Genomic DNA, 57,215 nt, shown 5'->3' with positions numbered 1-57,215 from the left:
GTCCCGAAAGACGGGAACGTGTCGAGCATCCATTGCGCGATGATACCGACGGTGTTGGTTCCGATCAGCACCGCAAAAACCAGAAGCGTCGCGCCGATCCCCTTCTCGACCGCGCCGAGATAGCGCCGGATCGATTTCATCCAGTTCATGAACGTCCCGAAAAATGCGGCGGCGACAATGAACGGCAGTGTCATGCCGAGCCCGTAGCCAAGCAACAGGATCACGCCGTCACCGACAGTCTCGGCCGCACTGGCGCTGAAAAGGATCATCGCCAGTACAGGGCCGACACAGGGCGTCCAGCCGAAAGCGAAGGCGAGCCCCACGAGATAGGGACCGATCACTCCGACCGGGGCTGCGACATCCATACGGGCCTGGCGGTAGAGCAGCGGAATCTTGAGAATGCCGAGGAAATGCAGGCCCATCAGGCCGATCACGACCGCCGCGGCGTAACGCAGGATGTCGAAATATTCGCGCAATTGCTGGCCGAAGACCGAAGCGCTCGCCCCGAGACCAACAAAGACGGTGATCACGCCGGCCGAGAACAGGACCGCGGAGAGCACGACCTTGCGCCGCGCCGCGCCATCGCTTTCGCCGTCCGTGATCTCGTTCATCGACACCCCTGCCATGTAGCAGAGGTAGAACGGGACGATCGGCAATATGCAGGGCGTCAGAAAGGACGCGAGACCTGCGGCGAAAGCGCCGCCCACCCCTATATCGAATCCCATTTCGAGCCCATTTCGGTATACTGCACGGAACGTTTCCCCAAGCGGCCTTGCGACCGTCATATTCTCACATTAGAATTTGTTATTATGTTCCATCGCCAAACTGAACAAAGCAAGAGAATGTTCGCCGGAAGTTTGTGGAAGACAATCGTCTTTCCGCTTTTGCTGGTTGCAGCCCTCACGACCGGTGCGGCGCGCGCGGAAACCCAGCTGCTGATGGTCGAACAGGCGGGGTGCGAATGGTGCGCCGCCTGGAACAGGGAGATCGGCGCGATCTACGACAAGACAGATGAGGGCAAGCGCGCGCCGCTGCGCCGCCAGGACCTGTTCGCAGACTGGCCCGACGACATCACGATCCGCGGTCAGGTTCATTTCACGCCGACCTTCATCCTGCTGGTCGACGGCCAGGAGGCGGGACGCATCGAAGGCTATCCGGGCGAGCATTTCTTCTGGCCCCTGCTTGCCCAACTGCTCAACCGGACCCCGAGCGGGACGGATAATAAGGGAGGAAAAGGCTCATGAAACTCAAACTGGTCGCCGCCGCGGCAATCGGCGGAATGCTGGCGTTCGCCTCACCGCAGTCCGCGAAGGCACAAAACGCCGAAGCCATCTTCAGCACCGAATCCATGAAGCCGGAAGTCGCGCTCGATCTCGCGAAACACGCGCTCGAGATCTGCCGTGAAGCCGGCTATCAGGTCGCCGTGACCGTGGTCGACCGGTCCGGCCTGACCCAGGTGGTCCTGCGGGACCGCTTCGCCGGCGCCCACACGGTCGATACCGCGACGCGCAAGGCCTGGACAGCTGTCAGCTTCCGGACCGCCACGATCGATCTCGGCACTCTGGTGAAGGAAAGCCCGGTGATGGCCGGTCTCCCGGACATCACCAATGCCCTCGTTCTCGGCGGCGGAATCCCTGTTCAGGCGGCCGGCAATATCATCGGCGGGATTGGAATTTCCGGCGCGCCGGGCGCCGACCTGGATCACGATTGTGCGCAAAAAGCTATTGATAAAATCCAGGACTTCCTAGATTTCTAGCGCGCACCCGACTGGAGTCGAACATGGCCCTACCCGTTCTGGATGAAAACGTCACCGACGCGGAATTCGATGTGATGGTCGAAAACGCGACCCGTGCGACGGAATTCATGAAGGCGCTGGCGCATGAGGGTCGACTCCTGATCCTGTGCCAGCTGGCATCGGGAGAAAAGTCTGTCACCGAGCTTGAGGAACTCCTGTCCTCGCGCCAGGCCGCCGTATCGCAGCAGCTCGCGCGGCTGCGTCTCGAGGGCCTGGTCAACCACCGGCGCGAAGGCAAGGCGATCTATTACAGCCTGAAAGACGATCGCGCGGTCCGGATTCTCGAGCTTCTCTACGAGCTGTTCTGCAAGGACGACACCCGGACCGCCTGAGCCGGGCAATACAGAATGGCGGACAAAAGCTCGGGTCGACAGGCCCCCGGACCTGCTGCACACTCCGGCCATGTTCGGCATGTCTGAAACGCTCGCGGTGACCCTGGTTGGCTTTGCCAGCGGCATCGTGCTGGGTCTAGCCTCCCGCATTCCGCGTTTCTGCACCCTCGGCGCGATCGAGGATGCGCTTTATGGCGGCAACCGCGACCGGATCATGATGTGGCCGATGGCGATCGGAACCGCCGTCGCCGCAACCGCGCTGCTTACTACCTTCGGACTCGCCGCTGTCGAGGGGACGGTCTACCTGCGGTTCGAATTCAGCCTCTCCGCGTCCGCTGTCGGCGGACTGATGTTCGGTATCGGCATGGCACTTGCCGGGAATTGCGGTTTCGGGGCCCTGGCCCGGGTCGGCGGCGGCGACATCCGTTCGGTCCTGATCGTGCTGACGATCGGCATCGCTGCCTACATGGCGGCCGTCGGCCCGCTCGCCGAGCTCCGGACCATGCTCTTCCCCCGCACCCACATCACCCATTTGGCGGACAGCTCCATCGCGGCACAGCTCGAGGAGCTGACGGGGATTCCCGCGCTCTATGTCTCGCTTGCCGCCGCCGTCTTGCTGATCGCGCCGGCGCTCACCGACCCGCATTTCATCCGCAACCGTTCCGCCGTTCTCTGGTCGGTCCTGATCGGTTTGTCCTGCGCGGCGGCCTGGCTCGGAACCACCTATGTGGCGCAGAACGGCTTCGATCCGATCCCGGTCGAGTCCCACAGCTTCACAATGCCGTTGGGTGAACTTCTGCTGCAGATGATGGGGGCAAACGGAGATCTCGGCGGCTTTTCCGTCGGTTCCGTCCTCGGGGTCGTTTCGGGCGCCTGGATCGGTGCCAGATTCCGCCATCAATTCCGCTGGGAAGCCTGCGACGATCCGGGCGAGCTCAGACGGCAGATCTTCGGCGCTGCCTTGATGGGGGTCGGTGGCGTGATCGCTCTCGGCTGCTCCGTCGGACAGGGCATTTCCGCATTTTCGGTCCTCGCCCTGAGCGCGCCGGTCACCCTGCTTTCGATCGTCCTCGGCGCCGTACTCGGCCTGCGCTATCTGGTCGAGGGACGCCGGCCGCTCGAGCTTGTGCTCACCTTCTTCGCTGCCGTGCCACACCTGTTCGGCAGGAAGCGGCGACCGGATTGAGCGCCCCCACTCGCATCCCGTTGAAGCACTCTGAAAACACAAGGACCGCCCCGAAGAGCGGTCCCCGATATCGATTCCTTTCGGCTGGGCAGCCCGGCTCGGACGCAAGGTCAGTGATGCGCCACAGGGCCGCCCGGGAAGCGGAACTTGCCTCGCGCCGCCACGCCCGGTCCGAAAAACATCCAGGACATTCTGAACGTCACGGCACAGGCCGCAATCTCGGCGCCGACATAGCCGTAACGGAGGATGCCGGAGAATGCGCCAACGGCGGCCAGGAGCTGGATCACCGCGAGGCCCAAGGCCCCCGTGAGAAACAGGGCCCAGAGGGTGGAAACGGTTTCCGAGTGCCACACGCGCGAGTCGCCGCGGGTCTTGCGCGCAACGAGCGGAAGCACGATCGCGGACAGCAGCACGAGACCGTTTCCGACTGCGAGCTCGGTGATGAGAGAAGACATTTCAAGAAACACCACGGCTCGTTGGCAGAGACCGACCGGGAGCCGATGCGGTACAGGTTTTCTAGAAATGCTCCGGAGGACAAATGGACGCCAGAGCGATGAATGCATGGCGGCCTGGGCGCGATCTGCAACCTTTGCATACTTTAACCGTGCTTCAGCACATCTCCGGGACCGCTTGCGACAAGAGTTGCCCGATCACGCCACGGATGTGACACGGACCGGGTCCAGCATGCGCTCGGCGGCGTCGAGCGCCCCTCCTACTCCCCAGGGAGTATTGACGAGGATCAGCCCGCTGCCGCGCATGCCCGGGGCACCCGGGTCGAGCCGGAAACGGACCTCGCGGCGGACCAGGTCCGGCAGATCCGATGAGGCGAGCCGCTCTGCCATGGCCTCGTGCAGACCGGCCTGCAGGATCGGGTACCAGAGCATGATGGCGGCCTCGGGCCATTTGCCATGCAGAGCGATGATGAATTCGGCGGCGCGGAGATACTCGCTCTTGACCTCGTAACTCGGATCGATCAGCACCAGGCCACGGCGGGGCGCCGGCGGGGAAATCGCAAGAACGCCCTCGTAGCCGTCGCGGCGATGGATATGAGCCTTGTGCCGCCTCATGGCGCGTTTCAGCGCCGTGTGCTCCTCCGGATGCATCTCCATCAGGTGCAGCACGTCGTCCGGCCGCAGCAGCTGTGCGGCAATCAGCGGGGAGCCGGGGTAGAATCCCGGGCCAAACTGCTGCTCGGTCATCCGCATCGCCTTCGCCAGCGGCTGGTCCGGCGGAATTGCCCCTTCGGCCATCAGCCGCAGGATGCCGGCCTTGGCCTCTCCGGTCTTTTCCGCCTCCGGCGCGGAAAGGTCGTAGGCCGCGCGGCCGGCATGGGTTTCCAGATAGCTCAGCGGCTTCGGTTTTTCCCCAAGATGCGTCAGGAGTGCTGCGAGAGCGCCGTGCTTGTGGACATCCGCGAGGCAGCCCGCGTGGTACCCGTGCTGATAGGACAGCATCGGCTGTGCTCCAAACTGAACCGAAACGATTTCCAGGCAACAGAAAACGGCTCAGCCGGCATTGGTCAAGCCGTTCGGATGCCTCATCGCGCCGGCAGGGTTTGCTCCCGGCGACCGAAAAGGCTACTGGCGAGGATCTGCCAGAAAACGCGCCCGCCTCACCTTTGCAGCACGTAGGTTCCGGGTGCGGCGCAGAGCGCCTTGCCCGACCGCGGCGGAGCGACCGGGCGGCCCGAACGGTCCGCCAGCCACTCATGCCAAGCCGGCCACCAGGAGCCCTCCCGCACCTCCGCGGTCTCCGCCCAGGTGTCAGGGTCGACATAGGGGTCGCCGCTTGCCTTGGTGCTCATCCTGTAATGCCGATGCTTATGGCCCGGTTCGCTGACGATCCCCGCATTGTGACCACCGTTGGTCAGGAGAAAGGTGACGTCGGTCGCCGGATGCGTGGTGATCTTGTAGACCGAATGCCATGGCGCGACGTGATCCTTCTCGGTGCCGACCGCGAAGATCGGGACCCGGATATCCGCGAGGTTGACCAGCCGTCCGTCGACCTTGAACCGGCCCTGTGCCAGGTCATTGTCGAGGAAGAGCCCGCGCAAATATTCCGAATGCATCCGGAAGGGCATGCGCGTGGCGTCCGCGTTCCAGGCCATCAGGTCGGTCAGCGGCTCCCGTTCGCCCATCATGTATTCATGCAGCAGACGCGACCAGATCAGGTCGTTCGAGCGCAACAGCTGGAATGCTCCCGCCATCTGCCGTGCGTCCAGGTAGCCTTGTTCCCACATGATATCCTCGAGGAACCGCACCTGGCTCTCGTCGATAAAGAGGGTGAGCTCCCCGGCCTCGGTGAAATCGACCTGCGCCGCGAGCAGGCTCATGGAGGCAAGGCGGTCGTCTTGATCCCGCGCCATTGCAGCGGCCGCCATGGCAAGGAGCGTGCCGCCGAGGCAGTAGCCCGTGGCGTGGACCTTCCGGTCCGGGCAGATCCGCTCGATCGCGTCCAGCACCTCGAAAATGCCGAATCTCAGATAGTCGTCGAGCCCGAAATTGCTGTGCCGCTCGTCCGGATTGCGCCAGGAGATCGCGAAAACGGTGTGTCCCTGCCCGACCAGGTATCTGATCATGGAATTCTCGGGAGAGAGATCGAGGATGTAATACTTCATGATCCAGGCTGGCACGATCAGCACCGGCTCGGGATGGACCTTGCCGGTCGTCGGGCGATAGCGGATGAGCTCGATCAGTTCGTTCCGCCAGACGACGTCGCCCGGCGTGATCGCAACCTCCTGTCCGGGCCGGAAATTCTCTGCACCGACCGGAGGCTTTCCGGCAACCGCGCGCTCCCAATCCTCGATGAAATTCGACGCTCCTTCGTGGAGGTTCCTTCCGCCCCGGCGCATCGTCTCGGCGAGCAGGACCGGGTTGGTCCAGAGAAAGTTCGTCGGCGCGACGGTATCCAGCAGTTGGCGGCTGGCGAATTGCAGGACCTGCTCGTGATGCGGCGAGACGCCCGGCACGTCGGTCGTGGCGTTGTGCCACCATTGCTGGTTCAGCAGAAAGGACTGGTAGATGCCGGCAAACGGCCATTTCTGCCAGGCTTCGTCGGAGAAGCGGCGGTCCTGCGGCAAGGGCTCGATACAGGGGCCGTCTCCGCGGCCGCAGGCGCAGTCGAGGGCGTGGAGCCAGATGCGGACCGCCTTGCGGACGCCTTTCTGAACGAGCTCCGACTGCTTGCCGGGAGAGATCGCCAGATGCATCGCCCAATCCCCCCAGGCCGCGGCGAAGGAGGCCGGCGAGAGACCGCCGGTCATGCGGGCGATTGCCGCGTGAACCTGACGATCGATGACGGGGCCGGCGACACCGCCCCAGAGCGGTTCCGGCGGCTCGGAAACGGATTTATCCGGCGCCCCCGGAAGCGGATGCGCCGGCTCCTCCGCCAGCACGACGGGGGCTGTCTTCGCGGGAAGTTTCGACTGGCGTGGCTCAGTCATCTCGATGGCTCCGTGGTCTTCCTGAATTTCCTATATGGGTGATCCGCCCGGGTTTCGCCTTGATCCTTGTCAGGTCGGGTGATGTCGCCGCTCTCTCGATCCTTCCTCGGCCACGGCGGCGCCGGTGACGAGTTCGACGATTTCCGTGGTGATTTCCGACTGGCGGGCCTGACGCGCATCCTGGCGCAATCGCGAGAGCATCCGGGAGATGTTGTGGTCGGCGGCCTCGGTCGCTGCCAGACGGGCGGCATTCTCCGCCGCGATCGACTCGACCGCGGCTTCCGTCAGGAGCGCGACGACATATTCCTCCGTCAGCTGTTCCAGAAGATCGCGCGGGCCCATGTTGTGCAACGGCGCCTGCCGCGGACGCCGCGTTTTCCAGACGCTCGGATCAAGAGGAAGCAGAGGCGTGTGCCGGATCGTCATCTCACCGCCCGGACGACTGACGGAAAAGACCGCGTCGATACGGCGGATCTCGCCGCGCGCGATGCGCAGGAACAGTTCCCTTGCGAGCTCATTCACGGAACTCGACACCGCAGCCGGCCGGGTCGCCATCGGGCCGCTCCAGGACGTCGGATGACCGTGTTCCTCGAACAGGGCGGTGCCGCGCGACCCGAGGACAAACAGGCGGTCGTCCGGCTTCAGGGACTTGAGGACCGCTTCGACGATCCGGTCGTTGAACCCTCCGACAAACCCGTGTTCCGACGCGCAGACCACGATAGCGGTCGGCCCGCTGCCATGATTGCCGCCTCTGCCGGCCGGCGCATCGGCGGTCATGATAAGCGTGTCCGCGATGCCGTCGGCAATGATCGAGGCATAGCTCCGGATACCCGGAACGCTCTGCTGCGCATCACGCAGACGCATCCCGGCAAGAGAGCGCATCGCCTGGATGATGTTCTGCAGCTCCGACGTTCCCTTGATGCCGACTTCGATCTCCGCGACCCGGCTCATTCCGTTGCCTCCGGATCCGGTGCGGCGAAGGTGTCCGCGAGTTCTGCCAAGACTTGCCGCAATTGTCCGAGTTTCTCGTCGGTGATCGGCGGGGCCCTGTCATCGAGGTCGGCAATCTCGGGTGCATGTTCGGCGAGCCAGCGGGGGAGCGCTGCGCGGAACTCCGCAATGCGGTCCAGCGGTACGTCGTCGAGCTGACGCCCGGAAAGAGCCGCCAGCAGGGCGGTCTGCTCGCCGAGGCTCAGCGGGGAAAACTGGTTCTGTGCCAGTACCGCCCGGATGCGGCGGCCATGCTCGATCTTTTTCCGCGTCCGCTCGTCCACCATGGTTCCGAACCGGGTGAAGACCTCGAGCTCGAGGAACTGCGCATATTCGAGCTTGAGGCTACCTGCGAGCGCCTTGAGCGCCGGAGCCTGCGTCTTGCCTCCCACGCGCGAGACGCTGCGGCCGACATCCACCGCCGGCTTCTGGTCCTCGTTGAACAGGGTCGGATCGAGATAGATCTGCCCGTCGGTGATCGAGATCAGGTTGGTCGGAATGAAGGCGCTGATATTACCCGCCTGCGTCTCGGCGATCGGCAGGGCCGTCAGGGATCCGCCGCCACGTTCCGGCGACAGCCGCGCGGCGCGTTCCAGCAGGCGCGAGTGGATGTAGAAGATGTCGCCGGGAAAGGCCTCACGTCCCGGCGGGCGGCGGAGCAGCAGCGACACCTCGCGATAGACGGCGGCGTGTTTGCTCAGATCGTCGATGACAAGCAGGACGTCCCGTCCGCGTGCCGTGAAATGCTCCGCCATCGTGCAGGCCGCATAAGGCGTCAACCATTGCAGACCCGGCAACGCGTCCGCCTCGCCGACCACGAAGATGCAGCGCTCCGGCGCGCCGGAATGCCGGACGGACTCGATCACCCGCGCAACGGAGGAGGCCTTCTGGCCGACCGCGGCATAGACGCAAATCACGTCGCTGGAGCGCTGGTTGATGATCGTATCGACGGCAAGCGCGGTCTTGCCGGTTCCCCGGTCGCCGATAATGAGTTCGCGCTGCCCCCGGCCGATTGGGATCATTGCATCCACCACGAGCACACCCGTTGCCAGCGGGCGCTCGATCAGCGCCCTGTCATAGATGGCGGGTGCCGGATTTTCGATCGGGGCGAAGTCCCGGCAGGCCGGGACTTCGCCGCCATCCAGGGGCATGCCGATGGGATCGACCACGCGGCCGAGCAGTTCGTCCCCGACGGGAACCCTGGCGACCTCGGTCGTGCCGCGGACGGTTTCCCCGGCGACGATCCCTTTCGGGTCGCTCAGCATCATGCAGCCGATATCGGTCTCGCCGAGGCCGACCACCATTCCGCGGGCACCGCTCTCGAAGACCAGAAGCTCGTCCAGCCGTGCCTCCGGAAGCCCCGAGACAGTGGCAACCCCGTCCCCGGTATGCAGTACGCGGCCGACCTGTTCCTCCCACGGCGTCATCACCACGCTGTCGATGCGTTTCCGGCTCGACTCTGTCCAGCGGCGGAGATCGTCAGCGAGTTTCGGCATCGTCCTCGATCTCCGCCCGGATGGCCTCCAGGGTGCTGCGCCACGAGAAATGCAGGACCGCAGTAGGGAAATGCAGTTCGACGCCCGCAACGAGATCCGGGTCATGCGCGAAATCGATCCGCAACTCGTGACCGAGCGCCGTCTGCAGCCGCTCGCGCCAGTGCTGCGCGACGCTTTCCGGGAACGGGGCGGCCGCGACGACCCGAAGCGCGCTCGTGCCGTCCATCCCCTGCAGCAGCGCGCTGCGCTGCGCTTCCGTGAGTTCCGCCAGATGCTGTTCGATATGTCCGATCCAGGCTTCGGTCCGGGATTCGACCGGCAGCTCTTCGATCAGGCGGCGCGCGATGTCGGTGCCGAGATCGAGTGCCGCCCGGCGGATGTCGGTTTCCGCGGCCTTCCGCTCGGCGGCGAGAGAGGTGCGCGCCTTCTCCCGGATCTCAGTGGCTTCCTTGTCGGCCTGGTCAATCTTTTCGGTCGCCAATGCCTCGGCTTCGGCACGGGCGTCCGCGATGGTCTTTCTGCGTTCCGCCTCGATTTGCGCATGTTCCGTGGCGACCCGTTCGCGTTCGGCGCGGGCCTTCTCCCGGTCTTCCTGCGCGGAGGCCCGGACTTTCTCCATCTCCGCGCGGCGCGCGTCGACCATGCGCAGCACCGGCTTGTAGAGAAACCGTTGCAGCAGCCAGACCAGAATCGCGAAATTGACGGTCTGCAGCCCGAAGGTCCACCAGTCGAGGGTCATGGCGTGACGGTATAGGGATTGGCGAAGAGCAGCAGGAGGGCAATGACCAGGCAGTAGATCGCCATGGTCTCGATCATGGCCAGACCGACGAACAGCGTTCGCGAGATCGTGCCTGCCGATTCAGGTTGCCGCGCAATCGCGTCGAGGGCCGCGGCAACCGCGCGGCCTTCCGCCAGCGCAGGCCCGATGGCACCGAACGAGACGGCGATCGCGGCGGCGATGATGCTGATGATCTTGGGGTCCACGATACCTCCTTAGATTTCCTGGCGTGGGTCCATTGCGGCACCGATGAAGACGGCGGCCAGAATGGTGAAAATGTAGGCTTGGATCAGTCCGATCAGGATCTCCAGAGCCATGACGGGGATGGGCACGAAAAGCCCGGCGAGCGCGACGACAAGTCCGATCATGAACTCGCCGCTCATGACGTTGCCGAACAGCCGGACCATCAGCGAGAGGGTCCGGGTCACCTCCGAGACGAGGTTGAGCGGCAGCATGATCAGTTTCGGTTTGGCGAAGGTCGCGAGATAGCCGAGCAGACCGCGGGCGCGGATGCCGAAATAATGCACGGAGAAGAACACCGCCACGGCGAGCGCCGCCGGCGTTTCGATCTTTGCCGTCGGCCCCTCGACACCCGGCAGGATACCGGACAGGTTCGCGGCCACGATGAACAGAAACAGCGTGCCCAGCAGCGGCAGCAGGGCACGGGCATTGTCCCCGACCACGTCCCTGATCTGGTTCAGGATCCCGATGACCACGGTCTCGATCACGAAGAGCGCGCGGTCATGCCAGCGCGAACGGGGACGCGTCAGCAGCCAGGAGACCGAGACCAGCACCGCCATGATCGCCCAGGTCGTGACCACCGGGCGCGAGATCGGCACCGGTCCGAGCTGGAACAGAGGCGTGCTGGTAAGCGGCGAGGCGTCCATCAGCGGTCCTCCCCGTCGCTGTCCGGCGGGTTTCTGGTGGACAGCATGCGCGCGAACAGAAAGCCGCCGAAGCCGGCAAGCAGGGCCAGCGCACCGAACTGGACCAGAACAACAAGAAAGACGGCGATCCCGCCGAGACGCAGGAGGGTCATCCCGACATAGACGGCCGGGCTTCCGCTGCCGGTCAGGGCGCTGGTGGTCCGTGCCAGGGCACGGAAATAGGCAAGGCCGGCAGCGACACCCGCGACCGCGGCAACGGCGATGGTTCCGAGAAGTTCCGGCGTCAGCATGTTCATTCGTGATGCATCCTTGTCCAGGCGAGCCGGCAGCCGAGGGCAAGTCCCAGGACAAGAAGTCCCAAAGTCCAGAAGAGCCCCGAGGCAAACGCGCTATCGAGCCACCTGCCGATGAAGAGACCGAGCAGCGTCGGCACCACAATGGTCCAGCCGAGCGCACCGATCATCGCCAGATTCCGTGCGATGGAGCGCTCTCCTTCGCGTTCCCAGATCTCACGTCTCTTACGACGGGTCCGGGCTGCCTCTGCGAGCTTGTGATCCGGATCGTCGGCGCGGCTCATCGGTCGGGCCCTGGCAGGTCTTGGCGTCCGAAACCGGGAGGGCCGGGTCGCAGTGCCGTCTGGATCTGATGAATTGCGGCGAGATAGAGGCGGTGCGCGTCCAAGCGAGATGCCCGTTCGTCGGCGACGTGACGGCGGAAGTTTTCCAGCACCTCGGTTTCGAGCAGATCCAAGTCCTCATGTGCGATCGCCTCGCGCGTCGCGATCGAGATCCTGTTTCCGTCCCGCATTTCCAGCATGCCGCCGCGCACCGCCACACAATGCTCGACATCACTGCCGTCGCGCCAGGTCACGACGGAGATCGTGAGCGCGGTGAGGAAGTCCGCATGGCCGGGCAGGATGCCGAATGCACCGGTTTCGTCCTCGGCCCGCAAATGCGCGACATGGTCCGCTTCCACAACCACCGACAGTGGGGTCGAGACGACGAGTTTCATCGCGCCACCGCCTCTGCCGCGGTCTCGCGCTCACGGGCCTCATCCAGATCCCCGACCATGTAGAGCGAGGATTCGGCCCAGTCGTCGGTCTCGCCCGCGAGAATGGCCCGGCACCCGGCGAGTGTCGCCTCCAGCTCAACGGTCCGCCCGGGTTTTCCGGTAAAGGCAGTGGTGACCATGAAAGGCTGGGTGAGGAAGCGGACCAGCCGGCGCGCACGGGCGACGACCAGCCGGTCGGACGCGCTCAGTTCCTCGATCCCGAGGATGGCTATGATCCGCTGGAGATCCCGGTAATGGGTGATCGCCTTGCGGACGTCCTGCGCCGTCCTGTAGTGCTCCGCGCCGACGATCCGCGGGTCAAGCAGGCTCGAAGACGAGGCAAGCGGATCGATGGCGGGATAGAGCCCCTCGCTCGCCATGTCGCGGGACAGCACGATCGAGGAGTCCAGATGGGTAAAGATCTCGGCGACGGCCGGGTCGGTGAAATCGTCCGCCGGAACGTAGACGGCCTGAATTGACGTGATCGCAGCGCCGGGGACCGAGGCGATGCGTTCCTCGAATTCCGCGATCTCGCTGCTCAACGTCGGCTGGTATCCAACCTGCGACGGAATGCGGCCAAGCAGACCGGAAATCTCGCCTCCAGCCTGGACCAGGCGATACACGTTGTCGACCAGCAGGAGGACATTGTCATGTGCCTCGTCGCGGAAATGTTCCGCGATCGCAAGGGCCGAGAGTCCCGCTCGCCAGCGTGCGCCGGGACACTCGTTCATCTGACCGAAAATCAGCGCCGTCCGTTCCATGACGCCGGATCCCCGGAGTTCGAGCATCAGTTCGTGCCCCTCGCGCGAGCGCTCGCCTATTCCGGCGAAGACGGAGATCCCGGAATGATGTTCTTTTGTGGTCCGGATGAGTTCCATGATCAGTACAGTCTTGCCGACCCCGGCTCCGCCGAACATCGCGGCCTTGCCACCTTTCACCAGCGGCGCCAGCAGGTCGATGACCTTGATCCCGGTATGGAATATCGAGAGCTTGCCGCTCTGCTCCGCGAGCGTGGGCGCGGCGCCGTGGATCGGCTTTCTCGGCACATCCTCCGTGAACGCGGGCTGGTCGTCCATCGGATCACCCACGGCATTCAGCAACCGGCCGAGCACGGCCTCGCCGACCGGTACCCGCACCGGATCGCCGGTCGCCCTTGCCGGGGTGCCGCGCCTCAACCCCGCGGTCGACGCCAGGGCGACGGCACGAACGGTCGTCTCGTCGGCATGGAGCTGAATCTCGGCAACGATCCGCGGTGCGCCCTCCGGAAGGATATCGACGGCCTCGCCGATGGCGGGAAGATCGCCTGGGGAAAAGCGGATGTCGACGACCGAGCCGTGCGCGGCCACAACCGTCCCCGCACTCTCTTTCGTACCGCTCCCGGAAAGTGACATGCTTCAGACCCTCTCGCCGCTGCACATCATAGCGCGACACCACCCGCCCCGACACGTCAGGGAAATCGGAAGGACGACATAGTGCCAAAATAGTGCGACGAGGCGCGGCGCGTAATTGATGTGGGTCAAAACCCGGCATCAAAAGAGGGAGGGAAGCTGCCGATCTACCGTGCCGATTGGCATCGGCACGGCATTTATGACATGAAAATCAGGCCGCGCGGGAAACCTTGCGGACCGGCCGGCGTGCGGCCGCCGAGGTCCCGTCGGCTCCGGCCCGGCGCCAGTTGGCGACCAGACGGCGCCCCGCCTGATAGACGTGCTCGCGCGCCAGATGTTCGGCCCGGGTACCCTGACCGTTGGCGATGGCATCGAAGAGTTCCGCATGGTCGGAGCAGGACGTGGCCAGCGTGTCGAGATCGTGCCAGCGGAACTTCACACCTTTCAGGAGCGGTATGGACCGGGACTTGCTGATCAGTTCGCTCAGATGGCGGTTCCCCGCGTCGGCGAAGATCGCCTCGTGGAACTCCTCGTTCAGCCGCCCCCATTCGTCCCGGAGCCTGTCGCTCCAATCGGTTTCGTCCAGCAGGACCTCGGTCTCGGCGAGATTCTTGTGGAGAAGGCCGCGGACCCGGTCCGAGATCCCCTTCTCCGCAACAGTCCGCGCCGCCAGGCCTTCCAGGACGGAGCGCGCCGCGTAGACGCCCTCGATATCCTGAACCGAGTAGCAGCGGACCACGTAGCCGCTGTTCGGAACGTAATCCAGCAGTCCCTCGGTCGCGAGGATCGCCAGAGCGGCGCGCACGGGCGTCCGGGATACATTCAGCGAATTGGATATTTCGATCTCGTTGAGCCGCGCGCCCGGCGCGTACTCGCCGTCCAGCACCTTGTCCCGCAAGGCGCGAACGACCGATTGACCACGCGTTGACATAATCATCACCCCATTCATTTCAGGCTCGGCCAACAGACGCCATGCCTTTGCATTCTTTGTACTTCGAGGCCGACATATCTCCTGCCGGCCGGTAGCGTCTCTCCCGTCGCGCCGAAATCTCGGTTCGCGAAGAGCACCATAACACACCCCCTACGCGGAAGGTAGACAGTCGGATGACATTTCTGCAAATATTGGATCCAATCTTGTAATTCAGACCGAACGGCCATTTGCGCGCGCCCGCGCAATCTGCATCGGCCATCGCCAGCAAGGATCCGCCGCATTGGTCAGCGAACCCGAAAAACCGTCCGACTTCAGAATGCGGAACCCGTCAATTAACTTATTATACCTCAATAGGTTATCATCTTTTTCCGACAACATCCTGAAGCCGGTCACCGCTCCCTTCCTGGCCCTTCCGGGCAATGCGCGAGGTGCGATATGGGTCGTGATCGCCGGACTCTTCTTCACCGTCATGACCGCGCTCATCAAGTCGATCGGTGATACAATCCCGGTCGTCCAGATCCTGCTCTTCCGCCAGATCGTGATGACCTTCACGGTCATGCCGGTCCTGATCGCCGGATTTCCGGACATTCTGAAGACCAACCACCTGCCCCTGCACCTCACCCGCGTGCTGTTCGCGCTCATCGCCATGACCTGCGGCTTCACGGCGGTCGTGCATCTCCCGCTCGCCGAAGCCACGGCGCTCGGCTTCGCAAAGAGCCTGTTCGTGACGATCTTCGCACTGATCCTGCTCAGGGAGGTCGCCGGACCGCGGCGCTGGTTCGCCGTCCTGATCGGCTTTGCCGGCGTGCTCGTGATGGTTCAACCCGGCCCCGACGGGCTCAATCTCTATTCCCTCTTCGCCGTCGCCGGCGCGGCATCTGCGGCCGCTGTGATGGTCATCATCCGCAAGGTCTCGCAATTCGACCGCTCCGTGACGATCCTCAGCTATCAGGCCATTCTCGTCGGCGTTCTCATGGTTCCGCCGACAATCATGTACTGGGTCACCCCGAGCCCCAGGGAATGGCTGGTGATGGCGGCGATAGGGGTGCTGTCCGTGTTCGGCCAGCTCGCCAATATCCAGGGCTTCAAGGAAGGCGAGGCCTCGGCAGTGGCGCCGATGGACTATACGAGGCTGGTTTTCGCCGCCCTGATCGGCTTCCTCATCTTCGGCGAAACGCCTGACCTGGCGACTGCAGCCGGCGCCACCCTGATCATCGCCACCTCGCTCTACACGGTGCGCGCGGAAAAGCGGGCCGCCAGCAACAAGGCATAGGCGACGACCTTCCCTTTCGTTCCGATTCACATCCAATTTGCATCCAAATCAAACACAAAACCCTGATTGTATCCAATAATGAGTCTTGGTAATCTTTCCCGAAAGAACAAACAGGGATGGGCTTCACCAATGGACGACGCAAGCATCAAGCAGCAATACGACGCGATCATCGCGCGATCCGGCCTCACGATCCCCGCAGATCGCGAGGAAACCATGCTCGGCACCTACAGGAATGTCCTGAAATGGTCGGAGATGGTCCGCAACCGGCCCCGGCCGGCCACGCTGGAACCGTCCAACGCCTTTTTCCTCGACACGATCACCCGCGCGATCGAAACCCGTTAGGAGCGCCGACATGTCCGACATCAAGGAACTTTCCATCGCCGAACTGGGCAAGGCCTATCGCGACCGCTCCCTCTCGCCGGTCGAGGCGACCCGGGATGCTCTGGACCGGATCTCCGAGCTCAACGGCACCCTGAAGGCCTTCAACACGGTGACCGCCGAACTGGCACTGGACCGCGCGAAGAAAGCCGAGGAGGAGCTAAAGTCCGGGACCGACCTCGGCCCGATGCACGGTATCCCGTTCGGCGCTAAGGACATCTACGATACGGCCGGGATCCTGACCTCCTGCCAGTCGAAGCTGCGCCCGGACGTGATCCCGGAAGCGAACGCCCATTCGGTGCAGAGGCTGCTGGATGGCGGCGCGGTGCTGCTCGGGAAATGCGCGACCATCGAATTCGCCACCGGCGGTCCGAGCGAGGAGACGCTGTTTCCGCCGGCCCGCAATCCCTGGAACGTCGAGCATGTGCCGGGCGGGTCCTCCTCCGGGTCCGGCGCGGCCGTCGCCGCCGGCATGACGCGGATGGCGCTCGGCTCCGACACCGGCGGATCGATCCGGGGCCCGGCGGCCTATTGCGGCACGGTCGGCATCAAGCCGACCTACGGCCGGGTCAGCCGCCGCGGCGTCTTCCCGCTCTCCTTCACCATGGACCATTGCGGTCCGCTCAGCTGGAGCGTCGAGGATTCGGCGATCGCGCTGCAGGCCATGGCGGGCTTCGACCCGCTCGACCCGGCATCGGCGGACGTACCGCTTTCCGACTACACAGCCGGCCTGAAGGATGGCGCGAAAGGCCTCAAGATTGCCTATGTCGCCAACTGGCTCGACGAGGACGAGCACACCAATCCGGAAGTCCGCGCGGCGCTCACGGAGGCGCTCGATACGCTCCGTGCCGAGGGCGCGACGGTCGAGAGCGTCACCCTGCCGTCGCACGAGCTCTTCCACGCCTGCGGCCGCATGATCATCCTCTCCGAATGCTATGCGATCCACGAGAAGGATCTGATGGAACGGCCGGAACTCTATGGCCGCCCGACCCGCGAGCGGCTGATGGCGGGCGCCTTCGTGCGCGGCTCCGACTATGTCGAGGCCCTGCGCATGCGCCGGGAGATGACCATGCAGTTCAATGCCGAGATGTTCGGCAAATACGATGCTGTCATCGCCCCCTGCACCTCGCTCCCGGCCGGTCGCTTCGACGCACAGCCGAACGATCCGCTGGCGCTTTCGGGATACATGACGGTGCCGTTCAACGTCACCGGCAGTCCGGCCATGTCCGTCTGCTGCGGCTTCACCACCGACGGTCTGCCGATCTCCCTCCAGGTGGTCGGCAAGCCGTTCGACGAGGCCATGGTGTTCCGTGTCGGGGCCGCCTACGAGCAGGCGAGCGACTGGCGCAGCCGGCGTCCGCCGCTCACCGCGGCAGGAGCGCTCGCCGCCGAGTGATCACTGCTCGGCGGGACGGCGCCGGGAGGAAGCGCTTTCCTTTCGAAAGACAACCCAGGTGCTGAGCAGCACCAGGCCGGCGCCGGCAAGCACCACCGGCGCCGGCCAATCCCCGAAGGCGAAATAGCCGATCAGGAGCGCCCAGATCATCTTCGTGTACCCCAGCGGTGCGATCGTCGCGGCGGATGCATGGAACAGCGCGCGCGTGGTGATATATTGCGCGACGCCGGACGCGACCCCCATGGCAACCAGCCCCGCCAGCTGGAGCGGCGTCGGTGTCACCCAGTAGAGGAACAGCAGCGGCAGCATCATGGCCGATGACAGCGCCATGAAGAGGAAGACGATCGTCGTCGTCGCGTCGAACCGGCTGAGATGGCGCGCCAGCAACAGGCCGCAAGCACTCATCACCGTGCCCGCGAAACTGTAGATCGCCCCCTCGCGGATCACGTCGCCGCCGGGCCTCACCATGATCATCACGCCGACGAAACCGATCAGCACCGCGAACCACTTGAGCGGCCCGACGGGTTCTTTCAGAAGCGGTACCGAGAGCACGCAGACCACCAGCGGCGCCGCGAAGTTGATCGCCGTCGCGTCCGCCAGCGGCAGGCTGCTGTAACCGAGAAAAATGAACCCGATCGCCCCGCTGACCAAGAGCGCATGCAGCACATGCAACCCCGGGCGCTCGGTCCGGACAGACTTCCAGCCCGCCGTCAGGCCGATAAAGAGCGCAAGCGGCAGGAGCGCGAAAGCGTTGCGGAAGAACATGATCTGCACGACCGGGAAAAGTTCGGTCTGCGCCTTTACCACCCCATTCAGGATGGAAAACACGATCAGGCCGACGAGAGTCAGCAGAATGCCGGTGCGCGCATCCGGGTTGACGATGCGCGCCGGCAAGGCTGGAGCGGGGTCCGTTGACATCGCCCGCCCCGTCAGTAGGTCTGGAAGATCCTCGCGATCTCGTCCGGATCCTTGGTCACCGTGAGGGCGAGGGAGAGCAGGATGCGAGCTTTCTGCGGGTTGAGGTTGTCCGCGATCAGGAAGCCGCATTCCTTCATCTTCGTGCTCGTGAAGGTCCGGCCACTGCCGGCGCGCGTCGACTGCACGACCACGACGCCCTTCTTGACCGCCTCGCGCAGGACCTCCTCGTCGCCCGGCCCGCAGAAGCCCGGCGCGAAGCCCGCGGACACGATCCCCTGGGCCCCGGCCTCCAGGAAGGCCCGGCAAGCAGTGCCGTCCGAACCGGTATAGGCATAGGCGATGTCGACCCGCGGCATGGCGTCGATCGTGCGGATATCAAATTCCGTGTCGGGCGCGTGTTTGCGCAGCGGCTTGCGGTAGAACGCGACCGCATCCCCATCCGCATGGCCGAGACATCCGAAGTCGGGCGTACGGAAGGTCTGCATGCGGTAGGTCGAAGTCTTGGTCACTTCTCGGGCGCACTGGATCTCGTCGTTGAGCAGGGTCATGACGCCCATGCCCTTCGCGTCAGGCGAGCCCGCGGTGCGGATTCCGTTCACCAGGTTGAAGCCGGCATCGGTCGAGAGCGCGCTCGACGGCCGCTGGGAGCCGACCACGACGACCGGGATGTCGGCCTTCACGGTCAGGTGCAGCGCGTAGGCCGTTTCCTCAAGTGAGGCCGTGCCGTGTGTCACGACGATCCCGTCGAGATCCGGGTCCTTTGCCAATTCATCGATCTTCAGCACCAGCTCGCGCCATTCCTTGAAGCCGACCGACGGGCTCGGGATCGCCTGATAGGGCACCGGGACGATTTCGGCGACCTCGTGCACGATCGGGAACATCGCGATGATCTCCTCGATGCCGATCATCTTCTTGTTGGCGCCGTAATCGAGGATGTCGAGCGGGGTCTTGCCGATCGACGCAATGGTACCGCCGGTGCCGATCACCGCGACCTTGGGTTTGCTCATTTTGTACCTATCAGGTTGGTATTACGGAATTATTCCGCCGCGGAGCGGGTGGCCGCAGCGTTCTTGGTGAGGCAGTCGATGACTTCGTCGGTGCTCATGATATCACCGAACGTCAGATAGAAGTTGATGAGCGAGCTGTTGTGCTCCTCGTCGCTGGTCGCGGCATTGCCGTCGGTCACCATGATGGTCTTGAAGTTCGTCATCATGGCGTCGCGCGCCGAGGATTCGCAGCAGACATTCGTGACCGTCCCGGTGATCAGAACCGTGTCGAGCCCTCTCGCGCGCAGGATGTCCGGCAGATCCGAATAGCCGGGCAAGAAAGCCGAGTAGCGGTATTTGAGCACCTTCATGTCGTCCAGCTTCACGTCGAGATCGGCCCAGAGCTCGTGCCCCAGGGTGCCCTCGCTCATGGACTCGATGCGCTTGGCGGTCTTCTCCGGCAGCGTCATCGCATGCAGGTTCGACCAGCTCTCGAGGCAGGACTCGTCATGGGTGTTCTGGATCCAGAAAACCTGCCCGCCGGTCTCGCGGACGGCGGAGGCCAGCCGGTTCACGTTCGGCACGATCTCCCGCGCCATGGTGCAGAGCGCATGGGCAACACCGTCCATCATGAAACCGTTCTGCAGGTCGACCACGACCAGCGCGGTCTTCGCGGGGTCCAGATCTGCAAAGGGATGGGCCGTGCCTCGCCGGGCGACGACGGACTCCACGACACGCTGCGGTATCTCGATCTTGTGCATCTTCACTCTCCCCTTTCTGTTGTGTTTTCAGGCCAGCGCGCTCTCCCGTTCGGGCTTTGCCGCGGGCGGCGCGTCGTCCAGCTTGAAGCAGCGTGCGATCCGCCCCGGACCGAGCGTGACCTCGGGCGGGAGCTGGGCGCGGCATCCGTCGTCCGCGTTCGGGCAGCGCGGTGCGAAGCTGCATCCGGTCGGCAACGAGCGCAGGTCGGGCGGGCTGCCGGGAATGGCCTCGATGTCCTTGCCGCGCATGTTGCCGTGTACGGTCGAGGACAGCATGCCTTTGGTATAGGGGTGCTTCGGGTCGGTCAGGACCTCCTGCACCGTTCCGCTCTCGACGATGCGGCCGGCATACATCACGGCCACTCTGTCGGCGATCTCCGCAGCGACACCGAGGTCGTGGGTAACAAAGATCATGCCCATGCCCATTTCCTGCTGCAGCTTGCGCATCAGGATCAGGACCTGGATCTGCACCGTGGCGTCGAGCGCAGTGGTCGGCTCGTCCGCAAGCAACAGCTTAGGACGGCAGGAGAGCGCGAGCGCGATCATCGCGCGCTGGCGGAGACCGCCGGAGAGCTCGTGCGGATAGGCTTTCAGACGGCGTGCCGCCGACGGCACCTTCACCAGTTCGAGCAGCTCCAGCGCCCGGGCCAGCCCATCCTCTTTCGAGCAGCCCTCGTGCCGGCAGACCGTCTCGGCGATCTGGTTGCCGATGGTGAAGACCGGATCGAGCGCCGTCATCGGCTCCTGGAAGATCATCGCGGCCTTGCCACCGCGGAATGCGGAGAGTTCTTTCCCCTTCAGCGCGAGCACGTCCTGCCCGTCGACCTCGAGCTTGCCGGTGATCTTCGTCCGCCGTTCCGGCAGCAGGCGCATCAGCGCCCGCATGCTGACACTCTTGCCGGAGCCGGACTCCCCGATGATGCAAAGCACCTCGCCATGATTGACCGTGAGGTTCACGTCGTTGACCGCGTTCACCGTCGACTCGCGGCTGACGAATTTGACATTGAGGTCCTTGACCGAGACCAGCGGCGCGGAGGTTTCCATGCTCATGATGCGCTCCTCGCGAGAGTCTTCGTCGCCGGCGCCTCGAGACCGGCGGCCTTCGAATGACCGGATTTCGGCACGAACATGTGGCAGGCGCAGACATGCGCTTTCGGTCCGTCGGTCTCCGGCAGGGACGGTGAGTCCACCTCGCAGATCTTCTCCGCGAAGTCGCAGCGCGTGCGGAAACGGCAGCCGGACGGCGGATTGATCGGGTTCGGCGGATCGCCGACCAGTGGCGGTTCCTCGACCCGATCGTCCGGATCCATCGAGAGACGCGAGGCCAGCAGCGCTGCCGTATAGGGGTGCTTCGGGTTCTCGTAGATCTCGTCCACCGGTCCGATCTCGACCACCTCGCCGAGATACATCACCAGCACCCGGTCGCTCACATACTGCACCACGTTCAGGTCGTGGGAGATGAAGACATAGGTCAGGTTGAAATGGTCCTTCAGATAGCGCAGCAGGTTCAGCACCTGCGCCTCGACCGACTTGTCGAGGGCGGAGACCGCCTCGTCGAGGATCACCACGCGGGGCTCCAGCACCAGCGCGCGGGCGATGTTGATGCGCTGCTTCTGGCCGCCGGAAAGCTCGTGCGGATAACGCGGGCCGAAGAGGCTCGGCTCGAGGCCGACCTTCTTCATCAGCTCCCGCGCCGCCTCCTTCGCCGCCGCCTTGCTCGCGCCGTGCACGGTCTTGCCGTAGGCGATGGAATCCTCCACCGGCATGCGCGGGTTGAGCGAGGAATAGCTGTCCTGGAAGACCATCTGCATCAGACGCCGCATGTCGCGGATCTCCAGGCCGTCCTTCTGACCGACGCCGTCTCCGTCGAAGATCAGCTCTCCGCTGTCCGGAACGATCAGGTGCATCAACAGGCGGGCGAGCGTGGATTTGCCGCATCCGGACTCGCCGACCACGCCGAGGGTCTCGCCCTTCATCACCGTGAAGCTGACCCCGTCGACCGCCCGCACATGCCCGACCGTGCGGTTCAGCACGCCACCGGTGATCGGGAAGTGCTTCTTCAGGCCGCGGGCGATCAGCATCGGCTGCGCTTCGCCGCCACGATCGCGGGCGTCGCGGGTATCGACTTCGGTAAGGGCGGCTTTTGTCTCTGTCATGCTCATGTCTCCGCTCCTTACATCCGGACGTCCATGGCCGAGCGCAGACCGTCGCTGACCAGATTGAAACAGATCGAGGTGATCAGAATGGCGAAGCCCGGCAGGGCGCAGACCATGGGATTGATGTAGATGGCGCCGCGCAGGGTGTTCAGCATCAGCCCCCAGTCCGGCTCCGGCGGGGTCACCCCAAGGCCGAGGAAGGAGAGGCCGGAGGCCAGCAGGATCGAGACGCTGACCATGCTGGAGGCGTAGATCAGGATCGGCCCCAGCACGTTGCCGAGCACGTGCACGCGGATGATGTTGAACGTGCCGGCGCCGGTCGCCCGCGCCGCCTCGACGAAATCGAGGTTGCGGACCTGCGAGGTCGCGGTCTCCGCGATGCGGCAGAGCGGCGGAATGAAGACCAGCGTCAGCGAGGCCATACCGTTGAAGATGCCGCCGCCGAGCGCGCCGGAGATCGCCACCGCCAAGAGGATCGACGGGAAGGCGTAGAAGACGTCGACCGTGCGCATGATCGCCATGTTTGTCCGGCCGCCGACAAAACCGGCGATGACGCCGAGCGACCCGCCGATCAGGGTCGCGGCGAGCACCGGCAGGATGCCCATCGCGAGCGAGATCCGCCCGCCATAGAGCATCCGGGAGAGGATATCGCGACCGAGCTCGTCCGTGCCGAGGAGATGCCCCTGGTAAAGCATCGGCTTCAGCCGCTTGATCAGGCTGGTCTCGTAGGGATCCATCGGCGCGATGAGAGGCGCGAAGATGGCGGAGAGGATGATCAGGGCGACCACGGCGCCGAAGAACAGGGTCATGTAGTCGTAGCGCAGCCGGTATCCGACGGTCTGCCAGTAACTCCGGACCTTGAGCGCCGGAGCACCCTGCTCCGCCGCCGCCTCGGCCTGCATGCTGTTCGCTGTGATGTCGGTCATGTCAGCCCGTCCCTTCGGTTCAGCCGCGCTTGAGGCGCGGATCGACGGCCGTCTGAAGCAGGTCGATCACGAGATTGGTGGCGACGAAGATGATCGCGAGCACGAGGATCGTGCCCTGCAGCACCGGCAGGTCGCGGGTCAGGATCGCCTTGTTCAGGAGGAAACCGCTGCCGGGCCAGGTGAAGATGGTCTCGACCAGGATCGAGCCGCCCATCAGGTAGCCGAATTGCAGACCCATGACGGCGAGCACCTGCGGCAGGGCGTTCTTCAGCACATGCAGCAGGATCTCCCACTCCATCAGGCCCTTGGCCCGGAGCGTCTCGACGAAATCCTGGTTCAGCACCTCGGCGACCGCCGAACGGGTGGTGCGGGCGATGATGCCGATCGGGATCAGCGAGAGCGTGACCATCGGCATCAGCAGATAGCGGAAGTGGTTCCATTCGAAGAGGTTGAAGGTGTCGGAGCCGCGCGGCCCCATGCCGGTCGCCGGCAGTACGTTCAGCTCGACGGCGAAGATGATGATGAGGACGATGCCGAGCCAGTAGTTCGGTACGCTGACGCCGATGACGGCAAAGCCGGTGACGGCCCGGTCGGTCGCCGTCCCGACGCGGTAGCCTGCGATCGTGCCAAGGATGAAGGCGAGGGTGAAGGCGATGAGCACGGCGCCGGCGGCGAGCAGGACCGTGTTTCCGAGCGCCTTGACGATCTCGCCCAGAACCGGGCGGCCGGTGGCGATGGACATGCCGAAATCGCCGGTCACGACCTTGCCGAGCCAGATCAGGTACTGCACCGGGATCGGCTTGTCGAAACCGTAGGCTTTCCTGACCATCGCGATGGTCTCTGCGCTGGCATCCTCCGGCAAGAGGGTCTGCAGCGGGTCGCCGGGGGCGATGTAAACCAGGGCGAAGCACACGATGCTGACGCCGAGGGCGATGGGAACTGCATAAAGCAGGCGTCGGATGATATAGGCCGTCACGGTGCCATCTCTCCTGATGGACGCTGCTCTCCGAGGCAGGGGGCCCGGGCGGCATCCTTCCTTTGAGGGGATCCCCGGGCCCGCCCCCCGGAAGGGGAAACGGGCCCGGGACGGTGGGTTCGGATTATTCGACGACGATCGGCGTCAGGTCCTGGAACCAGCTCTGCGCCTGCACGAAGCCTTTGACGTTCGGCGCGATGGCCCGCGGGTTCACATCGTGGGCGACCCACAGCATGGCGGCATCCTCGACCATCATCTCATGCAGCTTGGTGAGCTTTGCCATCCGCACCTTCGGATCGAAGGAGAGATAGATCTCGTCGATCAGGGCATCGACGGCGGGGTTGGAATAGTGCCCCCAGTTCGAGCCCTTCGGCGCATGCTGCTTGGTGTAGACATGCCGGATCAGGGCGCTGAACGGATCCTGCAGCGCGCGGCTGATATTGATGCCGTCGATCTCCGGGTTCTTTTCCCGGCCCGGACGCCCGACATCGAGCAGCGCGTTCCAGTCCATCACCTTCAGCTCGGTGTCGAAGCCGGCCGCATCGAGCTGGCTCTTGACCAGTTCGTTCATCGGCAGCGGCTGCATCTGGCCGGACCCGGAGGTGGAGATGGCCAGCGTGATCTTGCAGGGATAGCAATTGACGCTCTTCAGCAGCTCGGCCGCCTTCGCCGGGTCGTACTCGTACTTGACCGACGGGGTGCCGTGATACGGCGTCGATGGCGGCACATTGGTGTAGCCCTCGACCATGTAGCCGTTCAGCAGCGCCTTGATCTCCGGACGGTTCAGGGCGTAGTTCGCGGCCTGGCGGACTTCCTTGTGCTTGAAGTTCCCGTCGACGAAGTTCAGCTGGTAGGACCAGTTGTGCGGGTAGGGCGCGGTCACGATCGTCATGCCGGCGGATTCGAGCCGGGGAATGGTATCCGGCGACGGCGCCTCGATGAAATCGACCTCGCCGGACAGCAGCGCGGCGGCACGGGTGGTCGCTTCCGGCATCGGGATCAGCACCAGGCGGTCATGCTTCGGGATCCGGTTCGGGTCCCAGTAGCTCTCGTTCTTCACCAGTTCGAGACGCTCCTGCGGCACGACACTGGCAAACTTGTAGGGGCCGGTGCCGGACGGCGCCTTGGCATAGGCCTCGTAATCGTTCTTCAGTTCGGTCAGGCGGCACTTGCTGATCATGAACCAGTAGCTGAGCTGGTACGGGAAAAGCGCGTCCGGCTCCTTGGTCACGATGGCGATGTCATGGGCGCCGAGCACCTCGACATGATCGATGTTGCCCGTGCGGTTCCGGATATCGGCGAACTGCTTCACGTTGAAATGCGGCGCGTCCTCCTTGGAAATGCGCTCGAAGTTCCAGACCACGTCTTCCGGCACGAAATCGCAGCCGTCATGCCACTTCACGCCCTCGCGGAGCTTGATCAGCCAGCGCTTGTTGTCCTTGGGATCGATTTCCCAGGACGTCGCCAGACCCGGCTTGATATCGGCCGCGGTCTCACCCTGGGACAAGTCCCAGAGTACGAGCGTGTCATAGAGATTGTAGCCGACGAAGCGATAGCCTTCGAAGCCCTGGTCGGGCTGGCCGATGGTGATCGGAATGTCCCCGGCGGTCATCGCCACGCGGAGGACCGATTCCGCGTTCGCCGCCTGCCCCGCCATCGCCAGACCGGCGGTGACGGAAACGGCTGCGGCGAGCCTTTTGAGTGTTTTCATTGAGAAGCCTCCTTGTTGTCAGCAAGGCGCCCCGTGTGATCCTGCTACCGGCATGCTCCAGGACGGAAGATGTCGATATTGCGTTGCGATCACATCGCCCTGCAGTCCCTTACCGCACAGCAAATACCATGCCATTACAAATAAATTGTATCCAATCTATCTTTCTGAAGCTCATATGCACGCAAAGAAAGTCCGTCGAGCCAATTGAATCTTTAGCATTTCCCTGACCTACAGCCACCATTTGGAAAACTCGTTCCATAATTTTAGGACCCCAAAGAGCACGAGCGATAGCTCGGGGCGCACGCCCATTTCCGCAGTCAGTGTGCACAATCGTTAATCAGATTGCGCCCTTTCCGGCATGCTTAAAAAATCCACGGCGCGTCAAAAATAAAATCATCCCATTGATTTTCATTATTTTTTTAGAATATCGCCAAACCTGAAAACGATCATTTTTTGTGCATTGCACAAAATTCTTGCCAGACTCGCTGCTTTTTTGGATACAATCCATCCATTCTACGATAAGGCGCATGAGAAGCGCCGGTTTTCCCGGGTATTCCGGACATATGGAGGCGCTGTCATGTCTTACATTCAGGACGATAAGGGAGCGCGGATCGCGTTCCAGAAAATCACCGATATCCTTGGCCTCTCTCTGCCCGCAGATCGCGAGCAGGCAATCTTCGAGGGTTATGTCGGCCTACGCGAAATGGCGGACGGCCTGAGGCGGCCACGGACGGCGGCTTCGGAACCGGCCGGGATCTTCGTCGCCGGCACGATCGGACGGGAGGGCTGGTCATGGGAGGCGTAGCAGACAGCCGGTCAATCGCCGAACTGGGCAAGGCCCTGCGAGACGGTACCTTGACCTCCGTCGCCCTGACCGAAGAGACCCTGGACCGGATCGCGGCGCTGGACGGGCAGATCGACAGCTTCATTACCGTGACCCAGGAACGGGCTTTGGAAGACGCGGCCCGCGCAGACAGGGAACTGAAGGAGGGCATGGACCGCGGTCCGATGCACGGCATTCCCTACGGCCTGAAAGATATCTACGACACGGCCGGGATCCGCACGACATGCCATTCAAAACTGCGCCTCGACAACGTTCCGGCCGCCGACAGCGTCTGCGCGACCAAACTGAAAGACGCGGGCGGCGTGTTGATCGGCAAGCTGGCGACGCACGAATTCGCCTTCGGCGGGCCATCCTTCGACCTGCCCTTCCCGCCGGCCCGCAACCCCTGGAACCCGGCGCACGGGCCCGGAGGCTCCTCGAGCGGATCCGGGGCGGCCGTCGCCGCCGGCCTGCTGCGCACCGCCATGGGCTCCGATACCGGCGGTTCGATCCGCGGCCCTGCCGCTTATTGCGGCACGATCGGGATCAAGCCGACCTACGGACGGGTCAGCCGCCGTGGCGTCTTCCCGCTGTCCTATACGCTCGATCATTGCGGCCCGCTCTCCAAGACGGTCGAGGACGCGGCCATCACCATGCAGTGCATCGCGGGATACGATCCGCTCGACCCGGCCTCGGCGGACGTACCCGTGCCTGATTTCAGTGCAGGTCTCACCGCCGGAGTGAAAGGCATGAAGATCGGCGTGCTCCGTTCCTTCTACCGGGACGCCGAGGGTGTTTCCGATGAAGCCGTGGCCGCGATCGATGCCGCCATGGGCGTCTTGAAAGATCTCGGCGCGGAAGTCGAGGAAGTGCCCGCGGTCTCCTCCTATGCGGATTACAACAATTGCGGACGGGTGATCCTCCTGGCCGAAGCCTATGCGATCCACGAGCAGGACCTGCAGACCCGCCCGCTCGATTACGGCCGGCTGACAATGGAGCGGATCGTTCTCGGCGGCTACCTGACGGCGGCGGATCTGATGCAGGCCCAGCGCCAGCGCCGGGAACTCTGCGAGGAGGTCAATAGCGGCCTCTTCTCGCGCTACGACGTCCTGATCGCCGCGAGCTCGCTCACTCCGGCGCCGCTGATCGACGCGCCGCAGAAAAGCTTCCCGCTGAACTGGCCGATGCAGACCCTGCCCTTCAACGTCACCGGCAACCCGGCGATGTCGATCCCGATCGGCTTCAGCCAGTCCGGGCTGCCGCTCTCGATGCAGATCGTCGGCAAATATTTCGACGAGGCGGCGGTCTTCCAGGCAGGCCAAGCCTTCGAGAAGGCGACCGACTGGCACCAGCGCTGGCCGGACATGAGCGTCGCCGCCGCGGCGTCCGCGGCATGACGCAGCTCGCTGCCGCATCCGTTTTGCTTCCAGACGCAAAAAGGCCCTGGAATGATTGGGCGCGGCGGCAGGATCGGCCGGATGTGTTCCGGCCAACCGGCTGAGTGCAAACGGAGACAGGCCCCTGCTTCTGGAAGCCGGACCGTCCGATCACATCCGGCCGGCATGTGCACGACTGGCATCGATGACAGGGCCGCCGTCGATCCGGTGCGCCTCATATATGCCAAAGGGCGAGCCCAGGGGAGGTTCGCCCGGGCGGAATATGGAATCGCTGTTCGCTCACGTTCTCGGGCTATCGATCAACGGGTTGGGTTTCGCCAGCGTACGGAGGCTGGAAAGATCGTTGAGGCGAACGGTCGCCCCATCCACTTCGACGCCATATGGTTTCAATGTGTTGAAGGCCCGCGACAGGTTCTCCGGCGTCATGCCGAGCTGCGAGGCCAGAATCCGCTTGTCGTCCGGCAACTCAAGACTTCCATTGCCTCCCTGATCCTCATGAAACCTGATGAGGCGATTCGCGAGGCGCTCAACCGCGGTCCGGAGTTTCAGGTCCTTGTACTCCTTGACGACGCTGCGATACGTGCTTGCCAATTCAACCACGACGGCGCGGGCAAAGCCTGCATCCTCGCGGAAGATCGTGCGGACATTCTCGGAGGGAATGAGCAGTACCTTCGACTTCTCCCGCGTCCGCGCGGACATGAGATAGACGGCATCCTTGAGAACCGCCGCCAGAATGAACGTGCCAACGGGCCGGACAATGCTCATCGTCGCTTCGCGGCCATTCGACTTGGCGAAGAGTTCAACCGATCCCTCGATCACCACGTAGAGAAAATCCGCCGGATCGCCTTCGGTAATCAGTTCGAGCTGTGCCGGAAAGGTCTGCAGATAGGCCGCGCGCATCAGCGACTCGAAGCTCTCGGCGCTCATGCTCTCGAAGAGACCGAGTTCCCGCACCTGCGGCAGGTCGGATGACCGCATAGTACCCCCTCAAGAGATCGTTAATTGATTTTTATCAAGCCTCTTCACGACATTCTTAGCATCGATATCCGCTCCCTTCAAACGCGCCGGTTGATCGGAAGCCTGACCACCTCTTGAGGCCTTTCCGCGCGCCTCTTGTTTGTTAGGCAATCCCCGCATTCGTTGATTCAGATCAATCTGGCCCAAGAAACAATAGCTGATCCTCGACCCGTTTCGTAGTGACCGGCGGCGCAAAGCCGCGTTGAAGAAGGGGTAGGATCAATGCATTCCTTGAGTGGGGTAACCCCCGGAAAGCAGAACAAGATCCTCGGCATGAGCACGTTGGCGTTTACCGCCTGCTTTGCCGTCTGGACAATTTTCTCAATCCTCGGTGTCCGTATCAAACAGGAACTCGGACTGACCGATACCGAGTTCGGCATCCTGGTCGCGACTCCGGTGCTCACCGGGTCCGTCAGCCGGATCTTCCTCGGCGTCTGGACCGAGCAGTATGGCGGCCGCCTGATCTACACGCTGCAGATGCTGACAACCGCCGTGGCGGCCTTTCTCCTATCGAAAGTCTCGACCTATCCGATGTTCCTCGTGGCGGCCCTCGGGGTCGGCCTCGCAGGCGGTTCCTTCATCGTCGGCATCGCCTACGTATCGCGCTGGTACCCGAAGGACAAGCAGGGCACGGCCCTCGGTATCTTCGGCGTCGGCAACGTGGGCGCGGCGGTGACCAACTTCGCCGCGCCGTTCGCGGTCGTGGCGCTCGGCTGGCAACAGACTGCGCAGCTCTACGCGGTCATTCTCGCTGTCATGGCCATCGTCTTCTATCTGACGACCGAAGATGATCCGGCCCACAAGGAACGCAAGGCACGTGGAGAGAAGGCACCAAGCGCACTGATGCAGCTTGAGCCACTCCGCAAGCAGCAGGTCTGGCGCTTCGCGCTCTACTACTTCTTCGTGTTCGGTGCCTTCGTCGCCCTGGCCCTCTGGCTGCCGCGGTACCTGATCGGCGTCTACGGCCTCGACCTCAAGACCGCCGGCATGCTGGCCGCCGTCTATGCGGTCCCGGCCAGCCTGTTCCGGGCCTATGGCGGCTACCTGTCCGACCGCTACGGTGCCCGCGCGGTCATGTATTGGACGCTGGGCGTGTCCCTGATCTGTCTCTTCATGCTGTCCTATCCCAATACGGACTACATCATCCACGGCATCACGGGGGAGATCGCGTTCTCGACCCGGATGGGACTGGTGCCGTTCGTCGTGACGGTGTTCGTGCTCGGGTTCTTCATGTCGCTGGGCAAGGCAGCCGTCTATAAGCACATCCCGGTCTATTATCCGGAGCATGTCGGCTCAGTCGGCGGTCTGGTCGGCATGATCGGCGGCCTCGGCGGCTTCGTGCTCCCGATCACCTTCGGCGTGATGAACGACCTGATCGGTGTCTGGACCAGCTGTTTCATGCTGCTCTTCGGCATCGTCGCCGTGGCGCTGTGCTGGATGCATTTCTCGATCCGCGCCATGGAACGCGAAGCCGTGGGCAAGGAGCTGTCCTCCCTGCCCGAGTTCCCGGAGATGCAGCATATCCACTCCGAGGAAAAGCACGGCCGTGGTACCGGCGCGCTGATCACCGACTGGCGGCCGGAAGAACCGGATTTCTGGAAGACAACGGGCAACAAGATCGCCCAGCGTAACCTCTGGATCTCGATCCCCTGCCTGTTGCTCGCCTTCTCGGTCTGGCTGGTCTGGAGCGTGGTGGTGGCGAAATTGCCCGCCATCGGCTTCAACTACAGTACGGACCAGCTGTTCTGGCTGGCCGCCCTGCCCGGCCTCTCCGGCGCCACGCTTCGGATCTTCTACTCCTTCATGGTGCCGATCTTCGGCGGCCGTCTCTGGACGACCCTGACGACGGCCTCGCTGCTGATCCCGGCCTTCGGCATCGGCTACGCGGTGCAGGATCCCAATACGCCGTACCTTATCTTCCTGGTGCTGGCCCTGCTCTGCGGTTTCGGCGGCGGCAACTTCGCCTCCTCGATGGCCAATATCAGCTTCTTCTTCCCGAAGGCGCAGAAGGGTAACGCGCTGGCCCTCAATGCAGGTCTCGGCAACGCGGGCGTCAGCGTCATGCAGTTCGTGGTTCCCCTGGTGATCACCGCCGGCGTGTTCGGCGCGATCGGTGGCGAGCCGCAGCAAATGTCCGGCGGCGCACAGCTCTGGCTGCAGAATGCCGGCTTCGTCTGGGTGCCTTTCCTGCTCGTCACCACGGCGCTCGCCTGGTTCGGCATGAACGACATCGCCTCGGCGAAGGCCTCCTTCAAGGACCAGGCCGTGATCTTCCAGCGCAAGCACAACTGGATCATGTGCTGGCTCTATACCGGGACCTTCGGATCCTTCATCGGCTACTCGGCGGGCTTCCCGCTGCTGGCGAAGACCCAGTTCCCGGAAATCGACTCCCTGCAGTTCGTCTTCCTCGGGCCGCTCGTCGGTGCCCTCAGCCGGGCCGCGACCGGGTGGATCTCGGACAGGTTCGGCGGTGGCCGGGTCACCCTCTACACCTTCGTGCTGATGATCGCGGCGGTGGCGGGCGTGCTCTACTTCCTCGGCATCAAGGATCAGCCGGGTGCGTTCTGGGGCTTCTTCGCGATGTTCATGGTGCTGTTCTTCGCCACCGGCATCGGCAACGCCTCAACCTTCCAGATGATCCCGATCATCATGCGCAGCGAACTCGAGCATCTGATGCCGGGCCTCAATCCGGCGGAGCGGCTGCGTCAGGCTGAGAAGGAATCCGCCGCCATCATCGGCTTCACCTCGGCGATCGCGGCCTATGGCGCCTTCTTCATCCCGAAGGCCTACGGCTCCTCGATCAAGCTGACGGGCGGACCGGAACTGGCGCTCTGGGGCTTCCTGATCTTCTACGTCAGCTGCGTGCTGCTGACATGGTTCGTCTACACCCGCCGGGGCGGCCTGCTGCATGACATCGAACGCGGGATCGCTCCCCGTTCGCCCAGTGCAGCTCCCGCTCAATAGGAGGAAAACATGAGTCAATTTCTCGACCGGATGAACTTCCTCTCCTCGAAAACCGCCGGAACCTTTTCCGAGGGCCACGGGGTGACCACGAACGAAGGACGGGAGTGGGAGGAGAGCTACCGCAAGCGCTGGCAGCACGACAAGATCGTGCGTTCCACGCACGGGGCGAACTGTACCGGCTCCTGCTCCTGGAAGATCTATGTGAAGGGCGGGATCGTCACCTGGGAAACCCAGCAGACGGACTACCCGCGGACCCGCCCGGATCTTCCCAACCATGAACCCCGGGGCTGCTCGCGCGGTGCCAGCTACAGCTGGTACATGTATTCGGCGAACCGGGTGAAGCATCCGCTGATCCGCTCAAGGCTGCTGAAGCTCTGGCGGGCGGAGCGGGCCACGAAAACGCCGGTCGCCGCCTGGGCGGCGATCCAGGAGGACGAGGCAAAGCGGCGCGACTATACCAAGATGCGGGGCCATGGCGGCTTCGTGCGCGCCAAGTGGGCGGAGGTGAACGAGATCATCGCCGCCGCCAACGCCTACACGGCGAAGAAGTGGGGACCCGATCGCGTGATCGGGTTCTCCCCGATCCCCGCGATGTCGATGGTCTCCTACGCGGCCGGCTCGCGCTACCTGTCGCTCCTCGGCGGCGTCTGCATGTCGTTCTACGACTGGTACTGCGACCTGCCGCCGGCCTCGCCGATGACCTGGGGCGAGCAGACCGACGTTCCGGAATCCGCCGACTGGTACAATTCCGGCTATCTGATGCTCTGGGGCTCGAACGTGCCGCAGACGCGGACGCCGGACGCGCACTTCTATACCGAGGTGCGCTACAAGGGCACCAAGTCGGTCGTGGTCTCGCCGGATTATTCCGAGGCGGCCAAATTCTCCGACCGCTGGCTGCATCCGAAGCAGGGCACCGACGCGGCGCTTGCGATGGCGATGGGCCACGTCATCCTGCGCGAGTTCCATCTCGACCGGCAGGCGGAGTATTTCGAGAAATACTGCCGGCAGTACACCGACATGCCGCTCCTGGTCCGTCTGGTCGAGAAGAACGGCCATTACGTGCCCGACCGGCTGCTGCGCGCGTCCGATTTCAAGGACGGGCTCGGCGAGAAGAACAATCCGGACTGGAAGACCGTCTCGGTCGACGCCAAGAACGGAAAGATCGTCGTGCCGCACGGCTCGATCGGCTTCCGCTGGGGCGAACAGGGCAAGTGGAACCTCGAGGAGAAGGATTCCTCGGGTAGCGAGACCGACCTGAAAATGAGCCTGGTGCTCGACCAGGATCACGACGAGGTAGTCGAGGTCGCGTTCCCCTATTTCGGCAACCGCGAGCACGATCACTTCGAAGGTACCGATCACGCCAGCGTCCTGCCACGCGCGGTGCCGGCCAAGAAAGCCGAGCTCGCTGACGGCGAGGCGCTCGTCGCGACGGTGTTCGACCTGTTCGCCGCGAACTACGGTCTCGACCGCGGTCTCGGCGGGGCGAATGTCGCCAGGAGCTTCGACGAGAACGAACCCTACACCCCGGCCTGGGCGGAAAAGATCACCGGCGTGCCGCGCGACCATATCATCGAGGTGGCCCGTGAATTCGCCAGCAATGCGGAAAAGACCAACGGCCGGTCCATGGTCATTCTCGGCGCCGGTCTGAACCACTGGTACCACATGGACATGAACTACCGGGGGATCATCAATCTCCTGGTCATGTGCGGCTGCATCGGTCAGTCCGGCGGCGGCTGGAGCCACTATGTCGGACAGGAGAAGCTGCGCCCGCAGACCGGCTGGCTGCCGCTCGCCTTCGGCCTCGACTGGAACCGTCCGCCGCGGCACATGAACTCGACCTCCTTCTTCTACGCGCACACCGACCAGTGGCGCTACGAGACCCTGAAGGTCGACGAGATCCTGTCGCCGACGGCACCGGAAGGGCCGTGGGACGCCACGCTGATCGACTACAATATCCGGGCCGAGCGGATGGGCTGGCTGCCCTCCGCGCCGCAGCTTAAGACCAACCCGCTCGCCGTCGCGAAGGCGGCTGCGGAAAGCGGCAAGGAAGCGCCGCAATATATCGCCGAACAGCTCAAGTCCGGCGGGCTCGAGATGTCCTGCGAGGACCCGGACGATCCGGCCAACTGGCCGCGCAACATGTTCGTCTGGCGTTCCAACCTTCTGGGTTCCTCCGGCAAGGGGCACGAGTATTTCCTGAAGCACCTGCTCGGCACCTCGCACGGGGTGATGGGCAAGGACCTCGGCGAGGAAGGCCGCCAGCGCGCCAGGGAAGCCGTCTGGCACGACGACGCGCCGGAAGGAAAGCTCGACCTGCTGGTCACGCTCGACTTCCGCATGTCCACCACCTGCGTCTACTCGGACATCGTTCTCCCGACCGCGACCTGGTACGAGAAGAACGACCTGAACACCTCGGACATGCACCCCTTCATCCACCCGCTGACCGGTGCCGCGGACCCTGCCTGGGACGCGAAGTCGGACTGGGAGATCTTCAAGGGGATCGCCAGGACCTTCTCCGAGGTCGCACCGGAAGTACTCGGCGTCGAGAAGGACATCGTCATGGTGCCGATCCTGCACGACACTGCGGGCGAGCTTGCCCAGCCGCTGGACGTGAAGGATTGGAAGGCCGGCGAGACCGAACCGATGCCGGGCAAGACCATGCCGAACGTGGCCGTGGTCGAGCGGGACTATCCCAACCTCTACAAACGCTTCACCGCGCTTGGCCCGCTGATGGACAAGCTCGGCAACGGCGGCAAGGGGATGTCCTGGAACACCCAGCACGAGGTCGAACTGCTGAAGCGGCTCAACGGCGAGGTCACCGAGGAAGGTCCGACAAAAGGCCGGCCGAAGATCGAGTCGGACATCGACGCGACCGAGGTCATCCTGACCCTCGCACCGGAAACGAACGGCGAGGTCGCGGTCAAGGCCTGGGAGTCCCTCTCCAAGGTAACGGGACGCGAGCACGCCCATCTGGCCCTGCCGAAGGAGGACGAGAAGATCCGCTTCCGAGACGTGGTCGCACAGCCGCGCAAGATCATCTCCTCGCCGATCTGGTCGGGCCTCGAGTCCGAAAAGGTCTGCTACAACGCGGGCTACACCAACGTCCACGAGCTGATCCCCTGGCGCACCCTCTCCGGCCGCCAGCAGCTCTACCAGGATCACCTCTGGATGCGGGCCTTCGGCGAAGCGTTCTGCGTCTATCGCCCTCCGATCGACACCAAGTCGGTGAACCCGATGATCGAGAGCAGGACCGACGGCAAGCCGCACGTGGTGCTGAACTTCATCACCCCGCACCAGAAGTGGGGCATCCACTCCACCTACAGCGACAACCTGATGATGCTGACGCTGAACCGGGGCGGTCCGGTGGTCTGGATTTCCGAGGAGGACGCCGCGGCCGGCGGTATCGCCGACAACGACTGGGTCGAGGTCTACAACCTCAACGGGGCGATCGTGGCCCGGGCCGTCGTCTCCCAGCGCATGAAGGTCGGAACGATCTACATGTACCACGCGCAGGAGAAGATCGTGAACACGCCGGGCTCGCAGCTTACGGGCCAGCGCGGCGGGATTCACAACTCGGTCACGCGGGCGATCACCAAGCCGACCCACATGATCGGCGGCTACGCCCAGCAATCCTACGGTTTCAACTACTACGGCACGGTCGGCGCCAACCGCGACGAGTTCGTCATCGTCCACAAGCTGGACAAGGTGGACTGGATGGAAGGTCCGTATGTCGAAGGTCAGTCGGCACATCCCAAGGAGGCCGCAGAATGAAGATCCGCGCACAGATCGGCATGGTGCTGAACCTGGATAAATGCATCGGGTGTCACACCTGCTCCGTCACCTGCAAGAACGTCTGGACGAACCGCGAGGGCGTCGAATACGCCTGGTTCAACAACGTCGAGACCAAGCCGGGTGTCGGATATCCCAAGGAATGGGAGAACCAGAAGAAATGGAACGGCGGCTGGGTCCGCAAGGCCAATGGCCGGATCCAGCCGAAGATGGGCCCGAAATGGCGCATCCTCGCCAAGCTCTTCGCCAACCCGGACCTGCCGGAGATCGACGACTATTACGAGCCGTTCGACTTCGACTACGACCATCTGCAGACGGCGCGCGAAAGCCAGACCATGCCGACCGCCCGTCCCCGCTCGCAGATCACCGGAGAGCGGATGGAGAAGATCGAATGGGGCCCGAACTGGGAGGAGATTCTCGGTGGCGAGTTCTCCAAGCGCTCGAAGGACTACAATTTCGAGGGCGTCGAGAAGGAGATCTACGGCCAGTTCGAGAACACCTTCATGATGTACCTGCCGCGGCTCTGCGAGCATTGCCTCAACCCGACCTGCGTCGCGGCCTGCCCCTCGGGCGCCATCTACAAGCGCGAGGATGACGGCATCGTCCTGATCGACCAGGAGAAGTGCCGCGGCTGGCGGATGTGCGTCTCCGGCTGTCCCTACAAGAAAATCTATTACAACTGGTCTTCGGGCAAATCGGAGAAGTGCATCTTCTGCTATCCGCGCATCGAGGCCGGGCAGCCGACGGTCTGTTCCGAAACCTGCGTCGGGCGGATCCGTTATCTCGGCGTCGTGCTCTACGACGCGGACCGGATCTCGGAAGCCGCTTCGACCGGCAACGAGCAGGACCTCTACGCCGAGCAACTCAAGGTCTTCCTCGATCCGCACGATCCGAAGGTGATCGAGCAGGCGCGCAAGGACGGGGTGCCGGAAGCCTGGCTCGAGTCCGCGAAGAAATCGCCGGTCTACAAGATGGCGATGGAATGGAAGGTCGCCTTCCCGCTGCATCCGGAATACCGGACTCTGCCGATGGTCTGGTACATCCCGCCGCTTTCCCCGGTCCAGTCCGCCGCTGAAGCCGGCAAACTCGGAACCGAAGGCGACATGCCCGACGTCCGCTCCCTCCGCATCCCGGTGCGCTATCTCGCCAACCTGCTGACGGCGGGCAAGGAGGAGCCGGTGATCTCCGCCCTCGAACGCATGCTGGCCATGCGCTCCTACATGCGGGCCAAAACCGTCGACGGGGTCGAGAACGAGGCGATCGCGAAGCGGGTCGGCCTCACCAAGGCGATGATCGAGGACATGTATCACATCATGGCCATCGCCAATTACGAGGACCGCTTCGTTATTCCGACCAGCCATCGCGAGGTCTCGGAAGACGCCTACGACGTGCGGGGCGGCTGCGGCTTCTCGTTCGGCAACGGCTGCTCCGGCGGGGCGTCGGACCTCGATCTGTTCGGTGCCAAACGGAAGAAGCGGGTGGAAACGCCGACGGACGTATTCTGAGGAGAATGAGATGTACAAATCCCTGAAAGCGATTTCCGCACTGCTTTCCTACCCGAGCGCGGAGCTCCAGGCGGCGGTTCCGGAACTGAAGAAGGCCATCGCCACCGACCCGCTGCTCGACAGCAAGGCGTGTGCCGCCGTCGCAGCGGTTGCGGACGATATTGCCCGGCGAGACCTTTACGACGCGCAGGAACGCTATGTCCTGCTGTTCGACCGGACGCGCTCGCTCTCCCTGCATCTCTTCGAGCATGTCCATGGCGAGAGCCGGGACCGCGGCCAGGCCATGGTCGACCTGAAGTCGATGTACGAGGCGAAGGGTTGGGACATCTCGGCGCGCGAGCTGCCGGATTACCTGCCGCTCTTCCTCGAGTTCCTCGCCCTCTCGAACCGGGAGGAGGTGCGGGAGCTGCTGGGGCAGACGCTGCACATCCTGACCGCGCTGAGAGAGCGGCTGGTGAAACGGGACTCGATCTATGCCGGCCTCTTCACGGTGCTGGAAACGATCGCCGGCGGCAAACCCGACCGGGATCTTCTGAAGCAGCTCCTGAGCGTGCCCGAAGACGATCCGGAGGATCTCGAGGCGCTCGACAAGATCTGGGAAGAGGAAGCTGTGACATTCGGCGGCAATGCCGGCGAGGGGGCCTGCGGGCCGGACCGCCTGCAGCGTCAAATCAGGGCGGCGGACCGCCGGCCCGTCGATCCCGCGGCATCCGCGGGCCAGCTGGGAGGCTAGGGCAATGAGCGAGTACATCAACACACTGCTGTTCGGCATCTATCCTTACATCGCCCTCGCGGTGCTCGCCCTCGGCAGCATCATCCGCTACGACCGAGAGCCCTATACTTGGCGCTCCGGGTCGAGCCAGCTGCTGCGGCGGCGTCAGCTCATGGTCGGCTCCGTGCTGTTCCATGTCGGCGTGCTGGTGATCTTCTTCGGTCATCTGGGCGGGCTGCTGACACCGATCTGGATCTTCGACGCCCTCGGGATCAGCCACGGCGCGAAACAGCTTCTCGCGGTCGTCGCCGGCGGCATCGCCGGAATCATGGCGATCGTCGGCGCGACGCTCCTCGTGCATCGCCGCCTGTTCGATGCCCGGGTGCGCGCGGCTTCCAGCACCAGCGACACGCTGATCATCGTCCTGCTCTGGCTGCAGCTCGCCCTCGGCCTCGCCACCATTCCGGTTTCGCTCGGCCATCTCGACGGGCACGAAATGGTCCGCTTCATGTCCTGGGCCCAGGGGATCTTCACCTTCGACCCGGCAGCATCGAGCTACATCGCGGGCACGCACCCGATCTTCCAGCTCCATCTCTTCCTCGGGCTGACGATCCTGCTGCTGTTTCCCTTCACCAGGCTGGTCCACATGCTGAGCGTGCCGGTGCGCTATCTCTGGCGTCCGGGCTACCAGGTTGTGCGCAGCAAGGGCGCAGGCCGGGCCCATCCGGCGGAGTGACGGCGATGTCAGCCTGTACATGTTCACCGACCGAAAGCAGCGCCGCCTCCGCGGCGCTGCCCGGTGCCATCACAATCGGCGGCACGGTCATTTCCGCCGACGAGATCATGCGCGAAGCGCAGAACCATCCGGCGGAAGAGCTTGCGGACGCCGCCTGGGACGCCGCACGGGCCCTCACTGTTCGCGAACTGCTGCTGCAGGAAGCGGACAGGCAGGAACCCGACGGAAGTTCCGAAGGTTCAACCGACGAGCGGATCCGGGCGCTGATCGAGCGGGAGGTCGAGGCCCCGCTTGCCGGCGAGGCCGAATGCCGGCGCTTCTACGAAACGAACGCCCACCGGTTCCGCTCGGAAGCGATCTATCTGGCGAAACATATCCTGCTGCCGGTCGAAGGCGAGGGCGACGAAGCACGGGTTCGCGCCGTGGCGGACGGCATCATCGCGCATCTGACCGAGCGTCCCGGCGACTTCGCGGCGATGGCGACCGAATATTCCGCCTGCCCGTCCTCGGGTCAGGGCGGCTCGCTCGGCCAGATCACGCGCAGCTCGGTGGTGCCGGAGTTCGAGGAACCCTTGCGGACGGCCGAGGAAAACGCGCTGCTGCCGGAGCCCGTGCGGAGCCGGTACGGCTATCATGTGATCTATCTGGAGAAACGCATCCCCGGCGCGCAGCTTCCATTCGAGGCGGTGCGCGAGCGTATCGCCGCCTGGCTTGAAGCCTCGAGCTGGTCGCGGGCCGTCTCCCAGTATATCGGCATCCTCGCGGGCCGCACCGAGATCGACGGTATCGATCTCGACGGCACGGACTCGCCTCTGGTGCAGTAGGAGGCGCTGTCATGCTCAAAGACCTGCTGCACCACAACGTCCGCTGGGCCACGGAGAAGCGCGAGGAGGATCCGAACTACTTCCGCCGCCTCTCCGCGCTGCAGCGCCCGGAATATCTCTGGATCGGCTGTTCCGACAGCCGCGTCCCGGCCAATGTGATCACCGGGCTCGAGCCGGGTGAGGTCTTCGTGCACCGGAACATCGCCAATCTCGTCCATCGCGGCGATATGAACCTGCTCTCGGTCGTGGAATTCGCGGTCGAGACCCTGGAGGTCAGACACATCATCGTCTGCGGCCATTACGGCTGCGGCGGCGTGCGCTCCGCGCTGGACGGCCATCGTCACGGCATCGTCGATCACTGGCTGCAGCCGATCCGCGACGTCGCCGAAGCGAACGAGCAGGAGCTCACCATCATCGAAGGCAAGGAGCCGCGCCTCGACCGGATCTCGGAGTTAAGCGTTGTCGCCCAGGTGAGCAGTCTCGCGCGCACGCCGATCATCCAGTCCGCATGGGCCCGCGGCAAGGATGTCGCCATTCACGGCTGGATCTACGGTCTGAGCGACGGATTGATCCGGGATCTGGAATGCGGCGCGACAGGACAAGAAACGAGTGGCCGGGCGGGAGGATGTGCTCATGCCTAGAGATATCGTTGAAGACAATTGTGGATGTGACCGGTTTCTCAGCGACTGTCCGCAGATGATGAGTGTCGCGGCTGCCGAGAAGCTCGCTCAATCCCTTGCCGACCGGATCAGGGAGACGGAGCTGGTGTCCCTGGATCAAGCCGTCGGCCGAACGCTGGCGCGCGATCTGTCGGCGCCGCGCGGCATGCCGTTCTTCGACGGCTCGGCGATGGATGGCTATGCGGTGCGTCTTTGCGAACTCGACGGTGAGGCCCCCTGGCGACTTCGGGTCACGGCGGAGATACCGGCCGGCACGACGATGACTGGCGCCGCCGAGTCCGGTGCCATGCGTATCTTCACGGGTGCGGCGCTTCCGGACGGCTACGATGCCGTCGTGATGCAGGAAGACTGCGTCCGGACAGGCGATTTCATAAGTATCGAAAGACGACCCGCGCCCGGCGAAAATGTCCGCCGCGCGGGCAGTGATCTTGCCCGCGGTACGGTGCTCGTGCAGGCCGGAACCCGGATCGCGCCCAGGCATGTCGGCCTGCTGGCGGCCAACGGGTATTCCGCGGTCAATGTCATCAGGCGCCCGCGCATCGCACTCCTGTCGACAGGTGACGAACTCGCCGAGGCCGGCCGGAAACTGTCGAAGGGCCAGGTCTACGACGCGAACAGACCGATGCTTCTGGCGATGCTCAAGGAGGCGGGAGCGGAGGTAGAGGATGGCGGCACCCTGCCGGACACTCCTGAACGGACAGCCGCACGCTTCACCGAGCTCGCGGGACGGTTCGACGCGGTGATCTCGACCGGTGCCGTGTCGGTCGGGGACCATGACCATGTGAAGGCGGCCTTCCGGCATGCCGGGGGATCGATCCTGCAATGGCGCGTGGCGATGAAACCCGGCAAACCGGTCGTCTTCGGGCGCCTCGGCGCCATGGCCTTCGTCGGCCTGCCGGGCAACCCCTACGCGGCCTATGTGGGAGCCGGGCTTTTTGTCCTTCCCCTTGTCCGCAGCCTGACGGGAGCGCCGCCGAAGCCCTTTGCGCCCCTGCAGGCGGTCGCCGGCTTCGAAATACGGAAGAAGCCCGGCCGCGCGGAGTTCCTCCCCGTCCGCATGGCCGGCAGCGACCCTTCCGGCCTTCCGGTCGTAGTGGCGCAGCGCCAGACCAGTTCCGCAACGCTGTTTCCGCTCTCCGAGGCCGACGGAATTGTGATCCTACCCGCCGAGACGGAGGCGACCAGAGCCGGTGACCTCCTTCAGCTCCGGCTGTTCTGCTGAACCGGTAAGGATGTCTCCGATGGCAACCGACACGGACCGCGCCGCGACTTTTCCCAGACTGGCATTCTTCAATCAGGGTTTCCGCCCCTTTTTCCTTGGGGCCGCGCTCTGGGCGGCCGCCTCCATGCTGGTCTGGATCGGGTTTCTGGCCGGCGGCTTTCCGCTCCCTGGTAATCTCGGAGCCGTGGACTGGCATGTCCATGGCCTGCTCTTCGGTTATACCGGCGCGGTGATCGGCGGCTTTCTGCTCACCGCAATCCCGAACTGGACCGGCCGCCTTCCGCTCTCCGGCTGGCGGCTCGCGGTCCTGTTCGCGACCTGGGTCGCCGGGCGGCTGGTCGTCTCTCTCCCCTGGGGACTCCCGCCGGTCGTGGTCGCCACGATCGACCTTTCCTTCCCCCTGCTCCTGATTGCCGCAGCGGCCCGAGAACTGATCGCCGGCAACAACCGGCGAAATCTCCGTGTCCTAATCCTGGTCGCCCTCTTTGGCGCATCGAACGCTTTGTTCCACTGGGAGATCTGGCTGAACGGCGCCGCGGACCTTTCGATCCGGCTTGGCCTTTCCTCCGTCCTATTGCTGATCCAGTTAGTCGGGGGCCGCGTGGTTCCGAGTTTCACGCGCAATTGGCTGGCCAAGCGCAACGCCATCCGCGTTCCGGCGCCGTTCGGCCACTTCGACATGGCCACCATCGCTGTCTCGGCCGGGGCCCTGCTGCTCTGGACAATCATTCCCGACGCGTTCTGGAGCGGCGCCATCCTCGTGATCGCGGGCCTCTTGAATTGCATCCGCATCGGAAGGTGGGCCGGGGGCAGGACGCTCGGGGACCCCCTGGTGGCGATCCTGCATCTCGCTTTCGCCTTTCTTCCGCTTGGGTTCCTCGCAATGGGCATGTCGACCATTGTGCCGGATTCCGTTCCGGCAAACGCGGCGGTCCACGCTTGGACGGCGGGTGCGATCGGGCTGATGACGATGGCCATCATGACACGGGCGTCGCTCGGTCATACAGGCCAGCCATTGAAGGCCGACAGGACGATCACGGCGATCTACCTGCTGTTGTTTACGAGCATCGTGTTCCGGATCCTGTCGCCCTATGCGGATGACGGAACGCTGCTTCTCCATGGTGCGGCGGCTTGCTGGATCGGTGGTTTTGTTCTCTTCATCGCAAGATTTTCGAGAGCATTCTTCCGCGCTTCCTGAAAACACTGAACAGTGCACCCGAGATTCAGGTAACACTCATGACTCGGCTCGCGCGCCCGAGCGGACCGCTTTGATCGCCTTATTTTTCAAATAGTTAACATAACGTCTGAATACTCGTTCAGATTCATTGCGCGATGCAGATACAGACAACGTGGTTGCTCAACTAAGCTCCATGCATGCGCGACAATCGAACAACCGACGTTCAGGCAGACAGCCGATCGCCGCCAATTGTTGCGCCAGCACGTAGGGCACCTCTATCCCGTCTGGCCTGATCGAAGACGGCACCTACTCCGATGAGAACAGGTCTTTCATATCCGACCTGACCGATACCCGCGGCAAGTTCGGCGAGAGTGCCGGTCCATCGGCGTTCTTCCGGCCGACTGATATCGCGAGCAATGGCGACGGACGTGTCGGGCGACATGCCGGCGTGGATGAGGTGAGCGGAAATACGCCCGGCTGTCCGACCTCCCATATAGAAGAGCGTGGTCGCAGCGGGGTCGGCGAGCCCTTTCCAGTCCAGCTCTTCGGGGAGCCCGCCGTTTCGCGAATGGCCGGTTACGAAGCGAACCGACTGCGCCTGCTCCCGGTGCGTCAGCGAAATACCGAAGGCGGACGCCATGGCCATGCCCGCCGAGATTCCAGGCACGACCGATACCGGTATCCTGGCCCGCTCCAGTTCCGCGATTTCCTCCCCGGCCCGGCCGAAGATCATCGGATCGCCGGATTTGAGCCGGACCACATGCTTTCCTTGTCCAGCGAGCTTTACCATCAGCGCGTTGATGTCCTCCTGGCGGCAGGAGGAGCGCCCTCCGCGCTTGCCGACGAGCATCCGCTTCGCTTCGCGGCGCGCCATTTCGAGCACCTCGTCGGAGACCAGATCGTCGAACAGGATGACGTCGGCCGACTGCAGGGCGCGGACGGCTTTCATGGTCACGAGTTCCGGATCGCCCGGTCCGGCACCGACGAGGGTTACCCGCCCATTGGTTCCGTTATCGGCCGGTCCGGCGATGGCGGCGCTTTCTTCCGCATCGCTCAGCGGGGGATGGCCGGTGAAGCACCGGTCGACAAAGCGATCCCACGCGGCGCGGCGTTGGGGACCGGGTGCGAAACGGGCCATGACCTCCGACCGGATGCGGATCGCGACCCGGCCCCAGGCGGCGAGGGTGCGCGGCAGGACGGTTTCGATCCGGCGGCGTACCGCCTGGCCGAGGATCGGCGCGGCTCCGGTCGTGGAAATGCCGACGACAACCGGAGAGCGGTTCACGATGGCGCCGAACTGGACCTGGCAGAAGGCCGGGCGGTCGATCACGTTCGTGATGGCGCCAGCCATCCTGCCGGCGGCGAAGAACTGCGCCGCCTCATCGTCGTTCTCGGCGTCACAGATCGCGAAGGCCATGCCCGCGAGGTCATCCTCCGTCCAGTCGCGCACAAGATGCATGATGCTGCCAGCCGGCAGATCGGTGGAGAGCAACTCCCGCATTTCCTCCGAGAGCTCCGCGGCAGCGACCAAGACACGCGCGCCCGCCGCAGCCAGAAGCTCGGCTTTCCATGCCGCCGCGTCGCTGCCGCCGGCGACGAGAACGGGCCGGTCCTCAAGATTGCAGAAGACGGGCAGGACCGAGAGCGGCTCGAGCCGTGCCGGTCGGCGTTCAGCCGGCTTTCTGACGATGCGCATGATCGATGATCCTCTGGATTTCACCGCGGCAGGAGCCGCAATTGGTGCCGGCGGAAAGACAGACCCCGACCTCTTCGACCGTCACCGCCGTGCCAGCGGAGACGGAGGCGGCGATCCGGTTGAGGCCGACGGTGAAACAAGAGCAGACGATCGCCCCCTCCTCGATTTCACCGGCCCCGGGGCGCCCTGCAAGGGCGACGAGGCGGTCCTGCGGCTTCGCAAACTCGGCCGTCAGCAGCCCGGCCGCCCAGTTGCGCGACGCCTGGACCGGTTCCGAAGCGACAAAAAGGACGCCGATGAGCTGGCCCCCGTCGAATGCGGCGAAACGATGCCGTCCGCTGCGCGCATCGAGAAAAGAAAGCAATGCCTGTTCCTTGCCGAGACCGAAGAGCGCGCGGGTGTAGGTCTGCCAGTCTTCCGGAGGACGCTCGCCCGCAAGCTCCAGGCGCCAGCCGCCCTCCGCGGCCGCGAGAGCCCAGTAGTCTTCCGTCACCTGCGGCCGGCTACGGAGCACGGCGAACCCGAACCAGGCGGTGGCAAGCGGCGCAACGGAGACATAGGCGCCCTTGGCCGCGGGCTGCCCGGAAACGGGATCCGTCTTCGGCGCGATCACGGCGCCGATCCGCCCCTTGCTCGAGACCTGTCCGGTCCAGTGCATCGGGGCGAAAAGCGTGCCGCGCGACACGGCTTTCGTAAGGAGGACGCGCAGGACCGAACTTCCGAATTCCGATGTCACCCGTGCCAGGCCCGCTTCGCGGAGTTCCAGCTCCTCTGCATCCTCAGGATGAATCTCAAGAAAGGGCTCGGCGATATGCTGCGAGAGCCTCGGGGACTTCCCGGTCCGGGTCATCGTGTGCCATTGATCCCTGACCCTGCCGGTATTCAGCCTGAGTGTGCCGGGCGCGGCGCTCGCCCGTTCGGGCGGGGTGATCGGCAGCAAGCGGGCGCGACCGTCCGGGGTCGGAAAACGTCCCTCGGAGAAGGGCCGCTCCTCTGCGTTGCGGGCAAGCGGCCACATAACCGGGGCAAGGTCTTCGTACTCCGCCGTGTCGATCCCGGTATGGGCCTCAAGCGTGAAGAGGCGGCTCCCGCCATTGCGGAAGGCCGAGAGCCGGGCATGCTCGCGATAGATTTCCGCAGGAGCTGTGTAGGAAAAGGCGTCGGCGAACCCCATACGGCGCGCGACCTCGTTCACGATCCACCAGTCCGGCCGTGTGTCTCCCGGAGCAGGCAGGAACGGACGCTGGCGGGAGATCCGGCGTTCCGAATTTGTGACGGTGCCGCCCTTCTCACCCCAGGCGGTGGCCGGAAGCAGGACATCGGCATGACGCGTCGTGTCGGTCTCGGCCATGACGTCGCTTACGACCAGGAACGGGCATTCGGCGAGCGCCCGGTCGACCAGGTCAGCGTTCGGCAGGCTGTCCGCCGGGTTTGTCGCCATCACCCAGAGCGCCTTGATCCGCCCCTTGGCGACCGCGTCGAACAGCTCGACGGCCTTGAGGCCGGGGCGTCTCGCGATGCGGTCGCTCCGCCAGAAGCTCCCGACGATGTCACGGGCCACCGGATCGCCGAAATCCATATGGGCGGCGAGCTGGGTGGCGAGACCGCCGACCTCGCGTCCGCCCATCGCGTTCGGCTGACCGGTCACCGAGAAGGGACCGGAGCCCCTGCGGCCGATGCGGCCGGTGGCGAGGTGACAATTGATGATGGCGTTCACCTTGTCGGTGCCCGCAACCGACTGGTTCACCCCCTGGCTGTAAACGGTAACCACCCGGTCGGTCATCGCGAAGGAGCGGTAGAAGGCCTCGATGTCGAGGCGCGGCAGGCCGGTCGCTTGCGCAACGGCGTCGAGCGTCCAGCCGGATGCCGCGTCCAGCGCTTCGTCGAAGCCGGTCGTGTGACGGTCGAGATAATCCCGGTCGATCGCCCCACGCTCGAAAAGGAAGCGCAGAAGGCCGTTGAACAACGCCGCATCGCCGTCAGCGTCGATGGCGAGATGCAGGTCGGCGGCTTCCGCAGTGACCGTGCGCCGCGGATCGATCGCGACGATTGTCATTCCGGGCCGCCGCTCGCGCGCTGCCATCACTCTCTGAAACAGGACCGGATGACACCAGGCGAGATTGGAGCCGACAAGGACCAGCAGATCTGCTTCCTCGAGATCCTCGTAGGTCCCGGGGACGACATCCTCGCCGAAGGCCCGCTTGTGTCCGGCCACCGAAGAGGCCATGCAAAGCCGCGAATTCGTGTCGATATTGCCGGAGCCGATGAAGCCCTTCATCAGCTTGTTGGCAACGTAGTAATCCTCGGTCAGGAGCTGTCCGGAGACGTAGAACGCGACGGAGTCCGGCCCGTGCTCGGCGATCGTCTGCGAGAAATGCCGGGCGACGAGGTCGAGCGCCGTGTCCCAGGAGGCCCGCTCGCCGCCGATCTCGGGATGAAGCAGGCGGCCCTCTAGATCGATGGTCTCGGCCAGCGCGCTGCCCTTTGAGCAGAGACGGCCAAAATTGGCCGGATGCTCGGGATCGCCCTCGATCCGGACACTTCCGTCAGCCATCGGGGTCGCCAGTACGCCACAACCCACACCGCAATAGGGGCAGGTTGTGCGCACCGTCCCGGCGCCGGCATTCTCCGCCATCGGAATTAACCGGCCGGTCCGGCGAGCGAGACGGACACCAGTCCGTTCTCGTCGGTCCGTGTCCTGTAGGTCCTGACGCAACCCTGGTCGGCGCCCATGGCGTTGCCGGTCTGCAGGTCGATGACCCAGTTGTGCAGCGGGCAGGTCACCGCGCCGTCATGCACGATGCCTTGGCTCAGCGGTCCGCCCTTGTGCGGGCACCGGTCTTCGATGGCGTAGACCTCGTCGGTCTGGGTCCGGAAGACGGCGATGGGACCGCGCGGCAGAATGACCTGGCGGGCACCCCGGCGCGGGATGTCGGAGAGCCGTCCGATGGTGAACCAGTGCTGCATCTCAATCGGCCTCATGTCGTTCATTCCGCGGCCTCCCGCATCGCGATCCGGTTCATCGGCGTGAACTCGTGGGCGTCCTTGCCGGCCACCCGTTCCGCCCAGGGGTCCTTTTGGGCGAAGCGCTGCGAATAGAGGAACTTCTCGAACAGCGCCGTCCGTTTTTCAGCATCCTCGACCACCTGCTCGCGGATCGCGGCGAGACCGACCCGGTCCATCCACTTGTAGATCCGTTCGAGGTAGCGGCCCTGTTCGCGATAGAGCTGGACCACGGCGGCGCAATATTCGAGCGCCTCCGCCTCGGTCGCGACCGTGCAGAGCACTTCCGTGCCCTTGATGTGCATGCCGGCTGCCCCGCCGACATGGAGCTCGTAACCGGAGTCGACGCAGACCACGCCGAAATCCTTGCAGGTCGCCTCGGCGCAGTTCCGGGGGCAGCCGGAGACTGCCATCTTCACCTTGTGCGGGGTCCAGGAGCCCCACATCATTTTCTCGATTTTCACGCCGAGTCCGGTGGAGTCCTGAGTGCCGAAGCGGCACCAGTCGGTGCCGACGCAGGTCTTCACCGTGCGCAGCCCCTTGGCGTAAGCATGGCCCGAGACCATCCCGGCGGCATTCAGGTCCGCCCAGACCGCGGGCAAGTCTTCCTTGGGCACGCCCAGAAGATCGATACGCTGGCCTCCCGTCACCTTCACCGTCGGGATGCCGAACTTGTCGACGACGTCGGCGATGGCGCGCAGTTCGGCCGAGGAAGTCATGCCGCCCCACATCCGGGGCACGACGGAATAGGTGCCGTCCTTCTGGATGTTGGCGTGGACGCGTTCGTTGATGAAACGGGACTGATAATCGTCCTGATATTCGCCGGGCCAGTCCGCGATCAGATAGAAGTTCAGCGCAGGCCGGCATTTCGCGCAGCCGCAGGACGTCTTCCACTCCAGCTCCTGCATCACCGCGGGGATCGATTTCAGTTCCTTGGCGACGATCAGGCGGCGCACGTCATCATGGCCGAGATCGGTACAGCCGCACATCGGCTGCACCGCATCGGGCGTGAAGCCGTCGCCAAGGGTCATCGCCATCAGTTGCTCGACAAGCCCGGTGCAGGAGCCGCAGGAGGCCGAAGCCTTGGTGCGGGCCCGGACACCGTCGAGCGACGTCAGACCGTGTTCGGTGATCGCACCGACGATCTTGGATTTGCACACGCCGTTGCAGCCGCAGATCTCCGCATCATCCGGCAAGGCTGCAACGGCCGCCGTAGGGTCCAGCGGGGTACCTCCGGCATAGTTCTGGCCGAAGATCAGCGTTTCGCGCATCTCGTCGATCGGGGTGCCGTCCTTCATCAGCTGGAAGAACCAGGCACCGTCTTTGGTATCTCCGTAGAGCACGATGCCGATCAGCCTGTCGTCGCGGATCACGAGGCGCTTGTAGATCCCGCCGACGGCATCGCGCAGCACGATCTCCTCGCGGTCCTTGCCTTCCGAGAAGTCGCCAGCCGAGAAAAGATCGATGCCGGTGACCTTGAGACGGGTCGAAGTCACGGACCCCTGGTACGCGGCCTCCTTGTCGAGCAGCCGCTCGGCGACGACCTTGGCCATCTCGTAGAGAGGCGCGACCAGGCCGTAGCAGTGGCCGCGATGCTCGACGCACTCGCCGACGGCGAGAATGTCAGGATCGGAGGTCTGCATCGCATCGTTCACGACGATGCCGCGATTGACCTCAAGCCCGGCTTGCCTCGCGAGGTCCGCGTTGGGACGGATCCCGACCGCCATCACCACGATATCCGCCGGGATCTCGGCCCCGTCGTCGAGGCGTACACCTTCGACCCTGGTGTCGCCGACAATCTCGTGTGTATTGGCGCCGGTCACCACCTTGATGCCGCGCGCCTCGATCGCCCTTTCCAGGAGATAGCCTGCAGCCGCGTCGAGCTGCCGCTCCATCAGGGTCGGCATCAGGTGCAGCACGGTGACGTCCATGCCGCGCTCCTTCAGTCCCGCCGCCGCCTCGAGGCCGAGCAGACCGCCGCCGATGACCACGGCCGAGGCGCCCTTGTCCGCAGCGGCCAGCATCGCCTCGACATCGTCGAGATCGCGATAGGTCAGCACGCCCTCGAGATCCTTGCCGGGCACCGGAATGATGAAGGGGGAGGAACCGGTCGCGACCAGCAGCTTGTCGTAGGGAACAACGGAGCCGTCGGCGCCGGCCACGGTTTTCGCTTCCCGGTCGATCCCGACGGCCTTGCAGCCCTTCTTGAGGGTGATGCCGTGATCCGCGTACCAGACGTCGTCATGGATCAGGATGTCCTCATAGGCTTTTTCGCCGGAGAGCACCGGGGAGAGCATGATGCGGTCGTAATTGACCCGCGGCTCGGCGTTGAAGATCGTGATCTCATAGGCATCGGGCGCCTGTTCCAGCAGCCGTTCCAGCGCCCGGCCAGGCGCCATGCCGTTGCCGATGACGACGAGTTTCCTGGCCATCAGGCGACTCCCTCGGTGACTGCGGAGGACGGCCCGTGGGCGGCCTCGATCATGGCGCCGGAGAGCAGGCCGTAGGCACTTGCCCAGGCTTCCTCCACGTCCGGCGTGAAGCCCTCGCCAAGGCCCTGTTCGAGGGTCCAGAGCAGGGCCGACCCGACAGGCGCGTAATATTCGGCCTTCACCCCGTAACCGACATGGCGTTCCGCCAGCTTGGCGGCGACCGGCACCACGGCTTCGAGGTTCCGGAGGCCGGCGACGACCATCCCGAGGGTCGCCATCAGCTTGGCGCCCTGTTCCTTCAGGTCGCTCTGGAAGAGCGGGCGGACCTCCGGCGCGATCTCGAAGAGGCGGCCGTAGAAAAGCTCCGCCGCCTGCTCCTTGATCGGGGCGACCTTGGCGAAACTCTCCTGGATCAAGGTGATCTGTTCGGATGTCAGGCTCATGATATCTCTCCTGTCGCGTTCGGCGGTTCAGGCCGCGTCGGCGTGTGCGCCACGCTCGTATTCTTCGAGGAAATTCAGGATCTCTTCCCGATAGCTGTAGTAGTTCGGATGCTCGAGCAGGGCCCGGCGGGTACGCGGGCGCGGGAGGTTCACCTCCATGATCGCGCCGATCCGGGCATTCGGGCCGTTGGTCATCATCACCACCTTGTCGGCAAGCAGGATCGCCTCGTCGACATCGTGGGTGACGCAGATCGAGGTCACCTGGGTGCGCCCCCAGACCTCCATCAGCACTTCCTGAAGGTCCCAGCGGGTCAGGCTGTCGAGCATGCCGAACGGCTCGTCGAGCAGCAGCAGCTTCGGCGAGAGGGCGAAGGCGCGGGCGATGCCGACACGCTGCTTCATGCCGTTCGAGAGATCCTTCGCCGGCCGGTCCATCGCATCGGCAAGGCCGACACGGGAGAGGTAGTATTCGACGATGTCGCTGCGGTCCCGCTCCGTCGCATGCGGATAGACCCGTTCGACGCCGAGCTCAACATTCTGCCGGGCGGTCAGCCAGGGCATCAGCGAAGGTGCCTGGAAGACCACGCCGCGGTCCGGGCCTGCGTCGCTGACCTCATGGCCGTCGAGGATGATACCGCCGTCGCTGATCCCGGTCAGACCGGCCATCATCGAGAGCACGGTGGACTTGCCGCAGCCGGAATGGCCGATCAGAGAGATGAACTCGCCCTGCTTCAGCTTGAGGTCGAACCCGTCAACGACAGTCAACGGTCCCTTCGGCGTCGGATAGACCTTCCGGACGCCGGAGAACTCGACATAGCCTTCCCCGATCGGGGAACGGGCGGCGTCCCGATAGACCTTCGGCGGCTTTTCCTTGCGGGTGATCGGCACGACGTCCGGAAGCACCTTGCTGTCGTCCGCCGCCGCGGCGTGCTCCGCCCCGATATCCATCAGATACTGGGTGATCTTGCCGCGAAGATGCTTGAAGGCCGGATCGTGGTTCATCGCCGCGCGTTCGCGCGGGCGCGGGAGATCGACTTTGAAGTCCGGGCCGAGCGTCGCGCCCGGGCCCATGGTCAGCGGGATGACCCGGTCGGCCAGCAGCAGGGCCTCGTCGACATCGTTGGTGATCAGGATCACGGTCTTCCTGTCCCGGCTCCAGATCTGCTCGATCTCGTCCTGCAACTTTGCGCGGGTGAGGGCATCGAGCGCGGAGAGCGGTTCGTCCAGCAGCAGCATTTCGGGGCTCATGGCCAGCGCGCGGGCGACGGCGACACGCTGGCGCATGCCGCCGGAAAGTTCCGCCGGACGCCGTTCGGCGGCGTGGGAGAGGCCGACCATCTCGATCGCGTTTTCCACCCGCTGTTTCCGCTGCGCCTTGCCCTCTTTCGAGAACACCTCGTCAACGGCAAGCGCGATGTTGCCGTGCACGGTCAGCCAGGGCATGAGCGAGTAGCTCTGGAACACCACGCCGCGGTCCGGTCCCGGCCCCTTAATCGGTTTGCCATTCAGCAGGATCTCTCCCGCATCCGGCTCGATCAGGCCGGCGATGCTGGAGATCAGCGTCGTCTTGCCGGAGCCCGAGAAACCGAGGATCGCGACGAACTCGCCTTCCTCCACCTCAAGGGAAACGTTCTCGAGCACCGAGGTCCGGTCGACGCCGAGACCGTAGGACTTGGACAGGTTCTTCAGTTCAAGGAATGCCATGGCGCGATCCTCCTCACCGGCTCTCGGAGAAGGAGAACATCGCCTGCAGCGCCATCATGACGCGGTCGAGCAGGAAGCCGATGATCCCGATGGTGAAGACGGCGACCATGATCTTGGCGAGCGACTGGGAGGAGCCGTTCTGGAACTCGTCCCAGACGAATTTCCCGAGACCCGGGTTCTGCGCCAGCATCTCCGCCGCGATCAGCACCATCCATCCAACGCCAAGGGAAAGCCTGAGCCCGGTGAAGATCAGCGGCAGGGCCGAGGGCAGCACCAGCTTCAGGACCTTCACCGACCAGGAGAGGTTCAGCACGCGGCCGACATTGATCAGGTCCTTCTCGATGCTGGCGACGCCGAGCGCGGTGTTGATCAGGGTCGGCCAGAGCGAGCAGAGGGTGACGGTGACGGCCGAGATTACGAAGCTCTTCGGAAAAAGCTCGCTGTTCGTGCTTGAGAGCGCCGAGACGATCATCGTGACGATCGGCAGCCAGGCAAGCGGGCTCACCGGCTTGAAGATCTGGATCAGCGGATTGAGCGCCGCGGTGGCCGAGCGGGAGAGGCCGCAGATGACGCCGATCGGCACCGCGAAGATGGTGGCGATGACGAAGCCGAGGGCGACCGTCTTCAGCGAGGTCAGGATCTGATCGAGATAGGTCGGCTTGCCGGTATAGGAGCGCTCTTTCACCTTGTCCGCCTTGCCGGCGGCGATCAGCTTCGCGTTCCGTTCGTCCTGGCGCTCGTAGAAGGCGGTTTCCTTGTTCCGCTCGCGCAAATGGTCGGCATAGAGGTTCTCGACCTGTTCCCAGACTCCCGCCGGGCCGGGCACGGTGCCGAGAGAGGTCTGCACCATCGGAGCCGTCGACGCCCAGAGCGCGAGGAAGAGGGCGATGCCGACCGCCGGAAGCCCGAGGCCGCGCCAGAGCTCTTTCAGCTGCCCGGCCGGGTTGTCGCCGATGGCCATCTTGAGGATCGGCGTGATCCAGCCGAGGGCGAGCAGGTTCAGGTAGCGGTCCGCGCGTGTGATCCGCGCATAGAGCCGGTCGCGCCGCGCGGCCCGGGCCGCGTCCGTCGCGTCGTTGGCGAAATCCATCGCATCCGTTGCGGTCATGGTCTCGATCCTCGATCAATCAGATGGAAAGAGGCGGGACCGGGCGTCAGGAGCACCGCCGGTCCCACCCGCGCTCAGCCGCCGGCGACCTTGTTGCCGGTCACGATTTCCTTGCCTTTGAGGCCGATCGGGAACTGTTCCAGATAGGCGTTGGGGGCACGGCCGTCGAAGATGTGACCGTCGATGAAGGCGGATTGCGGTGCGCGATATCCGTCGGTCTCCCAGGGGAAGTCGGCCTCTGCCACATGACCGTCCTCGACCAGCATCTTCGCGGCCTTCAGATAGATGTCCGGGCGGTAGACCTTGCGCGCGACCTCGTCGAACCAGGCGTCGCTCTTCGGCTCCGCGATCTGGCCCCAGCGGCGCATCTGCGTCAGGTACCAGACGGCGTCCGAATAGTAGGGATAGGTCGCGAAGTAGCGGTAGAAGACGTTGAAGTCGGGAACGTCGCGCTTGTCGCCCTTCTCGTATTCGAAGGTGCCGGTCATGGAGTTGGCGATCACCTCGGCATCGGCGCCGACATATTCGGAGCGGGCGAGGATCTTGACGGCTTCCATGCGGTTGGCGTTGTCGTTCTCGTCGAGCCACTTGGCGGCGCGGATCAGGGCCTTTGTGACGGCGAGCGCGGTGTTCGGGTATTTCTCCGCGAACCCGGCGGTGATGCCGAAGACTTTCTCCGGATTGTTCTTCCAGATCTCGTAGTCGGTGATCACCGGCACGCCGATGCCCTTGAAGACGGCCTGCTGGTTCCACGGCTCGCCCACGCAATAGCCGTGGATCGTGCCGGCCTCGAGCGTCGCCGGCATCTGCGGCGGCGGGGTCACGGAGAGCAGCGCGTCGGCCAGGATCTGCCCGCTGATGTTCTGCTTGCTGTAGTAGCCCGGATGAATGCCGCCGGAAGCGAGCCAGTAGCGCAACTCGTAATTGTGGGTCGAGACCGGGAAGACCATGCCCATGTTAAAGGGCTTGCCGTCGGCCTTGAACTTGTCGACCACCTTCTTCAGGTACTCGGCCTTGATCGGGTGGGCGATCTTGCCGTCCGCGTCCTTCGGCAGGTGCGGCTTCATCATTTCCCAGACCTCGTTGGAAACGGTAATGCCGTTTCCGTTCAGGTCCATCGAGAAAGGCGTGATGATATGGGCTTCGGTGCCGAAGCCGATGGTCGCGGCCAGCGGCTGGCCGGCCAGCATGTGCGCGCCGTCGAGCTCGCCGGTGATGACCCGGTCGAGCAGGACTTTCCAGTTGGCCTGGGGCTCGAGGGTGACGAACAGGCCCTCATCCTCGAAGTAACCCTTCTCGTAGGCGATCGCGAGGGGGGCCATGTCCGTCAGCTTGATGAAGCCGAACTTGAGCTCGTCCTTTTCGACATCCAGCATTGCGGCGCCGGCCGGTGCGGCGACCGCGACGGTGACAGCGACGGTCGCGGCGATTTTCACGGATACTCTCTTCAAACCAGCAAGAAACTGCATCTCATCTCTCCGACCTCGACCGGTCCGCTCCTGTCCGCTATCGGGAAAGTTAGGAGCGCCGGTCAGATGGTGACCGAGGGCATAAAAAAAGCCGCTGACCCGGGGACTCGCGGTATGCGGTCCTTTGGATCGAGCGGCTTTGCCCGGCTTTTGCCCCGCCTTCGGGGCCAAACCCAAGAGTGTTCCGTCTTTGGATGCACTCCTATCTCGCAATGCAGCATAAGTGCTTTTCGGAGCGGCGCAAGCGAAATCGTCTATTTTTTGTTCAAATAGGATATTTGCCTATAAAATAGGCGATTGCCTTTTGTTTATCTCTCAGCTCGCGATTTCGGGATCGAAGATTTTGCCGTCGCAGAACCGGTCCGGTCCGAGGAACAGGCGGCCTGTTGCCGATGCGGCCGGCGTGGTTTCCGCAAGCGAGCCTTCGAGCTTCGCATTGGCGCTGGGGACGGCCACGCCGAGCGGGCTGAGGGACTCGCGATAGAGGTTCGGCGCCATCGTATTGCGCACCAGACGCCGATGCTCGGCCGTGATCTCGACGAAGCCCCAGCGCTCCATCTGCTCGAGAAACCAGAGCGCCTGCGACAGCCAGGGGAAACTGGATCCTCCGTCCTGAAAGACCATGAACCTGCCGATCCGCTCCTGGAGCCCTTGCGGCGTGCGGGTGAGCGCGCCGGAAAGGGCGCGCTCGATCACTTCGGCGGACAAGCCCAGATAGGCGTCCTTGGCGAGCAGTTCGGAAAGGGTAACACGATTGCCAGGATCCTCCGCCCAGCTCGAAGCGCGGTAGAGCGCGCGCAGCAGCGCGTGCACGGCATCGGGATTCTCTTCCGCCCAGCGGCGGCGCATTCCGAAGACCTTCTCCGGCGCTCCGGCCCAGATCTCGGTCGCGGAAAGGAAGATCGAGGCCGTACCTTCGTCGACGGCAACCGAGCCCCAGGGTTCGCCCACCATCATTCCGTCGATCACGCCATTGGCGATGGCCTGCGGCATCAGCGGCGGCGGGATCACCTCGATGCGGACGTCCCTCGCGGGGTCTATGCCCTGCGACGCCAACCAGTAACGCAGCAGGAAATGATGCGTGGAGAAGAAGAACGGAACGCCGAAAGTCACCGGCCTGCCGAGGGCTCCGGCCCGGATTCGCTCCGCGATCCGGGCAGCCGGGGCATCGGCTGGCAGCCCCACGGCGGAAAGAAAGGTCGTAGTCGCGCAGACCACGTCGCCATTCAGGTTGAGCACGTAGGGAACCACCAGATCCGCCGGCGGCCCCGCCAGTCCGAGATTGGTCGCGAGCGCCATCGGTGCCAGAAGATGCGAGGCGTCATAGAGCCCGACCGCAAGCTTGTCGCGAATGTTCGACCAGGAGATTTCGCGGTGCAGCGAAACCTCTATCCCCTCCTCGCGGGCGAAGCCGATTTCCTTCAGCGCCACCAGCGGCGCCACGTCGACGAGCGGGATGAAACCGATGCGGATATCGGTCATTGCTGCAACAGCTCCGCCGCCGTGACGATACTCTCGGCGATCTCGGCGATACGACGGTTCTGGTTCATGGCCGTCTTGCGCAACAGCTTGTAGGCCTCTTCCTCCTCGACCCCCTTCATCTTCATCAGGATGCCCTTGGCCCGATCGATCAGCTTGCGTTCGGCAAGCGCCGCCTTGGCAGCGTCGAGTTCGGTCTGAAGCCGGCTGAAGGTATTGTAGCGGCTGATTGCGAGTTCCATGACCGGCTTGATTCGGGACTTGGCGAGCCCGTTCACGACATAGGCGCCGACACCGGCCTCGACCGCGGCGGCGATCGAGCTTTCGCCGCTGTCATCGACGAACATCGCGACCGGACGCTTCACCTGGCGCGAAATCTCGAACATCTGCTCCAGCATGTCCCGGCTCGGCGCCTCAAGATCGATAAGCACCGCGTCCGGGTCGATCTCGGCCAGTCTTTCGAGTAGCCGGTCGGTCTCGGCGACGATCACGACATCCGGAAATCCGGCCTCGCCGAGCGCCTCCTTGATCAGATCCGCCCGCTCGCTTCGCTGGTCTATGACGACGATTTTCATGGATGGACAAACACCGGAATGCTTAGGAACTACGATTGTGCAATGCAAAAAATATGCCTGAGGAGGCCGGCGGAGACCGGGGGAACGGCGAGGAACGGAATTCGGAGCGGGCAGGGTTTCGGCGGTCGGCGACCGGATTGGTTTACTCCGCTGAACAGGACCGAGCCGAACTTTCCAAGCTCGGGAGGGCTGCCTCTGGAGATCTAAGCCAAGACCGTCACCGGCAATCAGGTCAGAATTGTCCCAATAGGGGCTCAACCAACGGGCGTGAATGCTGCTTCCAGCATGCTTCCGGACGCAGAAAAGGCCTTAGCGCGTTAGCGTCTAAGGCCTTGATATTCTTGGTTGCGGGGGCAGGATTTGGCTGCGCGCTGTCGCGCCACGCCGTCCTTCGTTCGCTTTGCTCACTGCGGTTGAACCGGCATGGTCATTCACCCGCCACAGGCTCCCAAGACAAAAGGCCCCACAGAAGGGGGCCTTTTGTCTTGGTTGCGGGGGCAGGATTTGAACCTGCGACCTTCAGGTTATGAGCCTGACGAGCTACCGGGCTGCTCCACCCCGCGATATGGGTGCTGAGATTGCGAGAGGTTAAGATATTTCGATGATTGTTTTACTTGTCTTTTGATGACCTGGCGGCGCCCTACTCTCCCACGCCTTAAGACGCAGTACCATTGGCGCAGAGGGTTTTCACGGCCGAGTTCGGA

At 64.1% G+C, this 57,215-nt stretch carries 52 protein-coding genes and 1 tRNA gene (1 of these 53 running past the window's edge); 18 read left to right on the top strand and 35 right to left on the bottom strand.

Features of this window, described 5'->3' with window-relative positions; genetic code table 11:
• A protein-coding gene (locus IG122_RS19160) for a cytochrome c biogenesis CcdA family protein (protein ID WP_193187536.1) crosses the window boundary here: on the bottom strand, nt 1-725 show its 5' portion. Its footprint begins 10 nt before the window's first position; 725 of the gene's 735 nt are visible here — the first part of the coding sequence; its start codon is at nt 723-725; the stop codon falls past the left edge of the window.
• Between the two features lie 117 nt (nt 726-842).
• Between IG122_RS19160 and IG122_RS19155 the strand changes: the two genes are divergently transcribed.
• The 4 genes from IG122_RS19155 (at nt 843) to IG122_RS19140 (ending at nt 3,313) form a co-directional block, all read left to right on the top strand.
• A complete protein-coding gene (locus tag IG122_RS19155) occupies nt 843-1,244 on the top strand; it encodes a thioredoxin domain-containing protein (RefSeq protein ID WP_226893761.1) in 402 nt (133 codons plus the stop codon).
• On the top strand, nt 1,241-1,756 hold the full coding sequence (locus IG122_RS19150; protein WP_226893760.1) for a GlcG/HbpS family heme-binding protein: 516 nt from the start codon (nt 1,241-1,243) through the stop codon (nt 1,754-1,756). Before IG122_RS19155 ends, IG122_RS19150 begins: the two co-directional genes overlap by 4 nt.
• Nucleotides 1,757-1,779: 23 nt before the next feature.
• Complete coding sequence (locus tag IG122_RS19145; RefSeq protein WP_193187534.1) at nt 1,780-2,127, top strand: ArsR/SmtB family transcription factor; 348 nt, start codon at nt 1,780-1,782, stop codon at nt 2,125-2,127.
• 79 nt (nt 2,128-2,206) lie between these two features.
• Complete coding sequence (locus tag IG122_RS19140; protein WP_226893759.1) at nt 2,207-3,313, top strand: YeeE/YedE family protein; 1,107 nt, start codon at nt 2,207-2,209, stop codon at nt 3,311-3,313.
• Between the two features lie 110 nt (nt 3,314-3,423).
• Here IG122_RS19140 and IG122_RS19135 read toward each other — a convergent pair whose 3' ends face one another.
• The 14 genes from IG122_RS19135 to IG122_RS24155 form a co-directional block, all read right to left on the bottom strand.
• Nucleotides 3,424-3,768: a hypothetical protein gene (locus tag IG122_RS19135; RefSeq protein ID WP_193187530.1), complete on the bottom strand. Its 345-nt coding sequence runs from the start codon at nt 3,766-3,768 to the stop codon at nt 3,424-3,426.
• A 195-nt stretch (nt 3,769-3,963) separates the two neighbouring features.
• Nucleotides 3,964-4,767, bottom strand: a complete 804-nt coding sequence (locus tag IG122_RS19130) for a 23S rRNA (adenine(2030)-N(6))-methyltransferase RlmJ (protein ID WP_193187528.1) — start codon at nt 4,765-4,767, stop codon at nt 3,964-3,966.
• 158 nt (nt 4,768-4,925) lie between these two features.
• Nucleotides 4,926-6,755 carry a PHA/PHB synthase family protein gene (locus IG122_RS19125; RefSeq protein ID WP_193187526.1) on the bottom strand — a complete coding sequence of 610 codons (1,830 nt, stop codon included), beginning with the start codon at nt 6,753-6,755 and terminating at the stop codon, nt 4,926-4,928.
• Between the two features lie 69 nt (nt 6,756-6,824).
• Complete coding sequence (locus IG122_RS19120) at nt 6,825-7,706, bottom strand: F0F1 ATP synthase subunit gamma (protein WP_193187524.1); 882 nt, start codon at nt 7,704-7,706, stop codon at nt 6,825-6,827.
• On the bottom strand, nt 7,703-9,241 hold the full coding sequence (locus tag IG122_RS19115) for a F0F1 ATP synthase subunit alpha (RefSeq protein ID WP_193187522.1): 1,539 nt from the start codon (nt 9,239-9,241) through the stop codon (nt 7,703-7,705). The genes IG122_RS19120 and IG122_RS19115 overlap by 4 nt, the downstream gene beginning before the upstream one ends.
• Nucleotides 9,225-9,980, bottom strand: a complete 756-nt coding sequence (locus IG122_RS19110; protein ID WP_193187520.1) for a F0F1 ATP synthase subunit B family protein — start codon at nt 9,978-9,980, stop codon at nt 9,225-9,227. The genes IG122_RS19115 and IG122_RS19110 overlap by 17 nt, the downstream gene beginning before the upstream one ends.
• Nucleotides 9,977-10,225, bottom strand: a complete 249-nt coding sequence (locus IG122_RS19105) for a F0F1 ATP synthase subunit C (protein WP_319024936.1) — start codon at nt 10,223-10,225, stop codon at nt 9,977-9,979. The genes IG122_RS19110 and IG122_RS19105 overlap by 4 nt, the downstream gene beginning before the upstream one ends.
• 9 nt (nt 10,226-10,234) lie before the next feature.
• A complete protein-coding gene (gene atpB, locus IG122_RS19100; RefSeq protein ID WP_193187518.1) occupies nt 10,235-10,906 on the bottom strand; it encodes a F0F1 ATP synthase subunit A in 672 nt (223 codons plus the stop codon).
• Nucleotides 10,906-11,202, bottom strand: a complete 297-nt coding sequence (locus IG122_RS19095; RefSeq protein WP_193187516.1) for an N-ATPase subunit AtpR — start codon at nt 11,200-11,202, stop codon at nt 10,906-10,908. The genes atpB and IG122_RS19095 overlap by 1 nt, the downstream gene beginning before the upstream one ends.
• The gene (locus IG122_RS19090) at nt 11,199-11,483 is read right to left on the bottom strand and encodes an AtpZ/AtpI family protein (protein ID WP_193187514.1); all 285 of its coding nucleotides are present in this window, start codon (nt 11,481-11,483) and stop codon (nt 11,199-11,201) included. The genes IG122_RS19095 and IG122_RS19090 overlap by 4 nt, the downstream gene beginning before the upstream one ends.
• Entirely contained in the window at nt 11,480-11,917 is a 438-nt protein-coding gene (locus IG122_RS19085) for a F0F1 ATP synthase subunit epsilon (RefSeq protein WP_193187512.1), read from the bottom strand. The genes IG122_RS19090 and IG122_RS19085 overlap by 4 nt, the downstream gene beginning before the upstream one ends.
• On the bottom strand, nt 11,914-13,347 hold the full coding sequence (atpD, locus tag IG122_RS19080; RefSeq protein WP_193187510.1) for a F0F1 ATP synthase subunit beta: 1,434 nt from the start codon (nt 13,345-13,347) through the stop codon (nt 11,914-11,916). Before atpD ends, IG122_RS19085 begins: the two co-directional genes overlap by 4 nt.
• Before the next feature lie 208 nt (nt 13,348-13,555).
• Nucleotides 13,556-14,275, bottom strand: a complete 720-nt coding sequence (locus IG122_RS19075) for a GntR family transcriptional regulator (RefSeq protein WP_193187508.1) — start codon at nt 14,273-14,275, stop codon at nt 13,556-13,558.
• Between the two features lie 210 nt (nt 14,276-14,485).
• On the bottom strand, nt 14,486-14,746 hold the full coding sequence (locus IG122_RS24155; RefSeq protein ID WP_226893807.1) for a hypothetical protein: 261 nt from the start codon (nt 14,744-14,746) through the stop codon (nt 14,486-14,488).
• On the opposite strand from IG122_RS24155, the gene IG122_RS19070 reads away from it, so the two are divergent.
• The 3 genes from IG122_RS19070 (at nt 14,718) to IG122_RS19060 (ending at nt 17,322) form a co-directional block, all read left to right on the top strand.
• On the top strand, nt 14,718-15,548 hold the full coding sequence (locus IG122_RS19070) for a DMT family transporter (protein WP_319024935.1): 831 nt from the start codon (nt 14,718-14,720) through the stop codon (nt 15,546-15,548). The two genes, IG122_RS24155 and IG122_RS19070, sit on opposite strands and share 29 nt — an antisense overlap.
• A gap of 129 nt (nt 15,549-15,677) precedes the next feature.
• Nucleotides 15,678-15,890 carry a hypothetical protein gene (locus IG122_RS19065; RefSeq protein ID WP_193187505.1) on the top strand — a complete coding sequence of 71 codons (213 nt, stop codon included), beginning with the start codon at nt 15,678-15,680 and terminating at the stop codon, nt 15,888-15,890.
• A gap of 10 nt (nt 15,891-15,900) precedes the next feature.
• Nucleotides 15,901-17,322 (top strand): amidase, encoded by a 1,422-nt coding sequence (locus IG122_RS19060; protein WP_193187504.1) that lies wholly within the window; start codon nt 15,901-15,903, stop codon nt 17,320-17,322.
• Here the strand turns inward: IG122_RS19060 and IG122_RS19055 are convergent, their stop codons facing one another.
• From IG122_RS19055 to IG122_RS19020, 8 genes are all read right to left on the bottom strand, one after another.
• The gene (locus IG122_RS19055) at nt 17,323-18,240 is read right to left on the bottom strand and encodes a DMT family transporter (protein WP_193187501.1); all 918 of its coding nucleotides are present in this window, start codon (nt 18,238-18,240) and stop codon (nt 17,323-17,325) included.
• 11 nt (nt 18,241-18,251) lie between these two features.
• Nucleotides 18,252-19,247: an asparaginase gene (locus IG122_RS19050; protein WP_193187499.1), complete on the bottom strand. Its 996-nt coding sequence runs from the start codon at nt 19,245-19,247 to the stop codon at nt 18,252-18,254.
• Nucleotides 19,248-19,276: 29 nt separating this feature from the next.
• Complete coding sequence (locus IG122_RS19045) at nt 19,277-19,987, bottom strand: isochorismatase family protein (RefSeq protein ID WP_193187497.1); 711 nt, start codon at nt 19,985-19,987, stop codon at nt 19,277-19,279.
• Nucleotides 19,988-20,014: 27 nt separating this feature from the next.
• Entirely contained in the window at nt 20,015-21,037 is a 1,023-nt protein-coding gene (locus IG122_RS19040; RefSeq protein ID WP_226893758.1) for an ABC transporter ATP-binding protein, read from the bottom strand.
• Nucleotides 21,034-22,143, bottom strand: a complete 1,110-nt coding sequence (locus tag IG122_RS19035) for an ABC transporter ATP-binding protein (protein ID WP_319024934.1) — start codon at nt 22,141-22,143, stop codon at nt 21,034-21,036. The genes IG122_RS19040 and IG122_RS19035 overlap by 4 nt, the downstream gene beginning before the upstream one ends.
• Nucleotides 22,144-22,160: 17 nt before the next feature.
• Nucleotides 22,161-23,069: an ABC transporter permease gene (locus IG122_RS19030; RefSeq protein ID WP_193187493.1), complete on the bottom strand. Its 909-nt coding sequence runs from the start codon at nt 23,067-23,069 to the stop codon at nt 22,161-22,163.
• 19 nt (nt 23,070-23,088) lie between these two features.
• Nucleotides 23,089-24,045: an ABC transporter permease gene (locus IG122_RS19025; RefSeq protein WP_193187491.1), complete on the bottom strand. Its 957-nt coding sequence runs from the start codon at nt 24,043-24,045 to the stop codon at nt 23,089-23,091.
• Nucleotides 24,046-24,169: 124 nt separating this feature from the next.
• Complete coding sequence (locus tag IG122_RS19020; protein ID WP_193187489.1) at nt 24,170-25,756, bottom strand: ABC transporter substrate-binding protein; 1,587 nt, start codon at nt 25,754-25,756, stop codon at nt 24,170-24,172.
• A 577-nt stretch (nt 25,757-26,333) separates the two neighbouring features.
• Between IG122_RS19020 and IG122_RS19015 the strand changes: the two genes are divergently transcribed.
• Nucleotides 26,334-26,561, top strand: coding sequence for a hypothetical protein (locus IG122_RS19015; protein ID WP_193187487.1), 228 nt, complete (start codon nt 26,334-26,336; stop codon nt 26,559-26,561).
• Nucleotides 26,549-27,976: an amidase gene (locus IG122_RS19010; RefSeq protein WP_193187485.1), complete on the top strand. Its 1,428-nt coding sequence runs from the start codon at nt 26,549-26,551 to the stop codon at nt 27,974-27,976. The genes IG122_RS19015 and IG122_RS19010 overlap by 13 nt, the downstream gene beginning before the upstream one ends.
• Before the next feature lie 279 nt (nt 27,977-28,255).
• Here the strand turns inward: IG122_RS19010 and IG122_RS19005 are convergent, their stop codons facing one another.
• Complete coding sequence (locus tag IG122_RS19005; protein WP_193187483.1) at nt 28,256-28,954, bottom strand: cyclic nucleotide-binding domain-containing protein; 699 nt, start codon at nt 28,952-28,954, stop codon at nt 28,256-28,258.
• A 270-nt stretch (nt 28,955-29,224) separates the two neighbouring features.
• Between IG122_RS19005 and IG122_RS19000 the strand changes: the two genes are divergently transcribed.
• Genes IG122_RS19000 through IG122_RS18960 form a run of 9 tightly spaced genes read left to right on the top strand, consistent with a single transcriptional unit; the run spans nt 29,225 to nt 42,623 of the window.
• Entirely contained in the window at nt 29,225-31,957 is a 2,733-nt protein-coding gene (locus IG122_RS19000) for a nitrate/nitrite transporter (protein WP_404924654.1), read from the top strand.
• Nucleotides 31,958-31,966: 9 nt separating this feature from the next.
• Nucleotides 31,967-35,728, top strand: a complete 3,762-nt coding sequence (locus IG122_RS18995; protein ID WP_193187478.1) for a nitrate reductase subunit alpha — start codon at nt 31,967-31,969, stop codon at nt 35,726-35,728.
• On the top strand, nt 35,725-37,251 hold the full coding sequence (narH, locus tag IG122_RS18990; protein WP_193187476.1) for a nitrate reductase subunit beta: 1,527 nt from the start codon (nt 35,725-35,727) through the stop codon (nt 37,249-37,251). Before IG122_RS18995 ends, narH begins: the two co-directional genes overlap by 4 nt.
• Before the next feature lie 10 nt (nt 37,252-37,261).
• On the top strand, nt 37,262-37,984 hold the full coding sequence (gene narJ, locus IG122_RS18985) for a nitrate reductase molybdenum cofactor assembly chaperone (protein WP_193187474.1): 723 nt from the start codon (nt 37,262-37,264) through the stop codon (nt 37,982-37,984).
• Between the two features lie 4 nt (nt 37,985-37,988).
• Nucleotides 37,989-38,699 carry a respiratory nitrate reductase subunit gamma gene (gene narI / locus IG122_RS18980; RefSeq protein WP_193187472.1) on the top strand — a complete coding sequence of 237 codons (711 nt, stop codon included), beginning with the start codon at nt 37,989-37,991 and terminating at the stop codon, nt 38,697-38,699.
• Between the two features lie 5 nt (nt 38,700-38,704).
• Nucleotides 38,705-39,523 (top strand): peptidylprolyl isomerase, encoded by an 819-nt coding sequence (locus tag IG122_RS18975; RefSeq protein ID WP_193187469.1) that lies wholly within the window; start codon nt 38,705-38,707, stop codon nt 39,521-39,523.
• Nucleotides 39,524-39,534: 11 nt separating this feature from the next.
• Nucleotides 39,535-40,164, top strand: coding sequence for a carbonate dehydratase (can, locus tag IG122_RS18970; protein WP_193187467.1), 630 nt, complete (start codon nt 39,535-39,537; stop codon nt 40,162-40,164).
• Entirely contained in the window at nt 40,157-41,425 is a 1,269-nt protein-coding gene (locus IG122_RS18965; protein WP_193187465.1) for a molybdopterin molybdotransferase MoeA, read from the top strand. The genes can and IG122_RS18965 overlap by 8 nt, the downstream gene beginning before the upstream one ends.
• Before the next feature lie 19 nt (nt 41,426-41,444).
• Nucleotides 41,445-42,623, top strand: a complete 1,179-nt coding sequence (locus IG122_RS18960; RefSeq protein WP_193187463.1) for an NnrS family protein — start codon at nt 41,445-41,447, stop codon at nt 42,621-42,623.
• A 202-nt stretch (nt 42,624-42,825) separates the two neighbouring features.
• On the opposite strand, the gene cysG is transcribed toward IG122_RS18960, so the two are convergent.
• The 11 genes from cysG to IG122_RS18905 all read right to left on the bottom strand — a co-directional run bounded on the left by cysG (nt 42,826) and on the right by IG122_RS18905 (nt 57,074).
• Nucleotides 42,826-44,298 carry a siroheme synthase CysG gene (gene cysG / locus IG122_RS18955; RefSeq protein WP_193187460.1) on the bottom strand — a complete coding sequence of 491 codons (1,473 nt, stop codon included), beginning with the start codon at nt 44,296-44,298 and terminating at the stop codon, nt 42,826-42,828.
• Entirely contained in the window at nt 44,273-46,933 is a 2,661-nt protein-coding gene (locus IG122_RS18950) for a nitrate reductase (RefSeq protein ID WP_193187458.1), read from the bottom strand. The genes cysG and IG122_RS18950 overlap by 26 nt, the downstream gene beginning before the upstream one ends.
• A gap of 5 nt (nt 46,934-46,938) precedes the next feature.
• Nucleotides 46,939-47,289 carry a nitrite reductase small subunit NirD gene (gene nirD, locus IG122_RS18945; protein ID WP_226893757.1) on the bottom strand — a complete coding sequence of 117 codons (351 nt, stop codon included), beginning with the start codon at nt 47,287-47,289 and terminating at the stop codon, nt 46,939-46,941.
• Complete coding sequence (nirB, locus tag IG122_RS18940) at nt 47,286-49,733, bottom strand: nitrite reductase large subunit NirB (RefSeq protein WP_193187456.1); 2,448 nt, start codon at nt 49,731-49,733, stop codon at nt 47,286-47,288. The genes nirD and nirB overlap by 4 nt, the downstream gene beginning before the upstream one ends.
• Nucleotides 49,733-50,176 carry a globin family protein gene (locus IG122_RS18935; RefSeq protein ID WP_226893756.1) on the bottom strand — a complete coding sequence of 148 codons (444 nt, stop codon included), beginning with the start codon at nt 50,174-50,176 and terminating at the stop codon, nt 49,733-49,735. The genes nirB and IG122_RS18935 overlap by 1 nt, the downstream gene beginning before the upstream one ends.
• Before the next feature lie 27 nt (nt 50,177-50,203).
• Nucleotides 50,204-51,880: an ABC transporter ATP-binding protein gene (locus IG122_RS18930; protein ID WP_193187452.1), complete on the bottom strand. Its 1,677-nt coding sequence runs from the start codon at nt 51,878-51,880 to the stop codon at nt 50,204-50,206.
• Between the two features lie 13 nt (nt 51,881-51,893).
• Nucleotides 51,894-52,988, bottom strand: coding sequence for an ABC transporter permease (locus IG122_RS18925; protein ID WP_226893755.1), 1,095 nt, complete (start codon nt 52,986-52,988; stop codon nt 51,894-51,896).
• Between the two features lie 74 nt (nt 52,989-53,062).
• Nucleotides 53,063-54,424: a CmpA/NrtA family ABC transporter substrate-binding protein gene (locus tag IG122_RS18920; protein WP_319024933.1), complete on the bottom strand. Its 1,362-nt coding sequence runs from the start codon at nt 54,422-54,424 to the stop codon at nt 53,063-53,065.
• A gap of 348 nt (nt 54,425-54,772) precedes the next feature.
• Nucleotides 54,773-55,939, bottom strand: coding sequence for a CmpA/NrtA family ABC transporter substrate-binding protein (locus tag IG122_RS18915; RefSeq protein WP_193187448.1), 1,167 nt, complete (start codon nt 55,937-55,939; stop codon nt 54,773-54,775).
• Nucleotides 55,936-56,511, bottom strand: coding sequence for an ANTAR domain-containing response regulator (locus tag IG122_RS18910; RefSeq protein WP_193187445.1), 576 nt, complete (start codon nt 56,509-56,511; stop codon nt 55,936-55,938). Before IG122_RS18910 ends, IG122_RS18915 begins: the two co-directional genes overlap by 4 nt.
• A 486-nt stretch (nt 56,512-56,997) precedes the next feature.
• A tRNA-Met gene (locus IG122_RS18905) sits at nt 56,998-57,074 on the bottom strand.
• Nucleotides 57,075-57,215: the final 141 nt, after the last annotated feature.

This window comes from Nisaea sediminum (assembly GCF_014904705.1).
GTDB lineage: Bacteria > Pseudomonadota > Alphaproteobacteria > Thalassobaculales > Thalassobaculaceae > Nisaea > Nisaea sediminum.
This window is presented reverse-complemented; position numbering and strand designations above follow the sequence as displayed.

Excerpts from the sequence above, each read along its gene's own strand:
- IG122_RS19015 (WP_193187487.1), top strand. The coding sequence starts at position 26,334 with ATGTCTTACATTCAGGACGATAAGGGAGCGCGGATCGCGTTCCAGAAA.
- IG122_RS18975 (WP_193187469.1), top strand. The coding sequence starts at position 38,705 with ATGTCAGCCTGTACATGTTCACCGACCGAAAGCAGCGCCGCCTCCGCG.
- IG122_RS18915 (WP_193187448.1), bottom strand. The coding sequence starts at position 55,939 with ATGACCGATATCCGCATCGGTTTCATCCCGCTCGTCGACGTGGCGCCG.
- IG122_RS19020 (WP_193187489.1), bottom strand. The coding sequence starts at position 25,756 with ATGAAAACACTCAAAAGGCTCGCCGCAGCCGTTTCCGTCACCGCCGGT.
- can (WP_193187467.1), top strand. The coding sequence starts at position 39,535 with ATGCTCAAAGACCTGCTGCACCACAACGTCCGCTGGGCCACGGAGAAG.
- IG122_RS19055 (WP_193187501.1), bottom strand. The coding sequence starts at position 18,240 with ATGTCAACGGACCCCGCTCCAGCCTTGCCGGCGCGCATCGTCAACCCG.
- IG122_RS19075 (WP_193187508.1), bottom strand. The coding sequence starts at position 14,275 with ATGTCAACGCGTGGTCAATCGGTCGTTCGCGCCTTGCGGGACAAGGTG.
- atpD (WP_193187510.1), bottom strand. The coding sequence starts at position 13,347 with ATGTCACTTTCCGGGAGCGGTACGAAAGAGAGTGCGGGGACGGTTGTG.
- IG122_RS18925 (WP_226893755.1), bottom strand. The coding sequence starts at position 52,988 with ATGACCGCAACGGATGCGATGGATTTCGCCAACGACGCGACGGACGCG.
- narI (WP_193187472.1), top strand. The coding sequence starts at position 37,989 with ATGAGCGAGTACATCAACACACTGCTGTTCGGCATCTATCCTTACATC.
- cysG (WP_193187460.1), bottom strand. The coding sequence starts at position 44,298 with ATGCGCATCGTCAGAAAGCCGGCTGAACGCCGACCGGCACGGCTCGAG.
- IG122_RS19115 (WP_193187522.1), bottom strand. The coding sequence starts at position 9,241 with ATGCCGAAACTCGCTGACGATCTCCGCCGCTGGACAGAGTCGAGCCGG.
- IG122_RS19010 (WP_193187485.1), top strand. The coding sequence starts at position 26,549 with ATGGGAGGCGTAGCAGACAGCCGGTCAATCGCCGAACTGGGCAAGGCC.
- IG122_RS24155 (WP_226893807.1), bottom strand. The coding sequence starts at position 14,746 with ATGACGGTGAAGAAGAGTCCGGCGATCACGACCCATATCGCACCTCGC.
- IG122_RS19005 (WP_193187483.1), bottom strand. The coding sequence starts at position 28,954 with ATGCGGTCATCCGACCTGCCGCAGGTGCGGGAACTCGGTCTCTTCGAG.
- nirB (WP_193187456.1), bottom strand. The coding sequence starts at position 49,733 with ATGGCCAGGAAACTCGTCGTCATCGGCAACGGCATGGCGCCTGGCCGG.
- IG122_RS19140 (WP_226893759.1), top strand. The coding sequence starts at position 2,207 with ATGTCTGAAACGCTCGCGGTGACCCTGGTTGGCTTTGCCAGCGGCATC.
- IG122_RS18965 (WP_193187465.1), top strand. The coding sequence starts at position 40,157 with ATGCCTAGAGATATCGTTGAAGACAATTGTGGATGTGACCGGTTTCTC.
- IG122_RS19030 (WP_193187493.1), bottom strand. The coding sequence starts at position 23,069 with ATGACCGACATCACAGCGAACAGCATGCAGGCCGAGGCGGCGGCGGAG.
- IG122_RS18960 (WP_193187463.1), top strand. The coding sequence starts at position 41,445 with ATGGCAACCGACACGGACCGCGCCGCGACTTTTCCCAGACTGGCATTC.
- IG122_RS18995 (WP_193187478.1), top strand. The coding sequence starts at position 31,967 with ATGAGTCAATTTCTCGACCGGATGAACTTCCTCTCCTCGAAAACCGCC.
- IG122_RS18935 (WP_226893756.1), bottom strand. The coding sequence starts at position 50,176 with ATGAGCCTGACATCCGAACAGATCACCTTGATCCAGGAGAGTTTCGCC.
- IG122_RS19130 (WP_193187528.1), bottom strand. The coding sequence starts at position 4,767 with ATGCTGTCCTATCAGCACGGGTACCACGCGGGCTGCCTCGCGGATGTC.
- IG122_RS19050 (WP_193187499.1), bottom strand. The coding sequence starts at position 19,247 with ATGAGCAAACCCAAGGTCGCGGTGATCGGCACCGGCGGTACCATTGCG.
- IG122_RS19150 (WP_226893760.1), top strand. The coding sequence starts at position 1,241 with ATGAAACTCAAACTGGTCGCCGCCGCGGCAATCGGCGGAATGCTGGCG.
- IG122_RS19060 (WP_193187504.1), top strand. The coding sequence starts at position 15,901 with ATGTCCGACATCAAGGAACTTTCCATCGCCGAACTGGGCAAGGCCTAT.
- IG122_RS19095 (WP_193187516.1), bottom strand. The coding sequence starts at position 11,202 with ATGAACATGCTGACGCCGGAACTTCTCGGAACCATCGCCGTTGCCGCG.
- IG122_RS19065 (WP_193187505.1), top strand. The coding sequence starts at position 15,678 with ATGGACGACGCAAGCATCAAGCAGCAATACGACGCGATCATCGCGCGA.
- IG122_RS19090 (WP_193187514.1), bottom strand. The coding sequence starts at position 11,483 with ATGAGCCGCGCCGACGATCCGGATCACAAGCTCGCAGAGGCAGCCCGG.
- IG122_RS19040 (WP_226893758.1), bottom strand. The coding sequence starts at position 21,037 with ATGAGCATGGAAACCTCCGCGCCGCTGGTCTCGGTCAAGGACCTCAAT.
- nirD (WP_226893757.1), bottom strand. The coding sequence starts at position 47,289 with ATGAACGACATGAGGCCGATTGAGATGCAGCACTGGTTCACCATCGGA.
- IG122_RS19085 (WP_193187512.1), bottom strand. The coding sequence starts at position 11,917 with ATGAAACTCGTCGTCTCGACCCCACTGTCGGTGGTTGTGGAAGCGGAC.
- IG122_RS19110 (WP_193187520.1), bottom strand. The coding sequence starts at position 9,980 with ATGACCCTCGACTGGTGGACCTTCGGGCTGCAGACCGTCAATTTCGCG.
- IG122_RS19035 (WP_319024934.1), bottom strand. The coding sequence starts at position 22,143 with ATGACAGAGACAAAAGCCGCCCTTACCGAAGTCGATACCCGCGACGCC.
- IG122_RS19120 (WP_193187524.1), bottom strand. The coding sequence starts at position 7,706 with ATGAGCCGGGTCGCGGAGATCGAAGTCGGCATCAAGGGAACGTCGGAG.
- IG122_RS19125 (WP_193187526.1), bottom strand. The coding sequence starts at position 6,755 with ATGACTGAGCCACGCCAGTCGAAACTTCCCGCGAAGACAGCCCCCGTC.
- narH (WP_193187476.1), top strand. The coding sequence starts at position 35,725 with ATGAAGATCCGCGCACAGATCGGCATGGTGCTGAACCTGGATAAATGC.
- IG122_RS19135 (WP_193187530.1), bottom strand. The coding sequence starts at position 3,768 with ATGTCTTCTCTCATCACCGAGCTCGCAGTCGGAAACGGTCTCGTGCTG.
- IG122_RS18910 (WP_193187445.1), bottom strand. The coding sequence starts at position 56,511 with ATGAAAATCGTCGTCATAGACCAGCGAAGCGAGCGGGCGGATCTGATC.
- narJ (WP_193187474.1), top strand. The coding sequence starts at position 37,262 with ATGTACAAATCCCTGAAAGCGATTTCCGCACTGCTTTCCTACCCGAGC.
- atpB (WP_193187518.1), bottom strand. The coding sequence starts at position 10,906 with ATGGACGCCTCGCCGCTTACCAGCACGCCTCTGTTCCAGCTCGGACCG.
- IG122_RS19155 (WP_226893761.1), top strand. The coding sequence starts at position 843 with ATGTTCGCCGGAAGTTTGTGGAAGACAATCGTCTTTCCGCTTTTGCTG.
- IG122_RS19145 (WP_193187534.1), top strand. The coding sequence starts at position 1,780 with ATGGCCCTACCCGTTCTGGATGAAAACGTCACCGACGCGGAATTCGAT.
- IG122_RS18930 (WP_193187452.1), bottom strand. The coding sequence starts at position 51,880 with ATGGCATTCCTTGAACTGAAGAACCTGTCCAAGTCCTACGGTCTCGGC.
- IG122_RS18950 (WP_193187458.1), bottom strand. The coding sequence starts at position 46,933 with ATGGCGGAGAATGCCGGCGCCGGGACGGTGCGCACAACCTGCCCCTAT.
- IG122_RS19045 (WP_193187497.1), bottom strand. The coding sequence starts at position 19,987 with ATGCACAAGATCGAGATACCGCAGCGTGTCGTGGAGTCCGTCGTCGCC.